We start from the raw sequence: 57,671 nt of genomic DNA on the forward strand, positions 1-57,671 counted from the left end.
CGCCCGGTTACATTTCGAACCCGGAAGCTAAGCCTTTCAGCGCCGATGGTACTGCAGGGGGGACCCTGTGGGAGAGTAGGACGCCGCCGAACAATCTTTCAGGACCCCTGGTCCCAGCGACATGCTGGGACCAGGGGTCCTTTTTGTTTTTTGCCGAAGCGCGCCGTAGTGAACGGTGCGTGAGAATGATGAGCAGTACCGAAGACAGGAGTCACGTCGATGTCCACCAACTCTCCCGACGACCGATCGGAGCGCCGGCCGCGCTGGCGCGATGGTGGTGAACGGCGCGACGGTGGCGGCTTCCGCCGCGATGACCGACGTGACGACCGCGGTGGGGACCGTCCGCGCGGCCCGCGTCGCGACGACCGTGGCGGGGAACGCGGCGGCGACCGTGGCGGTTTCCGTCGTGATGACCGCGGCGGTGCGGGCGGCGGTTTCCGCCGTGACGACCGTCCCCGCGGCCCGCGCCGTGACGACGACCGCGGCAACGACCGTGGCGGCTTCCGCCGCGATGACCGCAGTGGCCGTGACGACCGCGGTGGCTTCCGCCGTGACGACCGGCGTGACGACCGCCGGGACGGCGACCGTGGCGGCTTCCGGCGCGATGACCGTGGTGGCGAGCGCGGTGGGTTCCGTCGTGACGACCGCGGCGGTGACCGCGGTGGGTTCCGTCGTGACGACCGTCGTGACGGTGACCGGGGTGACTTCCGTCGCGACGACCGTCCCCGCGGTCCCCGTCGTGAGGACGACCGTGGCGGCTTCCGGCGTGATGACCGTCCGCGCGGCCCGCGTCGGGACGACGACCGCGGCAACGACCGTGGCGGCTTCCGCCGTGACGACCGTCGCGATGGTGACCGGGGTGACTTCCGTCGCGACGACCGTCCCCGCGGTCCCCGTCGGGACGACGACCGCGGTAACGACCGCGGTGGCTTCCGCCGTGATGACCGCGGTGGCGACCGTGGTGGATTCCGTCGCGATGACCGTGGCGGCGAGCGCCGTGACGACCGCGGTGGCGAGCGTCGCGACTTCCGCCGCGACGACCGGGGCGACTTCCGCCGTGATGACCGTCCCCGTGGCCCCCGCCGGGACGATGACCGCCGGGACTTCCGCCGGGACGACCGTCCGCGCGGGCCGCGTCGCGACGACGACCGCGGCAACGACCGCCGTGACGACCGGGGCGACTTCCGCCGGGACGACCGTCCCCGCGGTCCCCGTCGGGATGACGACCGCGGCAACGACCGCGGTGGCTTCCGCCGTGACGACCGGCGCGATGACCGCCGGGACGGTGACCGCGGCGGCTTCCGGCGCGATGACCGCGGTGGCGAGCGCCGTGACGACCGGGGTGGTCGTCGGCCGTACGGGCAGGGCGGCGGCCGGGGCCGGGACGACCGTGGTGGCTTCCGGCGTGACGACCGGGGCGGCGACCGCGGTGGGTTCCGGCGCGACGACCGCGGCGGCGACCGTCGGGACGACCGCCGGGACCGGGAGCCGATCAAGCGGCTGCCGATTCCGGACGACGTCACCGGTGACGAGATCGACAAGGATGTGCGGCAGGAGCTGCTGAGCCTGCCGAAGACGCTCGCCGAGGACGTCGCGCGGAACCTCGTGATGGTGGCGAAGCTGCTGGACGAGGACCCCGAGAAGGCGTACGGCTACTCGCGCGTTGCCCTGCGGCTCGCGTCCCGCGTCGCCGCCGTCCGCGAGGCCGCCGGCTTCGCCGCGTACGCGTTCGGCAAGTACAGCGAGGCGCTGGCGGAGTTCCGTGCCGCGCGTCGGATGACCGGCAGCGCTGAGCTGTGGCCGGTCATGGCCGACTGCGAGCGTGGCATCGGGCGTCCGGAGAAGGCGCTGGCCATGGCCGGCGAGCCCGAGGTGCAGCGGCTGGACAAGTCCGGGCAGGTCGAGATGCGGCTGGTCGCGGCGGGCGCCCGGCGCGACATGGGCCAGGCGGACGCCGCCGTCGTGACGCTGCAGAGCCCGGAGCTCGCGTCCCACGCGGTGCACCCGTGGACCGCGCGGCTGCGCTACGCGTACGCCGACGCGCTGCTGGCGGTCGGCCGCGAGGACGAGGCACGCGAGTGGTTCGCCAAGGCGCTGGAGGCCGACCAGGGCGGTACGACGGACGCCTCGGACCGGCTGGCCGAGCTGGACGGCGTCGAGTTCACGGACGCGCTGTCCGAGGACGACGACCAGGAGCCGGAGCAGGAGCCGGAGGAGCAGGAGCAGGACCGGGACGAAGCCCGCGCCGAGACCGTGGTCGAGGCCGAGGCCGAGGACACGGCTGACGACCAGGTCGAGGTCGAGGACGAGGCCAAGGTCGAGACCGACGCCGACGACCAGGCCGACGTCAACGACCAGGCCGCGGACGAGGATGCGGACGAGGACGACGCCGACGAGGCCGAGGCCAAGCCTGCCGCGCCCGTCGTGCCGACGTTCTCCGACGCGGGTGAGTCCGCCGGTGAGGCCGGCACGCCGGAGGCCGGTAAGTAAGGGCTGAAGCAGGCAAAGGAAGAGGGCGGGAACCCATCGGGTTCCCGCCCTCTTCGTGTTCCGTGCCGCCCGCCCCGGACCGTCGGGGCGGGCGGCAGGTTCGGCCGGACGCTGTCAGCGGGCGCCAGGCCTTACCGCGGTGTCACGCCACCGCGGTCGTCTCCGCGGCGTCGCCCGGGGCCGTGCCCGGGGCGAAGCCGGCGATCGGGTTCTTCAGGTTGCCGATGAGCTGGAGGGCGCCCGCCGGGTCCTGGAGGTTGACCATCTCCTTGTTGTTGCGCAGCTGGAGACGGTTGAGGCAGGAGAGCGCGAACTCCCCGGCGAACATGTCGTACTGCGCGAACTTGTCCGCGAGCTGGGGCGTCGCGGCCTGGTACTCGGTCACGCACTCGGCGACCGTGCGCCAGAAGGTGTCCTCGTCGAGGACGCCCTCGGTGACGAGGATGCCGTTGAGGAAGCGGAAGAAGCAGTCGAAGACGTCGGTGAAGATCGACAGCAGCTTCTTGTCCTCGGGCACCTCGGCGCGGATGCGCTCGACGGCCGGCGGGAGGACCGCGTCCGGGTCCATCACCGCGATCTCCTCGGCGATGTCCTTGTAGATCGCGCGCTGCACGACGCCGTTCTCGATGACCAGGATGACGTTCTCGCCGTGCGGCATGAACACCAGGTCGTAGGCGTAGAAGCTGTGCAGGAGGGGCGTGAAGTACGCGTTGAGGTACTTGCGCAGCCACTCGACGGCGCTCAGGCCGGACTCGCGGATCAGCGCGCCCACGAAGGAGGCGCCGTCGCGGTCGGTGTGCAGCAGCGAGGCCATGGTGGCGAGGCGCTGGCCGGGGGCCAGGGACGGCACCGGGCTCTCGCGCCACAGCGCGGCGAGCATCTTGCGGTACGGGGAGCCCTTGGTGGTGGCCTCCTCGTACTGGCGGTGGTGGTAGCCGATGGCGGCGCGCTCGCGGATGATCGTCAGGCCGGTGCCGCTGAGGACCGGGTCGCTCTCGATGAGGCCGGCCAGCCAGTCGTTGATGGCGGGCGTGGCCTCCATGTACGCGGCGGAGAGGCCGCGCATGAAGCCCATGTTGAGGACCGAGAGGGCCGTCTTGACGTAGTGCCGCTCGGGGTTGCTGTTGTTGAAGAAGGTCCGGATGGACTGCTGCGCGAGGTACTCGTCCTCGCCCTCGCCGAGGCACACCAGGCGCTGCTGGGCGACCTCGGCGGCGAAGGTGACGGCGAGCTTGTTCCACCACTGCCAGGGGTGGACGGGGAGCAGGTGGTACTCGGCGAGGTCCAGGCCCTGGGCCGACATGGTCTCCGCGAAGCGGGCCAGGGTCTTCTCGCCCAGCTCGGCGCGCATGAGGGAGTCGTAGTCCAGGCCGGCGCCGGAGGTGAAGGTGGCGCGGTCGCGGCGGGCGGCGAGCCAGAGGAGCCGGACGGGGGCCGCGGTCTCCGGGGCGTACGCGCGGTACTCGTGGATGCCGAAGCCGAGGCGGCCGTTGTTGGCCACGAAGCAGGGGTGGCCCTCGGTCATGCCGGTCTCGATGTCCTGGAAGCCGGACTTGGCGAGCTCGTCGGCGGGGACGTGTTCCTTGGTGAGCTTGTACGCGGTGCCGGCGAGGGTGGAGCTGATCTCCTCCAGGTAGACCGGGAGGATCTCGTCGCTGAGGCCGAGGGCGTCGCGCAGCTCGATGAAGAACTCGACGGCGTCGAGGGGCAGGTCGGTGTCCTCGCGGTGGCGGGTGATCGAGTCGGCGTCGATCTGCCAGTGGTCGAGGGAGAGGACCTGGGCGTCGAAGCGGTACTCCACGGTGCCGTCGTCGCTGCGGACGGAGTAGCGGCCGTCCAGCAGGGGGCGGGGGGTGAGCAGCCGTTCGTGGGTGAACTCCGCGAGGGCCTTGCGGATGAGGAGGCGGCCCGCCCGGTCCCACAGCTCAGGGGTGAGGTGGGAGACGGCGTCGCGGGGGTCGGTGGCGGCGTTCATCGGGTGGTCACTCCTATTGCCGCAAGGTACTGCTCGCGGGTGCAGGTGCTGAGGTAGGCGTCCTTCTCCGGCTTGGCGATCTTCCGGACGATCTCGAAGCCGACGGCTTCGTTGAGGGCGTGGACGGCCTTGTTGTGCACGTCGGGCTCGACGACGACGCGGGCGGTCGCCGGGTCGTCGAAGATCATGGCCATGACGGTGGTGATGACGGCTCGGGTGAAGCCGTGTACGGGGGTGTCGCTCGGCGCGGTCAGGAAGTGCATGCCGACGTCGCCGGCCTGCGGCTCGTAGAGGCCGACCAGCTCGACGTGGGCCGGGTTGTAGCGCTCCATGAGGAAGGCGGGGCGGCCGTTGTGCAGGCCGATGTACGCCTCGTGGTGCTCGTTCGCCGCGATGGACTTGTACTCCCGCTCCACGTCGGCGAGGGAGGCGTCCTGCATCATCCAGAAGGAGGCTTTGGGGTGGGTGACCCAGCCGTGCAGCAACTCCAGGTCCTGCGAGAGGTCGAGCGGGCGTACGGCGAAGTCGCCGAGCGCGGGGTCGGTACGGGTGAAGAGGGTGTCGGCGGTGGTGCCGCTGTTCGTGTTGCTCATCGGACGATGCCTTCCGGTGCTCCGAATTCCTGGAACGCGATGGTCTTCTCGACCGCGTAGGGCTGGCGGCCGAGCATCTCCGCAATGATGTACGCGTTGCGGTAGGGACCCATGCCCAGGTCGGGCGAGGTGATGCTGTGCGTGTGCACACCGGCGTTCTGCAGGAAGACGCCCTGTCCGCTGTGGTCGATGCTGTAGTTGCGGGCGACGTCGAAGCGGCCCTGACCGTCCAGGCGGATGCGGTCCTTGACCCCGGCCAGGAAGTCGGGGATGGCGTAGCGGTAGCCGGTGGCGAGGACCAGGCCCTGGGTCTCCAGGGAGAAGTCCTTCTCCTGCTCCTCGTGGCGCAGGCCGAGGGTGTAGGTGCCGGCGGCCTCGTCGTAGGAGGCGTCGTTCAGCGCGGTGTTGGTGAAGAGCCGGGTGGTGACCGGGCCCTTGAGGTTCTTCTGGTAGAGCAGGTCGAAGATCGCGTCGATCAGCTCCGCGTCGATGCCCTTGAAGAGGCCCTTCTGCTGCGACTCCAGGCGGTAGCGGGTGGCCTCGGGGAGCGAGTGGAAGTAGTCCACGTACTCGGGGGAGGTCATCTCCAGCGTGAGCTTGGTGTACTCCAGCGGGAAGAAGCGCGGGGAGCGGGTGACCCAGTTCAGCTTGTAGCCGTGGGCGTCGATCTCGGAGAGCAGGTCGTAGTAGATCTCCGCGGCGCTCTGGCCGCTGCCGACCAGGGTGATGGAGTCCTTGGCCTGGAGCGCTTCCTTGTTCTGCAGGTAGCGCGAGTTGTGGGTGAGGTCGCCGCCGAGGTCCTGGCAGGACTCGGGGAGGTACGGCGGGGTGCCGGTGCCCAGCACGAGGCGGCGGGCGCGGTCGGTGCGCTGCTCGCCGGTGATCACGTCGGTGCCGTGGACGAGGTAGACCTCGGCGTTCTCGTCGTACTCGACGGAGGTGACCGTGTAGTTGAAGCGGGCGCTGGTCAGCTTGGCGGCGGCCCAGCGGCAGTAGTCGTTGTACTCCTCGCGCAGCGGATAGAAGTTCTCGCGTATGTAGAAGGAGTACAGCCGGCCGGACTCCTTCAGGTAGTTCAGGAAGGAGAACTCGGAGGTGGGGTCGGCGAGGGTGACCAGGTCGGCCATGAACGGCGTCTGGAGGTGGGCGCCTTCGAGGAACATCCCCGAGTGCCACTCGAAGTCGGGCTTGGACTCCAGGAAGAGGCCGTTCAGTTCGGCGAGGGGCTCGGTCAGGCAGGCCAGACCGAGGTTGAAGGGCCCGAGACCGATGGCGATGAAGTCGTGTTCGGTCGGGGCGTGCGGGGCGTTGGAAGGCACGGGGGTCTCCGGTGGGGACGGTCAGTGAGCGCTGGTGAGTTCCGGCGTGGCCTCGCGGGCGAGGCGGGAGCCGGCGTGCTCGGCGATCAGATCGAGGACCGTGGCGATGTCGCCAAGGGTCGTCTCGGGGTTGAGCAGGGTGAACTTCAGGTAGTGGCGGCCGTCCACGACGGTGGAGGCGATGACCGCCTCACCGGAGGCGGCGAGGGCCTCGCGGGCGTAGAGGTTGACGCGGTCGGCGGTCTCGGGGTCGGTGGCGTCGCCCTCGGGGAGGTAGCGGAAGACCAGGGTGGACAGCTGCGGCCGGGTGACGACCTCGTAGCGGTCGTCGGTGTCGAGGAGCTTCCAGCCGTCGTCGGCGCGGTCGACGACGTCGTCGAAGAGCGCGCCGAGCTGGTCGGCGCCCATGATGCGGAGCGTCATCCAGAGCTTGAGCGCGTCGAAGCGGCGGGTGGTCTGGAGCGACTTGTCGACCTGGTTGGGGATGCGCTTCCGCGCCATCCGCTCCGGGTTGAGGTAGTCGGCGTGGTACGTGACGTGCCGCAGGGTGGCGCGGTCGCGGACGATGACGGCGCTGGAGCTGACCGGCTGGAAGAAGGACTTGTGGTAGTCCACGGTGACCGAGTCGGCGTTCTCGATGCCGTCGAGGTAGGAGCGGCGCTGGGATATCAGCAGTCCGCAGCCGTACGCGGCGTCGACGTGCATCCAGACACCCTCGCGGGCGCAGAGCGCGGCGACCTCGGGGAGCGGGTCGATGGAGCCGAAGTCCGTGGTGCCGGCGGTGGCGACGACGGCCATCGGGATGAGGCCCTCCTCGGCGCAGCGCGTCAGCTCCTTCTCCAGGGCGTCGGCACGCATCCGCTTGCCGTCGTCGACCGGGATCGCGATGACCGCCTCGGGGGTGAGGCCCAGGAGGGTGGCGGCCTTCTCGATGCTGAAGTGGCTGACCTCGGAGGTGAGGATACGCAGCCGGGTGCGGATCTCGGTGTCGTCCAGGTGCGGGTGCTGTTCGCGGGCGATGAGGCGGGCCTCGTCGCGGGCGAGCAGCATGGCCTGCAGGTTGGACTGGGTGCCGCCGCTGGTGAAGACGCCGTCGGCGCTGTCGCCGAAGCCGATGCGGCCCGCGGTCCATTCGATGAGGCGCTGCTCGATGAGGGTGCCGCCGGCGCTCTGGTCCCAGGTGTCCAGGGAGGAGTTGACGGCGGAGAGCACGGCCTCGCCGACCACGGCGGGGATGACCACCGGGCAGTTGAGGTGGGCGAGGTAGCGCGGGTGGTGGAAGTAGACGGCGTCGCGGAGGTAGATGTCCTCCAGCTCGTCCAGGGCCGCCGTCGCGTCGCCGAGCGGGCTCTCCAGGTCGATCCCCCGTACGGAGGGGCCGAGCCGGTCCGCGGTCATGCCGGTGAAGGGGCGGTCCGTGGCCGCGAGTTTGGCGGCCACGCGGTCGACTCCGTCCCGCACTGCGTCGCGGTAGTACTGAACCGTGGCGTCGTTGAGCAGGTGGTCCTTGGCCTCGGTGGGGACGGAGGCAAGGGCCTGCGACGGGTCCTCGGCGTGCTGCGCGAGGAAAGTCATGAACGTGTCCTCCCTGGTACGGGCGTCGCCCGCGCTGGACGGGTGGGGAAGCCCCCCGTCCCGTCGACTGGTGAGGTAAGCCTAACCTAACCGGAATGCGTCATGGTCAGGGGGTGCCTCAGGGAGGTGCGCGTGAGCTGTGGCGAGGTGGTCGGGAGGGGCGTCTCAGGCGTCGTCGTCGAGCGTGCGCAGCACGAGCCCGGTCGCCGGCTTCGGGCCGAACGAGGTCGACTTCCGCGGCATTGTCACGCCCTGCGCGGCCAGTTGACGGACCGTTTCCTCGTCCACGGCCCGCATCAGGACCGCCGTACCGCCGTGCTTGGCCGCCTGGCCGAGCGCCGCCTCGGTGTCGTGGATGTAGCGGATGCCGTCCGGGTGGTCCGGAATCCGCCACACCTCGTCCAGCAGAACGGAGTGCAGAACGGTGGCATCCAGCCGCCGCCACGCCTCCGGCCGGTCCTTGCGCACCGCGCGCTCCAGCAACTCCGGATCGGGCCGGTCCAACAGCCGGAAGGCGTCCGGGCCGGAGGCGAGCAGGAACGCGCTGCCTTCCGCTTCCGCCAGCGCCTCCAGCGCCTCCGGAAGCGCCCCGGGCACCTCGCGCACGCGGAACGATCCGTTCAGCTCCGCGACCGCCCGCTCCAGGGGCAGGTGCGGCAGCACCCGGTGAATCGCCCGTACCCGCAAGGGATAGCGGGCGGTGTCGACAAGCAGTACCAGGCCGCTGGACCACGGCGAGCCGGGTACGCTGCCGTGCTCCTCGGCGAGCCGCTGGTAGGTGGCCCAGCGGTGATGCCCGTCGGCGATCAGCGCCTGCCGGGCCGACAGGTCCGTGTGCACCGCCGCCAGCTCGGCCGGGTCGGTCACCGCCCACAGCCGGTGCGCGAAGCCGTCCTCGGTCGTGGTGGCCAGCAGCGGCGGCCGCTGCGTGGCACGCTCGATCACCGCGGTGGCACCGCTCGCGGTGCCCTCGCCGCGGTACGACAGCAAAAGCGGCTCGAAGTTTGCGGCCGCCGCACGCATCAGCGCGGCCCGGTCCTCGACGACCTCGGGGATCACGCCCTCGTGCGGCAGCACCGGGCCGTCCAGCGCCAGCGCCCCGATGATGCCCCGCTGCAGCACGTCCTCCTTGCGCTGCTCGTACACGTACAGCGCCGGCTCCGGGTCGGGCGTCAGGACCCCCTCCGCACGCCAGCGGGCGAGCGTGTCGGCGGCCTTGCGGTGCCGGGTCGCCGGGTCGATGGCGTGCGGCAGGATCAGCCGGACGATGTTGTACGGATCGGCGGTCTCCAGATGCCGGACCCCGTCGGGCCGGACCACCACGTCGTACGGGGGCGAGGTGACCGCGGTGAGACTGCTCACCCGGTGGGGTGCGTAGCGCAGTCCGCGAAAGGTGTGCAGGCTCAGGCCGTCGGTGCTGGTCATTGCCAAATGCTATGCCGGTCGGGGCGGTGCGGGATGATCGGGGGAGAAGCGCAATGCGGCGGGAAAATGTCTTTTGCGCGCGGTATGGATGGTGAAGGAGCTGGACGGCATGGACGAGCGGGTTCGCACCCGGCCCGAGGGCAGCGCACAGGCGCTGAGCGAGGCGTACGACACGGCGCTGCTGGACCTGGACGGCGTCGTGTACGCGGGCGGGTCGGCCATCCCGCACGCCGTGGAGTCGCTGACCACCGCGCGGGACGGCGGGATGCACCTGGCGTATGTGACCAACAACGCCGCGCGCACCCCCGACACGGTCGCGGCGCAGCTGTCCGGGTACGGCCTGCCGACCGGTGCCGGCGACGTCGTCACCTCTGCGCAGGCGGTGGCCCGGCTGATCGCCGGCCAGGTGCCCGCAGGCGCGAAGGTGCTCGCGATCGGCGGCGAGGGGCTGAAGGTCGCGCTGCGCGAACGGGGCCTGGAACCCGTGGAGTCGGCCGACGACGAGCCCGCCGCCGTGGTGCAGGGGTACGACCCGAAGCAGAACTGGGAGCAGCTGGCGGAGGCGGCGTACGCGGTCGGCCGCGGCGTGCCGTGGTTCGCGTCCAACACGGATCTGACGATCCCGAAGGAGCGCGGCATCGCCCCCGGCAACGGCGCGCTGGTGGAGGTCGTCCGGATCGCCACCGGCGGCACCCCGCAGGTCGCGGGCAAGCCGCAGCCCCCGATGCACCGCGAGACGGTGCTGCGCACGGGCGCGAAGCGGCCGCTGGTGGTCGGCGACCGGCTGGACACCGACATCGAGGGCGCGTTCAACGGCGAGGTGGACTCGCTGCTGGTGCTCACCGGCGTTACCACGGCCGCCGAGCTGCTCGCCGCGCCGCCGCAGCACCGTCCCACGTACGTGGACGCCGATCTGCGCGGCATCCTCGGGCCGCAGCCGGAGGTGACGCCGGTGGACGGCGGCTTCCGGTGCGGTGACCGGTTCGCCTCGGTGACCGAGGACGTTCTCGTACTCGATGGCGAAGGCTCCCCTCTGGACGGGCTGCGGGCGCTGTGCGCGGCCGCCTGGACGGCGGCCGGGGACGGCCGGTGCACCGCCGACGCCGGAAAGGCGCTGGCCCGCGCCGGCCTGTAGCGGACATGCGAAAAAGCCCGCCTGCCGGGAAGCAGGCGGGCTCTCGGCCGTCAGTCCTTCGCGGCGGCAGCGGCGGCGGCGTTGAACTCGGCGAGCAGCTGCTCCTCGCTGGCTCCGCGCCGCCAGTAACCGGTGAATTTCACGGCCCTGCGGTCAAAGCCGCGCTCCTTGACCAGGTGCCGGCGGAGCGCCTTGACCGTGCCGGACTCGCCCGCGATCCAGGCGTACGGCGTGCCCTCGGGCAGCTCTGCCTCGCGGATCGCGTCGACCAGGCGGTCCGTACGGTCGGTGGCGGAGTCCTCGCGCACCAGCCAGGTGATGTCGGCGTCGGCGAAGGAGGGCAGCTCCTGGCGGTCCGCCGCGTGCGCCACCTCGATCCAGACCTTGGCCTTGGTGCCAGGCGTCAGCCAGTCCAGGATGTTCGCGATGGCGGGCAGGGCCGTCTCGTCGCCGCTGAGCAGGATCCAGTCGGTGCCCTGCGGCGGGCGGAAGTCGACGCCGCCGTTGTCCTCGACCACCGGGCCCAGGACGCTGACCCGGTCGCCGGGACGGGCCGAAGCCGCCCACCGGCCGGCCGGCCCCGAGGTGCCCTCCTCCGCGCCGTGCAGCGCGAAGTCGACGTCCAGCTCCGGGTCGGGCAGCCGGCGCTGCGCCCGGATCGTGTACGTGCGCATGATGCTGCGCTCGGCCGGGTCCTGCACGCGCCAGGCGGCGTACCAGCCGTCGCCCTGGTCGTCGAAGACCGGGACGCTCTGGTGGGGCTGGGGGAAGAAGAGTTTCACCCGCTGGTCGCGGCCGCCGGTCAGCAGTTCCGTGAGGCGCGCGCCGCCGAAGGTGATCCGGACCATCGAGGGACCGAGCCGGCGGGTGCGCACGACAGTGAGGTCGAAGAAGCGGAACGGAGCGGTGGTGGGGGCGGCGGTCGTCGTCATGCGGGGGAAACCTCCTCTGGGTGGAGTGGCACGGGCCCGGCGGAGCGGCGCCGGGCCCGGTGCGTCAGTTGACCTTCTTGGCGTCCTCGACGGCCTTGGCGAGGCTCTCGACGAGCGGCGCCGCGCCCGCGTACGAGAAGCGGGGCTCGCTGGACCAGGGGGTGATCTGGTCCGCCTTGACGGCCGGCAGCTTCGCCCAGGCCGGCTTGGCGGCCAGGTCCTTGGGCTGGAGGGTGGCGGTGCGGTTGTCGAGCAGGAGCACGTCCGCCTTGTACTTGTCGGCGTTCTCCCAGCTCAGCGACTCGAAGTAGCCGCCCTTGTCGAGCTTGTCGGGCACGATCAGGTCCACGCCGAGGGACTTGAAGTACATGAGGTCGGCGTTGATGCCCGGGTTGGACGCGTAGAAGAGGTCGGGGCTGCCGGAGCAGGCCAGCACCTTGACCGGCTTGGACTTGGCGGCGGCGCGCAGCCGTGCCGAGGCCTTCTCGAAGCGGGTCTTGGCGTCGGTGACCTTCTTGGCCTTCAGGTCGGCGCCGAGGGACTCCGCCAGCTCGGCGTACCGCTCGATGATTTTGTCGAGCGGGGTGCGGGATGCGGTGATCGCGACGCTCTTGGCGAGCTTGAGGACCTTGTCCTTGCTCTCCTCCGGCACGAACCACAGGGCGCCCGGCTCGTACATGTTCGTCACGAGCAGGTCCGGGCCGAGCCCGGCGTACTTCTCGACGTTGAACTGGCCGTAGGCGTTGCCGATGATGGTGACCTTGGAGATGTCCAGGTCGCCGGCCTGCGGGTCGGCCTTGCCGTTCTTGAGCTTGGTCGGGCCGAACACGCCGACGATCTGGTCATCGATACCGAAATCGACCAGTGCCGCGGCGGTACCGGTGAAAGCGACGATGCGCTGTGGCACAGTCTTCAGCGAGACCTTCTTCTTCCGGTCGTCGGTGAAGCTCCAGGGCCCGCCCTCGCTTCCGCCACCGGCCGGTCCCGAGGCCTTCTCGTTGCCACACGCGGCGAGCAGCGCGCCGACGCCGACGGCCCCGCCGGCGGCCAGCAGGCCGCGTCGGGACAGGGAAGGTCTGGGGGTGTTGCTCATAGGGACGCACTTCTCTCTGGGGACGCCTGATGAGGGGGCAGCGAGGTTAGGCTAACCTAAACCGCGTGTTGGTCGACAGCCCCCCTGAAGCAACCGCCGCTCCCGTGGTGCCCCGACGACGGCAGGCCACCCGCTCCGCGGGACTCCTCGTCGCGCTCTGCGTCCTCGGAGCCATCGCCGTCCTCGGCATCGCCGTCGGGTCCAAACAGATACCCCTGGCCGATGTCTGGCACGGCATCACGCAGTATTCCGGCACCGACACCGACGTGATCATTCGCGACGTGCGGCTGCCGCGTACCGTCCTCGGGCTGCTCGCCGGCGCCGCGCTCGGCCTGGCCGGCGCGGTCATGCAGGCCCTCACCCGCAACCCGCTCGCCGACCCCGGCGTCCTCGGCATCAACGCCGGCGCCTCCGCCGCCGTCGTCACCGGCATCACCTTCTTCGGCGTCACCTCCCTCACGGCCTACGTGTGGTTCGCCTTCGCGGGCGCCGCCGTCGTCTCCGCCGCGGTCTACATCCTCGGCGGCACCCGCAGCGCCACGCCCGTACGGCTCGCGCTCGCCGGTACCGCGCTCACGGCCGTCCTCACCGGCTACCTCAACGCGGTCAACCTCATGAACACCGCGTCGCTGGACAAGATGCGCTTCTGGACGGTCGGTTCGCTGGCCGCCGCCACCATGCCCACCGTCGAGAAGATCGCCCCCTTCATCGCGGCCGGCATCGTGCTCGCCCTCCTCGTCGCCCGGCCGCTGAACGCCGTCGCGCTCGGCGACGACCAGGCACGCGCCCTCGGCGCCAAGCTCACCCGCACCCGGGTCGCCGCCATGGCCGCCGTGACCCTGCTGTGCGGCGCGGCCACCGCGGCCTGCGGGCCGATCGTCTACGTCGGCCTGATGGTCCCGCACGCCGTACGCGCCATCACCGGCCCCGACATGCGCTGGATCCTGCCGTACTCCGCGGTCCTCTCGCCGGTGCTGCTGCTCGGCGCCGACATCCTCGGCCGGATCGCGGCCCGCCCCGGCGAGATCCAGGTCGGCATCGTCACGGCCGTCATCGGCGGCCCGGTCTTCATCCATCTCGTACGGCGACGGAAGATGGCACAGCTGTGAGCACTCCCACCACCAAGACCTCCGCGCGCCCGGCCGTGAAGGCGCTGCGCACCGCCGGCGGGCTGTCGGTGCGGCTGCACCTCAGGGCGGTACTCACCGGCGTGCTGCTGCTCGCCGTGGCGCTCGCCGCCGGCGTGCTCCTCATCGGCACCGGCGACTTCCCGATGTCCTTCGGCGACGTCCTCACCACCCTCGGGGGCGGCGGCAACCCGGGGCAGGAACTGATCGTCAACGACCTGCGGCTGCCCAGGGTCCTGGTCGCGCTGCTGGTCGGCGCGAGCTTCGGACTCTCCGGCGCGGTCTTCCAGACCGTCACCCGCAACCCGCTCGGCAGCCCCGACGTGCTCGGCTTCGCGCAGGGCTCCTCCGTCGGCGCGCTGCTCGTCATCGTGTACGTCCAGGGCTCCACCGTCGCCATCGCGATGGGCGCGGTGGCCGGCGGTGTCGTCACCGGCGTCGCGATCTTCCTGCTCGCCTGGAAGCGCGGCGTGCACGGCTACCGCTTCGTCCTCGTCGGCATCGGCGCCGCCGCCATGCTCTACGCCATCGTCCTGTACCTGATGACCAAGGCGAACATCGTCGAGGCGACCCGCGCCACCACCTGGATGACCGGCTCCCTCAGCGGCCGCGACTGGGACCAGGTCTGGCCGCTGGCCGCGGTCTGCGTGATCCTGATCCCCGTGATCCTGCTCTGCGCCCGGCCGCTGGCCATGCTGGAGATGGGTGACGACTCGGCCGCCGCGCTCGGCGTCAGCACCGGCCGGATCCGCGTCCTCGCGCTGCTGGCCGCCGTTGTCCTGACCGCGTCCGCCACCGCCGCCGCCGGACCCATCGCCTTCGTCGCGCTCACCGCGCCCCAGCTCGCCCGCCGGCTCACCCGCACCACCGGCCCCAACCTGCTGCCCGCCGCGCTCATGGGCTCCCTGCTGCTGGTCCTCGCCGACCTCGCCTCGCAGCGGGTCTTCGGTGCCGACCAGGTCCCGGTCGGCGTCGTCACCGGCGTACTCGGCGGCGGCTACCTGCTGTGGCTGCTGGCCAACGAGCGCAAGGCGGGCCGGGTATGACCCGCCCGACCGCCACCACCCCGCATCCGACCGGCCGTACCACCCCCAGGAGAGCCGAAGTGAGCCGTCTCGCGGCGCAGAACGTCACCCTCGCCTACGACCAGCGGGTCATCGCCGAGAACCTCTCGGTCGACATCCCGGACAATTCCTTCACGGTCATCGTCGGCCCCAACGCCTGCGGCAAGTCCACCCTGCTGCGCGCGCTGTCCCGGATGCTCAAGCCGCAGGCCGGATCCGTCCTGCTGGACGGCTCGGCGATCTCCTCGCAGCCCGCCAAGAAGGTCGCCCGCACCCTCGGCCTGCTGCCGCAGTCCTCGACAGCCCCCGACGGCATCACCGTCGCCGACCTGGTCTCCCGCGGCCGCTACCCGCACCAGGGACTGCTGCGTCAGTGGTCCGAGGAGGACGAGCGGATCGTCCAGGAGTCCATGGACGCCACCGGCGTCGGCGAGCTGGGGGAGCGGTACGTCGACGAGCTCTCCGGCGGCCAGCGCCAGCGCGTCTGGATCGCCATGGCCCTCGCCCAGCAGACCCCGCTGCTGCTCCTGGACGAGCCCACCACCTACCTCGACATCCAGCACCAGATCGAGGTGCTGGACCTCTGCGCCCAGCTGCACGAGGAGCAGGGCCGCACGCTCGTCGCCGTACTGCACGACCTCAACCACGCGGCGCGCTACGCCAGCCACATCATCGCCATGCGCGACGGCGAGGTCGTCGCGGAGGGCGCACCGGCCGAGGTGGTCACCGCCGACCTGATCGAGCGGGTCTTCCGGCTCAAGTGCCAGATCATCGACGACCCGGAGACCGGCACCCCGCTGATCGTCCCGGCGGCGCGTACGCCCCGTAAGGCGGCCGTCCGCTGAGGCGGAGGCCCGCCGGTGCGCGCCCGGACCGCTAGAGCAGTGTCCGGAGGCGCAGCAGGTCGCGGACGCCGGCCTCCAGCTTCACCCGGCCGCTGCCCCAGGCCCGCGCGAAGTGCAGCTCGCCGTCGACCAGGGCGACCAGGTCGTCGCCGGTCATGGTGAGTCTGATCTGCGCCTTCTCCCGCGGTGGGCCCGGTACGGCGGTGACGTCCCGGAGGGTGCCGTCCGCGAGCCGGCCCACGAAGGTGACGTCGAGGTCGGTGATGCGGCAGCTCAGCGAGCGGTCCAGCGCGGCGGCATTGCGCACCGAGCCGTCCGCCGTCGTCGACATGTTGTGTGCCAGCCGGTCCAGGGCGGCGCGGCACTGTTCGAGGGAAGCCATCGACAGGGACGATACGCCGGTTCGGGCGGGCTCGTCCGCCGGTGGATGGCCGGTTCGCGGTAGCGTCGGGGGCATGCACGAGCCGACTTCCGGCGCCGACCGGCCGGAACCGCACCCCGAAGCCGCGCCGGTTCCCGACGGGCCGGATCCTGACGAGCCGGCCGGCCCAGGCCACTCCGCCGAGCGGGACCTCTCCGCCGGGCCAGACCTCTCCGCCGAGCCGGACCTCTCCGGTGAGTCCGGTCACGCCGACGAGCACGGCCACTCCGACGAGTACGACCACGCCGACGAGCCCGGCGCGGCCGGTCCGCCGCCGGAGGAGGCCGCGGGGCCGCAGCCGCTGGGTGTACCGGTCACCCCGACCAGGCACGACGAGGTGGACGACCGGCTGGCCCGGCTGGGAGACGTCGACCACCTCGCCGTCGGCGGCCACCTCCCGGTGTACGAGGATGTTCACCGGGGGCTCCGCGACACGCTGGCCTCCTTGGACCAGCAGCCGGGGCCCCGCCCCGCGGCACGGAACGACCTCAGGAGCTGAACCCCAGGTGGCAGGTGTGGCACGACGCCGACTCGACGCGGAGCTGGTGCGCCGCAAGATGGCCCGCTCCCGCGAGCACGCGAGCCAGCTGATCGCCGCGGGCCGGGTGACGGTCGGCGGGCAGCCGGCGAGCAAGGCCGCCACCCAGGTGGAGACCAGCGCTGCGCTCGTCGTCCGCGCGGACGAGAGCGACCCGGACTACGTCTCGCGCGGCGGCCACAAACTCGCCGGCGCGCTGGCCGCCTTCACGCCCCAGGGGCTGACGGTCGAGGGCCGCCGGGCACTGGACGCGGGCGCCTCCACCGGCGGCTTCACCGACGTCCTGCTGCGCGCGGGCGCGGGCCACGTCGTCGCCGTGGACGTCGGGTACGGGCAGCTCGCCTGGTCGCTGCAGAGCGACGAGCGGGTCACCGTCAAGGACCGCACCAACGTCCGTGAACTGACCCTGGAGCAGATCGACGACGTCCCCGCCGACATCGTCGTGGGCGACCTGTCCTTCATCCCGCTGGGCCTCGTCCTGCCGGCGCTCGTCCGCTGCTCCGCGCCGGACGCCGACCTCGTCCTGATGGTCAAGCCGCAGTTCGAGGTCGGCAAGGAGCGGCTGGGCAGCGGCGGTGTGGTGCGCAGCGCGGCGCTGCGGGCCGAGGCCGTACGCGCCGTGGGGGAGCGCGCGGCGGAGCTCGGACTCGGTGTGCTCGGCGTCACCGCGAGCCCCCTGCCTGGACCTTCCGGCAATGTCGAGTACTTTCTGTGGCTGCGCGCCGGTGCGCCTGCCCTGGACCCGGCGGATGTCGACCGTGCAGTGGCGGAGGGGCCGAGTTGACCACATCTGGAACATCCGAAGCACCGCAGGACCCGCGGACCGGAACGGTCTCCGTGCCCGCTCCCGTGCCGCTCGCCGGCGGGACCCGTACCGTCTTCCTGCTCGCCCACACCGGCCGGGCCGCGGCCGTACGCAGCGCCGAACTGGTCGTCCAGGGGCTGCTGCGCTGCGGCATCGGCGTACGGGTGCTGGCGGCCGAGGCCGCCGACCTGCCGCTGCCGGACTCCGTCGAGCAGGTGGCCACCGAACAGTGCGCGGCCGAGGGCTGCGAGCTGCTGGTGGTGCTGGGCGGGGACGGGACGCTGCTGCGCGGCGCCGACTTCGCCCGGACCTCCGGCGTCCCGATGCTCGGCGTCAACCTCGGCCGGGTCGGCTTCCTCGCCGAGGCCGAGCGGGACGACCTGGACAAGGTCGTGGACCGGGTGGTGACCCGCTCCTACGAGGTCGAGGAGCGGATGACCCTCGACGTGCTGGTCCGCAACAACGGCACCGTGGTGCACACCGACTGGGCGCTGAACGAGGCGTCGGTGGAGAAGGCCGCGCGGGAGCGGATGCTGGAGGTCGTCACGGAGGTCGACGGCCGCCCGGTGTCCCGCTTCGGCTGCGACGGTGTGGTCTGCGCGACACCGACCGGCTCGACCGCGTACGCGTTCTCGGCGGGCGGCCCGGTGGTCTGGCCCGAGGTCGAGGCCCTGCTGATGGTCCCGATCAGCGCGCACGCGCTCTTCGCCAAGCCGCTGGTCACCTCCCCGGAGTCGGTCCTCGCGGTGGAGGTCCAGCCCAAGACCCCGCACGGCGTCCTGTGGTGCGACGGCAGCCGCTCGGTCGAACTCCCCGCGGGCGCCCGCGTCGAGGTCCGGCGCGGCGCGGTCCCGGTCCGTCTGGCCCGTCTCCACCATGCCTCCTTCACCGACCGGCTGGTCGCCAAGTTCGCCCTTCCGGTGGCGGGCTGGCGCGGCGCGCCGCACTGACCACTTCCCGGCCGTTCCGCCCCTCCAGCCGTGCCGAGGCGGCGGAGCGGCCGGTTCCGGTGCCGGGTGCCGCTCTCCTCGGCCGCCCGCCGGTCCGCGGGCGACACGCCGTCCCGCCGTCGCCCTCCGAATCCCGCTCCGTACGGTCGCGGGCGCGTTCCCGTGCACCCGGTGCACGCCTACGGGGAAGCGGTCGTACTCATGTGCCCCGTATGCCTGCTCCCGTCAGCCCGGCGTTGCCGTCCGGCCCGGGCCACGGCGTGCGCACCCGTGTCCGGGGTGGGGTCTTCCCGACCGTTCTGCGCCGGTTCCGGCCCTGTGCGCAGCGATGACGCGGGGGAGGCCGTCGCGGGGCGGCCCCCGGACCTCGTATGGTCGTACCCGTGTTGGAGGAGATGCGGATCCGGTCCCTGGGCGTCATCGACGATGCCGTCATCGAGCTGTCCCCGGGCTTCACGGCGGTGACGGGCGAGACGGGCGCGGGCAAGACCATGGTCGTGACCAGTCTCGGCCTGCTGCTCGGCGGGCGCGCCGACCCCGCCCTGGTACGTGTCGGCGCCAAATCGGCCGTCGTGGAGGGCCGGATCACGGTCGCCCCGGACGCGCCGGCGGCGGTCCGTGCCGAGGAGGCCGGCGCGGAGCTGGACGACGGGGCGCTGCTCATCAGCCGTACCGTCTCCGCCGAGGGCCGATCACGGGCCCACGTCGGGGGGCGCTCCGTACCGGTCGGGCTGCTCGCCGAGCTGGCGGACGACCTCGTCGCCGTGCACGGCCAGACCGACCAGCAGGGCCTGCTGCGGCCGGCCCGGCAGCGCCAGGCGCTGGACCGTTACGCCGGGGACGCCGTCTCCGTCCCCCTGGAGAAGTACACCGCCGCCTACCGCAGGCTCCGCGACGTGGCCGCCGAGCTGGACGAGCTGACCACCCGGGCCCGCGAGCGCGCCCAGGAGGCGGACCTGCTCCGCTTCGGCCTGGAGGAGATCGCCGCCGTCGAGCCGCAGGCGGGCGAGGACACCGAACTGGCCGCCGAGGCCGAGCGGCTCGGCCACGCCGAGGCCCTGGCCGCCGCCGCGAGCGCGGCGCACGGGGCACTCGCGGGCGACCCGGCGGACCCCGAGGGCGTCGACGCCACCACCCTGGTCGCCGGGGCGCACCGCGCGCTGGAGGCGGTCCGCAGCCACGACCAGGCGCTGGCCGGGCTCACCGACCGGCTCGGCGAGATCGGCATCCTGCTCTCCGACGTGGCGGGCGAGCTGGCCAGTTACGCCGACGGGCTGGACGCCGACCCGCTGCGGCTGGCCGCCGTCGAGGAGCGCCGGGCCGCGCTGACCGGCCTCACCCGCAAGTACGGCGAGGACATCGCGGCCGTGCTCGCCTGGTCCGAGGAGAGCGCCGGGCGCCTCGCCGAGCTGGAGGGCGACGACGACCGGATCGGCGAGCTGACCGCCGAGCGCGACGCGCTCCGTGCCGAACTGGGCGAGCTGGCGCAGGCGCTGACCGACGCGCGCACCGCGTCGGCCGAGCGGTTCGCCGCGGCCGTCACCACCGAGCTGGCCGAGCTGGCCATGCCGCATGCCCGGGTGAGCGTGGAGATCCGGCAGACCGAGGTCGCCGAGGACGCGGACGGCGTGGCGGTCGGCGGGCGGAACGTCGCCTACGGGCCGGCCGGCGCCGACGAGGTGGAGCTGTTCCTCGCCCCGCACCCCGGCGCCCAGCCCCGCCCCATCGCCAAGGGCGCCTCCGGCGGTGAACTCTCCCGGGTGATGCTCGGCATCGAGGTGGTCTTCGCCGGCTCCGACCCCGTACCGACCTACCTCTTCGACGAGGTGGACGCGGGCGTCGGCGGCAAGGCGGCGGTCGAGGTCGGCCGCCGGCTGGCCAGGCTCGCCCGGTCCGCGCAGGTCGTGGTCGTCACCCACCTCCCGCAGGTCGCCGCGTTCGCCGACCGTCAGCTGCTGGTCGAGAAGACCAACGACGGCTCGGTCACCCGAAGCGGCGTCACCGTCCTGGAGGGCGAGGACCGCATCCGCGAACTCTCCCGCATGCTGGCCGGCCAGGAGGACTCCGAGACGGCCCGCGCACACGCCGAGGAACTGCTGGAGACGGCGAGGTCCGGCCGGTGAGCCGGGGCGGCGCGGTGGCCCGCGTCGCGGGACTGCTGGCGGCGGCCGGGACGGCCCGCGCCGCGTACGAAGGGCTGCGGCGACGGCCGCCGGGCGGCAGCACGCGGTGGCAGCGCAAGAACCACGCGGGCCGCACCGTCGACCTGTTCGGCGGGCCCGCCGCCGCCCTCGGCGCGGCGACCGCCTTCGCGACCGCACCGGGACTGCCCGGCCGGACCCGTACGGCGGGCACGCTGGCCGTCCTGGCGGCCGGCGGCTGCGGCGCGTACGACGACGTGGCCGGCGCGGGCGACCCCCGGCGCGGCTTCCGCGCGCACCTGTCCGCACTGCGGCAGGGCGAGGTCACCAGCGGCGCGGTCAAGCTGTTCGGCATCGGCGCCGCCGGCCTCGCGGCGGGCGCGCTCCTCAAGGACCGCCCGGGCGACGGGTTCCTGGCCGGCGTGGTGATCGCGGGCTCGGCCCACCTGGTGAACCTGGTGGACGTGCGCCCCGGCCGGGCCGCCGGCGCGGTCCTCGCGCTCGGCGCCCCCGGACTGCTGCGCCAGGGGACCGGCGGCGTGCTCGCCACCGCCCCCGTGGGCGCGGCGGCGGCGCTGCTCTCCGCCGATCTCGGGGAGCGCACCATGCTCGGCGACACCGGGGCGCACGCTTTGGGCGCCGCGCTCGGTCTCGCCATCGTGGCGACCAACGGCCGGACGGGCCTGCTCGTCCACGCCGCCGCGCTGACCGCCGCCGCGGCCTCGGGCGACGCCGTCAGCCGCGCCGCAGCGGCGGGCGTCCTCGTCGGATAGCCGGGGCGGCCTCGCCGGCCCGGCCACCGCACCACCCCGTCCGGAACGACCGTACGCAGTGGGGTTTGTCCCCCATGTGGGTGGTCCCGGCGGACCGCGTACGCGCCGTCGCACCACAACGGCTTGTCATCAGTGCCGCACGGACGGCACGGACTGGCATTCTGGGCGCGGCGCTCCCGCCCGCCCCACCACCGCACGCCGACCCAGGAGCCCCCGCACCCGTGAGCAGCACATCCGCCCCGCCGCCCGCGCCCTCCCTGCGCACCGTCCAGGTGCTGGGCCGCGGCAGCGCCGGCAGCGCCGCCCATGTGCACGCGCTGTCGGCGGGGCTCGTCGCGCGCGGGGTGCGGGTGACGGTCTGCGCCGCGCCCGACGCCGAGGACACGTACGACTTCTCCGGCGTGGGCGCCCGCTTCGAACGGATCCCGCCACGCACGGACCCCGGGAGCATCGCCGCGCTCCGTGCCGCCTGCGCGGACGCCGACGTGGTGCACGCGCACGGCCTGCACGCCGGGCTGCGGGCCTCCCTCGCGCTGCGCGGCCGGCGCGTCCCCCTCGTGGTCACCTGGCACACCAAGGTGCACAGCGAGGGCGCCAGGGCCCGGGTGACGCGCCTGCTGGAACGCCGGGTGGCGCGGGCCTCGGCGGTGGTGCTGGGGTCCTGCGCCGAACTGGTCGGCCGGGCCCGCGAGCGGGGCGCCCGGGACGCGCGGCTGGCACCGCCGGCCGGCCCCCGCCCGCGCACCGACGAGGAGTACGCGCGGGAGCTGGCACGGCGCGAGAAGCGGCGCGCGGAACTGGGCGCGCTGGGGCGGCCGCTGCTGGTCACCGTGGGTCGGCTGGACGCGCACCAGGGCCACGAGATGCTGCTGGACGCCGCGCACGGCTGGTGCGGGCCGGACCCGCAGCCGCTGGTCGTCGTCGCGGGCGAGGGGCCGCTCCGGCCCGCGCTCCAGCAGCGGATCGACGCGGAGGGGCTGCCGGTACTGCTGCTCGGGCGCCGCGAGGACGTGCCGGGGCTGCTGGCCGCCGCCGACCTGGTGCTGGCACCGGCGCGCTGGGAGGCCCGCTCGGTACTGGCCCAGGAGGCGCTGCGCGCCGGCGTCCCGCTGGTCGCCACGGACGCCGGCGGCACCCGCGAACTGGTCGGCCGGGCCGCCGAACTGGTCCCGTACGGCGACGCCCCGGCGCTCTCCCGCACGGTCGTGGAACTGCTCGACGACCCGGCCCGGCGAGCGGCCCTCGCCGCCGCCGGCCGCTCCCAGGCCGCCGGGTGGCCGACCGAGGACGACACGGTCGCACAGGTTCTGAGCGTCTACGACGAACTGCAGCAGGCCAGGGACTGAGGGACCGGGGACCGGCCGTGGGTCAGCCCTCCGACGACCGGCCCCCGGTCAGCCGCCCATGTCGCGGCATTCCTCGTTGCCGTCGCCGCTGCGGCAGCCGACGGGGCCTCGGTACTCGGACGTGGGAACCGTTTCCCGGTGTGTGTCGCGGTACTCCAGTGCGGCGCCGGCCAGTGCGCCGAGCGTGAGGAGGGCGGCCGCCAGGGCCTGGGCGACCGCGGCGATCGGTGCCCGGGTGCGGAAGAGGCCGTAGGAGGCGAGGGCCGTGAGCGCCGCGAGGACGATGACGGCGATCAGGCCGCCCGCCGTGGCCTGCGCCGTGGCCTCCGCGGCGGCGGCGAAGTCGTCCTCCGTGCCGCCGTGGCCCCAGGCGTACATCCCCGCCGCGAACCAGATGGCAAGCACGAGCCCCGCGTCCACCGCGAGCAGGAGCAGCGCGAGGAGGGCGTCGGCGAGCGGGTGGAGGCGCCGGGGGCGGGGCGCTGCGGGGGCGGAGGCGGCGGCCATGGCCGCAGTGTCGCGCGAGGGGGCCGTGCCCGCCTGAGTACGGATACTCAAGCCCGCACGCGCCTCCCCGGTCCCGTCCGGCGCCCGCGTACCGCTAGCCGCGTTCCGTGTGGCGCCGTGCGTGCAGCGCCAGCCGCAGCCCGAGCACCGTCTGCGGGTCGTCCAGGTCGGTGCCGAGCAGCTGGGAGATCCGGGCGAGCCGGTCGTACAGGGTTTGCCGGTTGACGTTCAGGTCGCGGGAGGTCTCGGCCTTGCGGCCCGCGCTGGCGAGGTACGCCTCCAGCGTGGGCAGCAGCGGCTGGCGCGCGGTGCGGTCGTGGGCCAGCAGCGGGCCGATCGCCCGCTCCACGAAGTCGGTGAGCATGCCCTCCTCGCCGTGCTCGCGCATTCGCCACAGCAGGAGTTCGATGTCCAGGCGGCGGGCGTCGTACCAGGCCCGCGGCGGCAGCCCCTGGGCCGCGGCGGCTGCCTCGGCGGCGTGCCGCAGACCGGGCCCGGTCGCGGCCCAGTCGCCGGGTACGCCGACCACGACGACGGGGCGCTGTGCCGCGGGCCGGTCCAGGCCGGCCCGTACGACGCCGGCCCGCAGGGCGTCCGCGATCCGGTCGGCCACGCCGTCCCGGTCCTGCCCCTCGCGCACCCCGGCCACCAGCGGCACCCGCCCTTCCACGGGCCGCACGCCGAGCAGGACGGGCGCGCCGAGCGCGGCCAGCTCCTCGCGCAGCGCCTGGGCGAGCAGCGCCCAGCCGGCCGCCGTGGGCAGCCCGGACGGCAGCCGCATCACCACCGGCAGCAGCGCCGCCTCACCGGGCCGGAAGCCCAGCAGCCGGGCCTGGCCGGGCGCTTCGGCGGCGGAGATCCGGCCCTCGGCGAGGTCGGCGAGGAAGTCGCCGCGGCCCCGCGCCGCCAGCCCCTCCTCCTGGCGGGACTGGAGCATGACGACGGCGAGCAGGTCGGCGGCGCGTTCGGCGGCGATGCGGTGGACGGGCGCGAGGGCCGCGTTGACGGGGAGCAGGACGAGCCGGGCCCGTACGGCGTCGGGGCCGTGACCGCCGCCGGGCACGTCCACCCGAAGGCCCTTCTCGCGCAGCCCCTCCCACGCCTGGAGCGGGTCGGCGTCGGCGGCGGCGCCGTCGTCGGGGCCCGCGGCGTACAGCGGGCTGCCGTCCGGGGCCTCCAGGCAGAGCGGGTTGCCGGTGAAGGCGGCCAGCAGACGCAGCACCTCGGAGGCGCCGCCGCCGCGCAGCAGGACGTCCGTACAGCGGCGCAGCACCTCGTCGGCGCGGCGCATCAGCGTGTAGTGGCTGTTGACGATCTCGGTGTGGATCTCCTCGGTGACCGAGACGTACGGCACCTCGCGGTGCAGCTGGATCAGCGGCAGGCCGCAGGCGCGGGCGCTCTCGACCAGCGCGGTGGGCAGCGACTCGAAACGGGCGCCCAGCTCCACCACGAGCGCGGCGATCCCGCGGTCGGCGAGCTTGCGGACGAAGGCCCGCTGCTCGGAGGGGCGGGCGCCCAGGCCGAGGCCGGTGGTCAGCAGCAGCTCGCCGCCCTTGAGCAGCGAGGCGATGTTGGGGACCTCGCCGGCGTGCACCCAGCGGACCGCGCGGTCCAGCCCGTCCTCACCCGTGATCACCTCGGGCAGCCCGCGCCGCAGCGTGGGCAGCTCCAGTGCCCTGCGTACCGTGATCTCGGCTTCGCTCATCACTTCCGACCCCATGGCGTCGAACGCTACCCGGAGCGGCGGGCGCCCGCCGCCACGGGAGCCCTGGTCGGAGCGGTGCGGCCGGGCCGGTCAGCCCGATTCGCGGACCACCAGCTCGGCCGGGGTGACGACGGGGGAGAGGTCCTCGCCGCCGGAGGCCAGCCGGCGCAGCAGGAGGCGGGCCATCAGGCGGCCCATCTCCTGGACGTCCTGGCGGACCGTGGTCAGCGGTGGGTCCGCCCAGGCCGCCGGGGCGAGGTCGTCGTAGCCGACCACCGCGACGTCCTCCGGAACCCGCCGGCCGCGGGCGCGGAGGGTGCGCAGGGCGCCGGTGGCCATCAGGTCCGAGCAGGCGAAGACGGCGTCGAGGTCCGGCTCGGCGTCCAGCAGCGCGGCCATGGCCCGCTCGCCGCCCTCCGCGGTGAAGCCGCCGTCGGCGATCAGCCGCTCGTCCACGGCCGGCGCGCCCGGCCCGCCGAGCGCCTCGCGGTAGCCGTCCAGTCGGTCCTGGGCCGAGGTCTGGTCCAGCGGGCCGGTGATGACGGCGATACGGCGCCGGCCCCGGGAGAGGAGGTGCCGCACGGCCTGCCGCCCGCCGTCGCGGTTGTCGGTGTCGACGTACAGCGGCCGGGCACCGGCGGGGCCGTCGTCCGTCCAGTCCGGACGGCCGCCGAAGACCGTGGGCAGCCCCGAGGCGTCGGCCATCGCGGGCAGCGGGTCGGCGCTGTGCAGCGAGAACATCAGCGCGCCGTCGACGTGCCCGCCCGACAGATAGCGGCCGATGCGTTCGTGGTCCCGGTCGCTCTCCACCATCAGCAGCAGCAACTGGGTGTCGGCGGCGGCCAGTTCACGGCCGATGCCGCGCAACTGCTGGGCGAAGAACGGGTCGGAGAAGACCCGGGTCTCGGGCTCGGCGATGACCACGGCGACGGCTCCGGTGCGCCGGGTGACGAGCGAGCGCGCCGCGCTGTTGGGGACGTACCCCAGCTCGGCGACGGCCCGCCGGACCTTCTCGCGGATCTCGGTGCGGACGCCGGGGCCGCCGTTGACGACGCGGGAGACGGTGGCGCGGGAGACGCCGGCCAGCGCGGCCACCGCCTCCAGGGTCGGTCGCGGGCCGCCGGACACGGACATCTCGAACTCCTCTCGTCTCGCGGTGGGTTGACGGTACCGCCAGAAGTGGGCAGGGTGACCCTACTTCATGTGAGAGCGCTCTCACCCCTCCCCCCCGCAAGGAGCCGTCTCATGATTTCTCGTCGTGCCCTGCTCGGCGGTCTGGCCGCGAGCGCAGCCGCCGGCACCGGTCTCACCCTGGCCGGCCGGGCCATCGGAGCGCCCGCGCCGGTCCGCTCCCGGGCCGCCGGCCTCCCCCTGGAGATCGTCAACAACTCCGGTGAGTTCGGCAATTCATCGGTGTACGTCTACATCGTCGGCAACGACGGCACCCAGCAGGTCCGCGTCACGCCCGAGGGCGAACTGAAGCCGGTCGCGGTCTCCGACAACGGCTCGGACGGGTTCACCGACTACGCGATACCGCTCGCCGGGAGCGGCACCACCGCCCTCACGCTGCCGAAGATGTCCGGCCGGATCTACACCTCGCTGGGCGGCAAGCTGAAGTTCAAGGCCGTCGAGGACGGCAACGGCAAGGCCGCGCTCGCCTATCCGGCGGGCTGGGTGGACTCCGACCCCAACTTCGGGGTGCTGCACGACTGCGCGGAGTTCACCTACAACGACGGCGGAATGTACTGCAACACCACGATGGTGGACATGTTCAGCGTGCCGCTGGCGATCAAGCTGACCGGCGCCAAGGACCAGACGGCGGGGCTGCTGAAGGACGGCGCCCGGGACAAGATCTTCTCCGACCTGGCGGGCGTCGAGGGCTTCGGCAAGCTCGTGATCGACGACAAGCGGGTCATCGCGCCCGGACACGGCCTGGGCTCCGGGAGGTTCGACGAGAACTACCTGGCCGCCGCCATCGACGAGGCATGGGCCGCCTACGAGTCCAAGGACCTGAAGGTCACCACCAACGCCGGGACGTTCACCGGCCGCACCTCCGGCGGGAAGCTCTCCTTCACCGGCCCGGCGTCCGTCTCCTTCGACAAGCCGAGCACCAAGGACGTGCTGTTCTGCGACGGCAAGCTCGCCGCGCCCAACGACGGTACGACGGGCCCGGTCGCCGCGATCCTCGGCGCCGCGCTCAACCGGGCCACCCTCACCTCGCACGCCGAGCAGCCCACCACCGACCCCGCCGCCTTCTACCAGCAGAAGCTCGCCAACCACTACGCACGGGTGATGCACGACGCCACGCAGGACGGCAAGGCGTACGGCTTCGCCTTCGACGACGTCGCCGGCTTCGCCTCGTACATCGAGGACGGCGCGCCCAGCAAGTTCACCCTGACGCTGACGCCGTTCTGACCGGCGCGGCCCCATGAGCCAGGGCTCCGGCCGTGCCGCAGCGGCACACGGCCGGAGCCCTGTTCGTCGTGCGCGGGCCGCTGTAGGTTCCCGTGAGCCATGTCGTTCTGAAGCGCCTTGAAGTGCGGTTTCGGCGTCTGATCCCGGGACTGTGTCATCGGAGCAATTCCGTTGTCGTGTCATTTTCCTCTGGACGGGTTCTTGTTCGGTCACAGGAGTAAGCAAACTGAGGTAGATCGGCTATGACGGAGATCCTTCCAAGGCCTCCACACCCTTCCGACCTGTACCGCCGCTGCCTCGCCACGCTTCGTCGAAGGCGCCCGCTCGGACCCCGACCACACGGCCGACCTGCCCGTGGCACGCCCCGGCGTCGACCAGACTCTGCCGTCATGACCTCGACCGACGCCCCCAGCGAGAAGCGTCCCGCAGCTCTGATCAATAGGCGTCCCTGAGCAGTCATCGCAGTCACGACGAACCGCCTCGGCGAAGGGCGTACTGATCCGGCCCGGCCAGGACGCGTCGCCGTGAACGTCCCCGTCCTGGGGTCCATAGGAACCGGTGGCCCTTATTCGGAGGCTTGCGGTGACGCAGTGGCGGACTGTGTATCGCATACGGAGGTGAAATCGAGTCGACTTCACCCTGGGAGACGATCCGCCTCATGGACCGAGTAGTCGCTTCAATGTTCGGTAAGGCCATGCGGAAGTGACTCAGTGAGGCCAAAGCGGCTGTCTGGGAAACCTCGAATGCAATTATGCGCCGCCACGTCATGACGTTGGCATGTGACTGAATCGCATCGCGGACTCCGGTGCCGCATTGCCCGTCCCTCGTGCCTCATGGATCCTGAAAGGCTTTTTCGGTCAACCTTGAACTTGGGGGCGGGATGTCAAGCGCAGCAGTGGTCCGTAGCGATGATCCGAAGGCGGTGCGCCAGACCCGCGCCTTGATCGACTGCATGCGAGAGTTCGTGCGCGGTTCCTACACCGCTGTCCGAGACTGCGCCAAGTACCCGGACACGCTCTGGCTGGAGGATGTCCCCGAAGGCGTGCTGCGCAGCCCCTCGGCAGCTGGCACGGTGCTGTTCACCGCCAAGCACCACCCCGCCCGCCAAGCGCCGGCCCTACCGGCGGAGCTGGAGGGCTGGGTCTCGGTGGCCGAAGCCACCGCGCCCGGCGAGCAGGACCCGGCCCTGGCCGCACGCGGTCCGGGCCACGCCTGGGTGGAGGACGAGCACGGCGATCTCACCGAGGTTCACGAAATCCCGCAAGAAGATGCCGCCGAGGTGACCCGGGCCTATCGACGGTGGCTGCCCCTGTGGCGGCGCTGGGCCAGCGCCGAACGGGCCGCGCAGCCGCACCGCGCTCTGTACCAGCGTCTCTACCGCATGGCCAAGAAGATCCAGCAGGACGGCGAAATACTCGAGGCGGTGCTGGCAGTCGGACTGCTGACGATCGGCACGGACCGCCCCACCGGCCGGGTGCACCGGCACCTGCTGACCGCGCCCGTCACGCTGAGGATTGCGCCGGACACCGTGGATGTCACGGTCTCGCTCGCGCCTGAGAACGTCCCACGGCTTGAGGACGGTGACTTCCTCAGCGAGAGCGACGGCTACAGCTCCGAGCTTTTGGCAGGGGTGCGCTCGCAGGCCGAAGACACCCTGGTCCATCCGCTGGCCCCCGATGCCCAGGAGCTGCTGCGCACCTGGTCCCAGCGTGCCTTCGGAGCCGACCGGGCCGTACCCTTCGACACCAGCCTGCACCGCCCGGCCGGCACGCCGGCCTCCGCCCCGCAGCTGCACTGGGCGCCCGCCCTCCTCCTGCGCGAGCGCGGCCAGAGCGCCGTGATCAATTTTTATGACGGGATCGCCCGCCACCTTGCCCAGCCCGGCGCCCGCAGCCCGCTGGGCCTGGCACAGATCCTCTACAAGCTCGAACCCGCACAACGCACCGGCTGGGGGAGCGGCGGCCAGCACGCCGTGCCGCCCGCGCTCGGACCTGACCCTCTCTATCCCCTGCCCACCAACGAGGCACAGCGCGATGTCCTCGAACGCCTGCAGCACGACACCGGCGTCGTGGTCCAAGGCCCTCCGGGCACCGGCAAGACCCACACCATCGCCAACCTCATTATCGCGCTCCTCGCCGATGGCAAACGCGTGTTGGTCACCAGCGAAAAGGGCCAGGCCCTGCGTGTGCTCAGAGACGAGCTGCCACCCGCACTGCGCGACTTGTGCGTGCTGCAAGGCGACCGCAGGGACGGTGATCACGAACAGCTGCAGCAGTCCATCCGCGCCCTGTCACAGCTCAGCGCCACCACTTCTCCGCAGCGCCTGGCCGAGCGGACCACCGCCAACGACGCCCTGCGCGCCGAGCTGAAAGCCGAGCGGGCACGGCTGAGGGACCAGCTCAGAGCCCTGCGGGAGACAGAGTGGTACGAACACAGCGAGATAGCCCCCGGCTATCAGGGCCGACTCGCGCAGATCGTTCATGCCATCCAGGCGGTTGCACCGCAGTACGACTGGCTTCCTGCCGTGGAAGACCAGGACGACACCGCTCCGCTGGCGAACGACGAAGCACAGCGGCTGTTGAGCCTCATCGCCCGCCACGGCCCGGACATCCTCAACGAACAAGATCTAACCTGCCCCGACCCGGCCGCCCTGCCTGCACCGGAAACGGTGGAGGAGCACATCCACACCCTGGACCAGGCAGTGCACGCCTGCAGCAAGAGCTCCTCAGCCCCCCTCGTGCAGCAGCTGGCCGGCCATGGCGAAGAGCTCCTCCGCAAGCTGGAACAGTCTCTGGACCAGGGCGCGCGGGCCCTCCTGCACGAAGGCCTGCCGCCGGACCCCACCGCCTGGAGCGAAGGCGACTGGACGTACCGGGCCCTGGCCGATGCCCTGGGCCGCCGCAGCCCCCAGCTCTGGGCCAGCATCCGCACGGTCTCGGATCGGGCACAGCACATCCAAGACGCCCTCGTACAGGCATCCTTTCCCGACGTCGACCTGCCGCAGGATCTGACGCCGGCGGAGGAAGCCCAGCTCGTAGCAGCCGGACGCGACTTGCAGCAGTTCCTCCGCGAGGGCCGCCGGCTGCGCAAATGGCTGCCCAAGACAGCGGTGCAGAAGGAAGCCCGCCCGCTTCTCCACCGATGCCGCGTGGACGGACGCGCCCCCACCAGCCACGCTCAGGTCGCCGCCGTAGTGCTACACCTGGAGATGCGCCGCTGCGCCCGCCAACTCAACGAGCGCTGGACCGGCGTGGCGGCCCCTGCCACGCAGCACGGGGCAGAGGGCATCCTGGCCGAACTCCTGGACCGCCGCCCCCGCCTGCAGGCCATCGACGACTGCGCCGCCGCCGTCCACCAGGTCCACGACCTGCTCACGCAGGCCGGCATCCCCGCCAGCACACGCACATTCCAGCAATGGCAAACAGTCCGCACCGCAACAGCCGACGCACGCCTGCTGCGGGAAGCCTGGACCGCCGAACAGAATCTCGCCGACCTCCTTGCCCAGGTGCCACCTGCTGCCACCCACTCGGCGCCGCAGCTCACCGCACTCCACCGCGCGGCCACCACACGCGACCCGCAGGCATATGCCCAGGCCATGGACGAGCTCAGCGCCGCCTACCACCGGCAGGCCGACCGCCGTGAGACCCGCAAGCTCATGGACCGCCTCACCCAGGCTCACCCCCTCCTCGCCCGCCACCTGATTCGTACTCCCACCGACCCGGCCTGGGAGACGCGGCTGAGCAAGCTCAGCCAGGCATGGGCCTGGCGCCGCGCCCACTCCTTCGTGGACCTGCACCTTGCCCCCGGCCGGGAAGACCAGCTGGAGGGCCAACTAGCGCAGGTCGAAGCACATCTGCGGACCACCGAAGAGCAACTGGCCGCCGACCGCGCCCTGACCCACTGCCTGCAGCGGATGACCACAGCGCAGAAACAGGCACTGGCTGCCTACGCCACTGCGATCTCCCACGCCGGCAAAGGCACCAGCGCCTCGAGCAAACGCCACCGTCGGCAGGCCCGCTCCGCGATGCACGAGGCCCGCGGCGCCGTCCCCGCCTGGGTCATGCCCATCCGCCAGGTCACCGAGATGATCGCCCCCGAGCCCGACGCCTTCGACGTCGTCATCGTCGACGAGGCCAGCCAGGTCGGACTCGACGGACTGCTACTGCTCTGGCTCGCCCCGCGCATCATCGTCGTCGGCGACGACAAGCAGTGCAGCCCCCTGTACATGAACAGCCGGCACGACCGCATGCAGCGGATCTTCGACGAACGCCTCACCGACCTAGCCCCTTGGCAGCGCACCGCCCTGGACCCCAAGTCCAGCCTCTATGACCTGCTCTCGCAGCGCTTCACCGAAGTCATCCGGCTGACCGAACACTTCCGCTGCATGCCCGAAATCATCCAGTGGTCCTCCTCCCAGTTCTACTCCGGCAACGAACTGGTGCTCCTGCGGCAGCACGGCGTCGACCGCCTCCCCCCGCTCAAGGTCGTCCACGTGCCCGAAGGCCACTGCGAAGGCCGCCTCGAGAACCTGACCAACCGCCCCGAAGCCGACCGCCTCATCGCCCAGCTCCGACAGCTGACCGAAGACCCCGCCTACGCTGACCGAAGCATCGGCGTGATCGTGCTCCGCTCCGGAGCCCAGGTCAGGCTTCTGCAAAACCTCCTCGACATCCATATTGACGCACCCGCCCGCGAACGCCACCGGATCCGGGTCGGCACGGCGGAGAGCTTCCAAGGTGCCCAACGCGATGTCGTCCTGCTCTCCATGGCGATCGACGGCAAGCACACCCGGGCCATGACCTCCAAGGGAGACAGACAACGCTTCAACGTCGCAGCCAGCCGCGCCCGGGACCAGATGTGGCTGTTTACCTCTGTCACCGCCGACCAGCTCAGCAGCAAGGATCTCCGGCGCTCCCTCCTCGCCTACATGCAGTCACCGCCCGCCCAGCACGACACTCACCCCCGACTGGCCAACGTCACTCCCGACCAGCAGTGCGCGCCCTTCCAGTCACTGTTCGAACAGCGCGTCTTCCTGCGTATCCGCGACCGCGGATACCACGTAGTGCCCCAGTGGAAGGTCAGCAGCAAGTACATCGACCTCGTCGTCATCGGCAAACACACCCGCCTCGCGGTCGAGTGCGACGGCAGCCCCTACCACTCCACCGTGCAGCAGATCCACGACGACTACGAGCGCGAGCGGGAGCTGCGACGTGCCGGCTGGGACTTCTGGCGGGTACGCAGCAGCCAGTTCGAACTGGACCCTGACGCCGCCATGTCCACCCTCTGGTCCCGACTCCGAACGCTCGACATCCACCCCCTCGACGCCGCTCAGGACGAGTCCGGCACCCCCCATGCGCCCACCTGGACGCCGATCGCACTACCCGACGACGAAGCCGACGAACAAGGTCTCGAACCCCTCGACACTGATGAAGCACCAGGCGATGCGGAGACACTGAAATGAACCACTTCTTCGACGACAGCACCCTCATCGAGATCGCCCACCTCATCTGCGGCGACGAACCACCTCTGCGCTATCGCAGAGGGTTCGAACTCAGTGGTTTCTTCCGCCGCGCCCACTGGGACGACGTGCCTGACCACGATGAATCCCCCCGCCACCAGTGGACCGTGCAGCTCCTTCGCGAACGACAGCAGCACAACCCCGAGGACATCACTCGCGCCGTTCTCCGCCTGGCGAATCGCCTGGAATACCACGGCCTGCCACGAGAATACGAAGCCACTCTCCAGCAGCTCAACGAAGTCCTCGCCCTGGAGGGCTTGCAAGCACAACAGCAACAGGGCAGGCCCGTTCTTGTCCCCTACGACGAAACCGACGGGCCCCGCCTGCGCCGTGTAGAGCTCAAGGTGTCCATCATCGATGTCATTGCCGAGCCTGAACTCGCCAAGGCCATCCAGAACCGTCTCGACGAAGCGCACATCTGCCACGAACACGGCGCCTACACCGCCGCGATCATCATGCTCGGCAGCCTCCTCGAAGGAGTCCTGGTCCACGCAGCACAGGCTCGTCCCCGCACCGTGCGCATGCCCAAACCCCTCGGGCAGATGGGTCTCCAAGCTTTGGTGGAACTCGCACATTCCCAAGGCTGGATTGAATACGACGCGAAGCTCGTCTCCAACCTGGTCCGCCACTACCGCAACCTCGTCCACCCTCTACAGGAGACCAAAACCAAGCACAGCCCCGACGAAGACACCGTGGACGCGTGTTGGAACGTCGTCAACATGACCTTGAATGACCTCGCTGCTACCGCCGCTTTATAAAGGCATCCAGTACACCGTTCACCAGATCACACCACTCCGGAACTGTTCCCACTCTCGGCAACGCGGTCAGTCAGTCGTGGGCATCGAAGGCTGCGCATTCAAGCGACTGCAGCGGCCGTACATCCCCGGCAAGCGCGCGGGCGGTTGGCGGAAGTACCGAGTACAGCAGTTCTCCGAGGCCATCGTTGGCGCCGCCACCGGCACCCTGCGCTGGCCCGGGGTGTTGCTGCCATTCTCGCCCGCGACGTCGCCGCTCAGCTCACGCCCGCCGAGGCCGGACACCCCTGGACCGGCCGGACGTTTAGCGCGGGCTGGGAACGAACGTCACCCTCGTCACCTCCGAGCTGGTTGCCGAGATCAGCGCCGACGTCGCGCTGGACGGGACCGGCCGTTGGCGGCACCGCTCCCGATTCTCCGCCTGGCACTGTCTCACGGCTGCGAGGCGCTCACCGTGCACGGTCGCACCGTCAGGAGCGGGGCTTGGCTCACCGAGGCCCCGCCTAAGACGTCGGCTAGGTGCGCCGGGTGGCGCCCCGGGGCGATGGAAGCTGGAACGAGAGCAGCGCCGCCCATGATTGGGCCTGACCGGTACACGTAGAGTTATCCGATGAAGCGAAGCCTGTTCGACCTCGCCCGGAAACTGAAGCCGGAGAACGTGAGTCGCGAATTCCGCGACTTCCGTGAAGGTCACGTCTACACCGCCGCGCGCCGCCTGATGGACGAGACATGGTCCGACTTCGCGGACGTCGACCACAGCTTCGTCCGTGAATTCCAGACGGCAGGCTTCTCCGCCCGAGTCCTGGAACTGGCTCTGTTCGCCGCTCTGCAGGAACAGGGCAAGGAACTGGACCGGACCAGTGCTGCTCCGGACTTCGTCGTGCGCGGTGCCACGCCCGTGGCCATTGAGGCGACCACCACGAACCCGCCCCAAGGCCAGGAAGCCGACGACGCTGAGAGCACCGCGGCGGTACGTCGTCTCATACCCGACGACCTCGAAGCCGAGGAAACGGAGTTCGTCTTCCAGGCCGGCAAGGCGCTACGGCGCAAGCTCACCCACCGTGACGCCCAAGGACTCGCCTATTGGGAAAAGCCTCACGTCGACGCAGTGCCCTTCGTGCTGGCCCTGCAGTCCTTCCACAGCCCCCGTGCCCTGTCCCACCCCGTCGGCCCTTTGGCGACCTATCTGTACGGGCTCCGCGACATCGCCACCCGCGACGGTGACGGCTCCCTCGTTTTGAACTCCCAAGTGGTCACGGAACACCGCCGTAGGTACAAGGCGACCCCTCTGCGCAGCGCCCTGTTTGCCCAGCCTGAAGCCGAGCACTTGGCCGCGGTCATTTTCACCAACAGTGCCACTGTCTCGAAGTTCGCCCGTATGGGTACCGAACGTGGATACGGACCGGACGATGTGGCTATGGCCCGCTGCGGCATCATGTATGACCCGGATCCAAACGCGGCTGTGCCCGTGCCGTTTGCCTACGTTGTGGGCGACTACGGGCCGGAGGAGCACGAGACCTTCAGCGAGGGCTTTCACGTGCTGCACAATCCGTGGGCTCGCAACCCTGTAGCCGACGGCGCCCTGGACGGCTTCACTGAGCACCGTCTCCAGCCGGATGGCCGGCTCCTCACCACATATCGCCGGCCCGATTACTTCTTTTCCAAAACCCTGATGTCTCAAGGTGACAACGCCCTGCAGTGGGTTCACTACAAAGCTCAGCAGTACCTGATGGGCATGGCAGGGCACTCGTAGGACCTTGATCGTGTCGTCGCGAAGGCCCGGGAAGTCTTCTGCACTGTGATGTGCACAACGCGATGCCAGTGGGCGCTCGTACGCTGCATGCATGGCTCGTTCCTGGACGCGACTGCATGAGTACCTCGGTGCCCCGCCCGGCCCGCTCAACTTCGACATGATCGCTAGGGCCGCCGCCGACCGGCTGGCCGAATTCGATGACCTGGACTGGAAGGAGCAACTGCCCCAGCCGCCGAGGGATGGCCGCTGGAACGAACTGGCCAAGGACGTCGCAGCGATGGCCAATACCCGCGGCGGTCTGATCATCTACGGAGTACGCGACAAGACCTGCGACCTGGTCGGTATCGACCCCGATGAGGCGAACCCCGACCAGTACGCCCAGTGGGTCCGCAACCACGTCCACCCCTACCTGGCCGACCTCACCTTCACCACTTTCGACTCCCCAGACGGAGCCACCAGCGTCCTTGTGGCCGACGTCCCGGCCAGCCCCATGGCACCTCACCTTGTCTACGGCACCGCTGCCAAGGACAAAGACCAACAGGCCGCTGTCGCCCCCTACCGCGACCGCGATCACACTGCCTGGATGGCCGAACACCAGCTGGAACGCGCCTACCGCGACCGCTTCACCCGCGCCCAGCACGCCGAAGACGAAGCCCAGCGCCTCCTCAAACACGCCCAAGAGACCGCCTTCGTCCACGAGCGAAAGCCTTCGGCCTGGTTTTTCGCCGTAGCCCGCCCCGAGCGCCCGCTGCCGCGTACCGCGCCTCGCCCCGCATCCGATGACGCCTTCGCAGCGGTCAGAACTGCCCAAACTCGCTCCCAGCAGCTAACGGGTAACCCCACAGTCACCGGGGTTCTGTCCGGACTGCTGAGCACCCCACGCCCCGGGCTGCGCTGCTGGGTGATGCAGACCCTCACTCTGGGAGTCGGCCGACAGCTCTACGCCGAGCTGCATCACGACGGCAGCATGGTGCTGGCCGCAGACCTTTCCGGGAAGCTTGCAGACGACGGTTTCCTGCAACCTCCGGAGAACAGCCTCCTGGTCGACCAGGACTACACCGCGGGATGCTGCTGCGACGCCGTCACCATCACCCAGGAACTGGCCCGCTGTCTTGGCGTCGACAGCGCCCTACGCCTCACCGCATCGGTAGCCGCTGCCACGCCCACTGCTCTCGTTCCTGTGACCACTTTCAGCGGCTTCAAGGAAATCCCCGACCGTGCCCGTTACCCGCACCGCGTCCAAACGGTATCGGCACTCCTGAGGCCCATTGACACCGAGGACGTCCTGCGCAGTACCGCGCAGGAGGTCTTCACGGACCTGATGAACCAATTTGGTCTTGACCCACAGCTGTAGCAGCGCTCGTGAGGATCACCGTGTCGTGGGCTCAGTCCCATTTGCTGCCGTCTTCCTTTGCTGGGCAGCGTGAGCAAGCTGGTGGAAGGAGAGCTGCCGGGCTGCGGGTGTCAGGGAGTAGTAAGTGCGTCGACGGCCGCAGTTGTTCTCACCCGCGATACGTCTGAGCCGGTCTTCGGGAGCTTCGAGTTGGCTGTTCAGCCAGCCGTTTTCCTTAAGGCGCTTGAGCTGCTTGAAGACGGTGGTGAACGGTATGCCAGTACCTGCATGGATTTGGGCAGCGTAGGTCCGCTGATTCCGGTTTGCGAAAAGGTGTTGCAGCATCGGGAGCAGTGGCGAGGGGATAGAAAGGTGGTCTGGAACCGGGGTCTGCGAGGACAGCAGGGTCAGCGCACTCCGTTCACCGTCGGCGGCCTTCACTGAGGCGTTGAGTTGTTCCTGGTTTGGCATGGTTTCCATGCGGGCGCCGAGTGCCTTTCGCATGAGCTCTTGCACCTGGTCGCTGTTGAGGTCCTGCAGAAGGGCAATTCCGCGGTGGGTGGGACGCTGAGGCGAGTGGCGGACGGATCGCTCGAACAGGTCGGCGCCGATGGCCTGCTCCAACTGGCCTAACTGCATTGCCAGGGCCCCGGGCGTGAGGTCGCAGTAGTCAGCTGCCGCGGACAGCGTGGGAAACGCCATGTGGACCTGGAAGCGGCGCAGTCGAAGCCATCCGTGCAGGGTTCCTTCGACTGCTGCTCGAATGTCACGAGGCACGGATTCGTCGAGCTTTGCGTGCATGGCGGGCCGACTGTAAACACCGGACGGACGGCGGGGAACACCGAGCTCTTCGAGTCTGTGAAGGACCACGGTGCCGCAGACTCCGGATTCCTCGCCGATATCCTCGGCAGAGCGCGTTCGGTCCAGGTATTGCTCGCGCAGCCAGTCGTCATCGAATTGATGAGGACGCTGTCCGCGTCGAATCGTGATGCCCAGGTCTTTGACGTGCTGCAGCACGCGTTTCAGCACAAGGTTGTGGCTCTTGGCGATGTCGGAGAGGGAAGTGTCGCCTTCCGTGTACTCGCGGTGCAGGTATTCCGGCGTCAGCACCCGTCGCTCCCGCTCACGCAGCCGCCATCTGCCGAGTCCTGAGGTGGTGCAGGTCGCGTTCTGATAGGCCCTTTCCCACACGCTTCGAGCGAGGGGCTCCATGTTTTGCAGGTCGTGAAGCGTCAGTGACTGTAGGAACGAGGAGAGACATTGGTCCAGTTGTTGGTAGACGGTGTCGGTGGCCGCCTGCGCGGCTGTCGGTAGTGCATCGATGTGCTGCTGGGCTTGAAGGATTGGGTGGCGGGTGCCGAGCCGTAAGGGAGAGACGCCGCTCAGATCGGTTCCGCAGACGCTCCGGCGGCCGGTTGCACGCAGGCAGTGCCCTGGCGGATGGCGGTGCACTGACCTGGGCAGGAAGTTGCGGGGTTCGGCCTGACACCCCGGGCAGAGCTGCTGCAGGAGCGCTCGGTGCCTGATGCAGGCGAAGGACCAGGGCAGCCACCAGCGTGTTGGCCAGCGGCCCTGGCTTTCGTGCAGGCACTCGGGACAGAACCGCCAATGGGGTGCGTGAAGACCGAAAAAATTGGTCGGGAGGGCGGCTGCCTCCAGACCGCCCCGGGGCATTTCCAGTTGTTTTTCCAGACGGCTGAGCACCTGTGGCGCCAGCCCGGCGACAAGGTAGTGGGTGCGCGGTGCCCTTGGCAGGTCGAGGGCGTCCACCAGGGAAGACAGTGATGTCCAGCAGCGACGGGCGAGGGCCTCAAGCCAGCTGTCCATGCTCTCGCCGGGCAGGGGGAGCACCCGGATCGGCAGGGTGCGAAGGTCCTTCATGCTGCCCTCTTCTTCGGCCGGCTGGTCAGGCGGCCGGATGCGAGTGCCTGCTGAAGCTCGGTCCGGCCTTGCTCGGCTGCGGCATCGTTCTTCACCTTGTCCAGCAGCCGGGCGTCCAGGCGTTCGGCGCCGGTGCGGACGGCTCGCTGACAACCGCGGTTGATCAATGTCATGAGCGAGCCGATGTGCCCGGTGCTGCGGGCAAACAGGTAGTCGGACAGCTCATCCGCGATCATCCCGGGGTACTTCTCCGCCAGGACGACGCGCTTTTCGACGGCCAGGAGAGTGTTGCGCCAGTCCAGGCGGCCCTCTTCGCCGGAGATGGTGAAGGGAGCCATGTCCAAGCGCGTGGTGCGGCGGCCGGTCTGAGCGAGAACGGAGTCCTCGTAACTGTTGCCCTCGCTGAACAGTCCCTGCTTTTCCAGGCCGACGCCGATCATCAGCAAGGTGACAGGGAACTCGTTGGCGATGTATTTGAAGTGGTTGCTGACCTCGACGCCGTTCTTGTTCCTCCATTTCAAGAAGTGCAGGTCATCGACGATCAGGATTTTGGTCTCGGCGGACAGCACCGAGTCCAGGGCGCGGTAGCCGAACTCCGCTGCGGTGCCGCGGAACCGTCCCGGGTGTCCGTAGTACTCGAGGATGGCACGGTTGAAGTCACGCATTCCGGTGTTGCTGGTCAACCCGACACGGCAGACGGGCCAGCGCTCGTGCCCTTCTTCGGTGTACTTTCCCTCTTCTTGCAGGATGCGGCGGTGCAGTTTCCTCGCGAAGGCGAGCACGGCCGTGGTCTTGCCCAGGCCGGGAAAGGCATCGAGAGCGATGCCGCCCTTTACCTTGTCGCCGTCCTGGTCGTTGCTGTCGAAGATGTCCCAGAGGTCTTCATGGAGCGTTTCCATCTGGGGTGTCTGCAGCGGGCCGAGGTTGGCGTGCCACTTTCGGCGGGTGCGGTTGTATTCGGCAAGAGCTGCTTCGCTGAGGTTTTTCAGTCGGCGACGGGAGAGCTGTTCGGGCTGTTTCCTTGGCGGGGTGGTGGTGAGGCGCTGGAAACCTTCCTTGCGAGAGAGTGTGAGGTGATCCAGCTTGGCGCGGAGGTCGGCTCCCTCGGCGGGCGCTTTGGTCCGGTTACTCGTCATCGACGTCCTTCAAGGCCGAGGCATAGAAGCGGAGTTCCTCATCCAGCTCTTCCAGGCTGTCCGCGTCGTCGTCGCCCATCTCCTGCTCAACTGCGGATTCCAGGGCCGGCGGCGTGGGCTGTTCGGGAAGGGACAGCACGCGGGCGACCGAGGGCAGGGAGTCAACCGGGGCGGTTTCCGGGGCGGGCAGTTCCAGTGCGGTTTGTTCGCGGGAGAGTCGCAGGGCCATGCGCCTCTCGGCCATGGAGTTGCCCAGTCCCAGGTTCCAGCGCTCCAGTAGCAGCGAGACGGCGAGCCGGTCGTCGGGATAGGTGTACTTCTCGGCCGCCAGGCGTCGGGCGAACTGCAGCGCCTCCTCGCTCAGCGGCATCTCCCGGCTCGGGGCGTGCTCCCAGTCCAGGGTGTGCCAGATGCGCTTGTCATCGCGGAAGTAGATGCGGCAGATGTCATCAGGGTCGACGCAGAACGGCAGGCGCCGCTTGGCCAGCTCCGTATGCGAGCCTGCCATGTCCCGAAGGCCGTTCAGGCCCCCACCGTTGTAGCGGCGTCTGTCGATCTCCACGCCGTAGTGCTGCACCGTCCGTAGCTTGACCTCCAAGAACTCAAAGGCCAGGTTCGGGTCCCGCGGCACCTCGATGTAGCCGGCCCGGGCGAGCCCGTGCTCGAACATCCTCGCCGGCGACAGTTGCAGCCTCGGCAGATGCGGGTCGACCAGCCCCTCGTGCGGCCTGCGGTGATAGGTCACCGCGACCCACTCGCGGATGAAGGCCTCCAACTCGTGCAGGAAGAAGAAGGCATCCTTCTCCGGATTCAGTCCGCGCGAGTGGATGTCGGGGCCCTTGTAGCCGGGCAGCAGCTGCAGCGCATCCTCGCGCAGGGTCCGGAAGAACCTCTCGATCGGGCCCTTGTCCCGGCCCGTCCGTAGACGGGCCGGCTGGATGGAGATGCCCTGCCGCTGGCAGACGCTGGTCAGATGCTCCGAGAGGTAGATCTTGCCGTGGTCGACCACGAGCGTCTCCGGCGCCAGCGCCGGGCCGACCGCCCCGGTGATCGGCCCGTGGGCCGCCTCGAGATCGACCACCACCCCTCGAGGAATGCCGTGATCAGGCCAGGCCGCCTCCTGCGGCCATGGTGCCGGGACGGGCCGCGGTCGGTAGGTCTGGAACAGCACCGCCGCCGCATCCACGGCCTTGGTCGAGACCGGGGTGACCCGGATGCCGGTGATGCAGCGGGTGTACCAGTCCATCGCGACGGTCAGCTCCGCCTGCACCCATTTCAGGGTGACCGGGTCCAGCGCGAAGACGTCCAGCCGCGTGGTGTCCATCAGCACGTACTCGCCCGGCCGGGTGGGCCGCAGCTTCCCGTAGGCCTCGTCAGGGCGGTCAGCGATGTCCCGGTTGCGCTTGGCGCTGAGCCGGAACGTCGGCTGCCGACGTTCGAGCTCCTGCATCCACCGGTAACCCGCCGTCCGCTTGGGCAACGGCACCTCATCGGGCCCGAACTCCCGCTCCAGACGGGCCGCGATTCGTTCCAGTACTAGCTTGATCGAAGGGCGGGATTCCTCCTGATATTCGCCGAGCACCTCCTTGGCCATGTCCACCCAGCGCGGATCGGCGTTGGCCAGGCCCCCCTCGCTCTGGGTTGACTTCGGCGCCAGGCCGGCCTCTCCGTTCTCCTGATAAGCCTGAGCCCAGCGCTCCATCGTCCGCGGGGTTACTCCCAATTCGCTGGCCTTGGCTGCATAGCGCTTCTTCAGCGGCTGGTCGGGGGCGTAGGGGGCGCGGGGCTCCTTCGGCCCAGCCAGTTCCTCGGCCCCGGACCGGTAACCCGTAAGCATCTCCCGGACGTGCCCGGCCCGCTCCAGGACTTCCCTTCTCTGTGCCTGGGTCAGCCGGGCCAGCACCACAGCGGCCAATTCGCTGTCGTCGGCGGCCGGCCCCTTGTCCCTGGGAATGACCTGAGCGCGTTCGGAGGTCAGCAGTTCACGCACGCCCATGCGCATCAACCGGCCGCGGGCGTCCTTGAGAATGACCTCCATGCCGGTGGCCAGGCTCGCGAAGTCCACGACCTCCACTGTCTCGCCGTCGAGCCGGAAATGCGTCCCGACGCCCAGCCGCGTCCCGGCCCCGCTCACGCGCCCCTCCTCAACACGTGCTTCATGCTGAGCGGGCGCCTAAGATCCGTCCGCACGTGCCCGGTCCACAACAGGTGCAGCACCACCGGTTTCATCCGCCGCGGATCCTCCGGCAGCAGCCGGACCGCCTCTCCCACCGACCTTCCGTCCAGTTCCTGGCCCCGCAGCCCCTCCAGCAGCGAGGTGTTGATCAGCCAGTCGCGGCGATAGCCGGCGAGGAAGCGGACGTTCTCCAGCTCGTGCGGCGGCGGTTCGCTCCAGACCTCATAGCGCCAGCCCCGCGATCTCACCGCCTCCTCCGTCCACGCGAACGTGAACGCGACCTCAGGCCGCTCCAGCCGGTGTCGGGGTTTGACGTCCACTACCACTGGGCCGTCATCGGTCAGCAGCAAGTAGTCCGGGATGTGCCGCCGCAGCTTGCCCTGCACCTCGGCCTTGAGCAGAAACGGCTGAGCGATGATCTGCCGCACCTCCGGGGCGAAATCCGCGAACAGCAATCGCCCCAGCTCCAGCCGCGACTCATAGATCACATGGTCGCCTACCGTCGCTGACCAGTACGTGCCCGAGTAGTGCCTCTGTCCCTTGTACCAGCGGAACGTGCGCCACGGCCGGGCGCTCCGCAGGAGAGCGAGCGGCGCGGTTGCCCACTCCCGCTCCTCTATCAGACCCTCGTTGGACTTCCGGACGCTCACGTGCACCGACCTGGCCAGATCGGCTGTGCTCATTGGTCCCCCAACAGCGCGTTGACAGGCACGACTTGATCGCCGCCGAACGCTGCTGGCATGCCCCGGCCATCCTCATCCATGACGGCCGGAGCAGCCCCGTACACAAAGGGGGGAACTATCGGAGCAGGAGGCGCGAATCCCGCTAGCATGTCGTATGCGACATCGGGACGACACGGCCGCGCGGAATGCGACACGCGCCGCGGGATCCTACAGCCGCTCAGCCCCCGTACGCCCCGCTGGCCGTCAGGCGCAGGGCCGTGTCGATCAGCGGGACGTGGCTGAACGCCTGCGGGAAGTTGCCCACCTGGCGGCCGGACTCGGAGTCCCACTCCTCGGCCAGCAGCCCCAGGTCGTTGCGGAGCGAGAGCAGCTTCTCGAAGAGCTTGCGGGCCTCCTCGACCCGGCCGATCATCGCCAGGTCGTCGGCGAGCCAGAACGAGCAGGCCAGGAACGCGCCCTCGTCGCCCTCCAGGCCGTCCACGTTCTCCTCGCCGGCGTCGGCGGAGGTGGGGTAGCGCATGATGAAGCCGTCGGGCGTGGCCAGCTCCCGCTGGATCGCCTCGATCGTGCCGATGACGCGCTTGTCGTCCGGCGGCAGGAAGCCCATCTGCGGGATGAGCAGCAGCGAGGCGTCCAGCTCCTTGGAGCCGTAGGACTGGGTGAAGGTGTTGCGCTCCGGGTCGTAGCCCTTCTCGCACACGTCCCGGTGGATCGTGTCGCGCAGCTCCTTCCAGCGCTCCAGCGGGCCCTCGACGTCCCCGGACTCCATCAGCTTGATGGTGCGGTCCACCGCGACCCAGGTCATGACCTTGGAGTGCACGAAGTGCCGGCGCGGCCCGCGGACCTCCCAGATGCCCTCGTCCGGCTCGTCCCAGTGCTGCTCCACCCAGCGGATCAGCTTCAGCTGGAGCAGTGAGGCGTAGTCGTTGCGGGCCAGGCCCGTCATGTGGGCGAGGTGCAGCGCCTCGATGACCTCGCCGTACACGTCCAGCTGGAGCTGGCCGGCGGCGCCGTTGCCGACCCGGACCGGCTGCGAGTTCTCGTACCCCGGCAGCCAGGTCAGCTCGTTCTCACCCAGCTCCCGCTCGCCGGCGATGCCGTACATGATCTGCAGGTTCTCCGGGTCGCCCGCCACCGCGCGGAGCAGCCACTCGCGCCAGGCGCGTGCCTCGTCGCGGTAGCCGGTGCGCAGCAGCGAGGAGAGCGTGATCGCGGCGTCCCGGAGCCAGGTGAAGCGGTAGTCCCAGTTGCGGGAGCCGCCGATGTCCTCGGGGAGGGAGGTGGTGGGGGCCGCGACGATGCCGCCGGTCGGCGCGTACGTCAGCGCCTTCAGCGTGATCAGCGAGCGGATCACCGCGTCCCGGTAGGGGCCGTGGTACGTGCACTGCGCGACCCACTCGCGCCAGAAGTCCTCGGTGGCGGCGAGCGCGTTCTCCGGCTCGGGCAGCGGCGGCTGCTCGTGGTGCGAGGGCTGCCAGCTCATGGTGAACGTGATCCGCTGCCCGGCCTCGACCGCGAAGTCGGAGTATGTCGTCAGGTCCTCGCCGTGGGTCTCGGCCGTGGTGTCGAACCACACCGAGTCCGGGCCCGCGACCGCGGCCGTGCGGCCGTCGACCTGGTGCACCCACGGCACCACCCAGCCGTAGGAGAAACGCATCCGCAGCGAGGAGCGCATCGGCACCCGGCCGCTGACGCCTTCCACGATGCGGATCAGCTGCGGGGCGCCCTCGCGCGGCGGCATGAAGTCGATCACGCGCACCGTGCCGTCGGGGGTTTCCCACTCCGACTCCAGGATCAGCGAGTCGCCGCGGTACCGGCGGCGGTCGGAGGGTGCCGGATCGCCTTCCGCTTCCGCGGCCGGACCCAGCCGCCAGAAGCCGTGCTCCTCGGTGCCGAGGAGGCCCGCGAAGACCGCGGGCGAGTCGAACCGGGGGAGGCACAGCCAGTCGACCGTGCCGTCCCGGCAGACGAGTGCGGCGGTCTGCATGTCGCCGATGAGTGCGTAGTCCTCGATGCGCCCGGCCACGTACAACTCCCGTTCGAACTGGGGTGACGCCCCCCGTGGGACGTGTCGGTCTTCCGTCCTGCTCCGTTGAAAACCCCGCCGAGCTGCTGGTCCGGTGTGCGGGTCGGGACGGTGCCGTGCCGGACGGCTCTGCGCGAGTGCCCGAGCAGGATACGACGCGTACGGAAGATCCGCGCGGCCCTCCGCTTTCCGGGGCTGGGCCGAACGGGTGGCCTCCGTCACGTCGGGCCCCGGATACGGGGAGCGATGCATTCCGCCCCGCGCGGGCGGGAGCGACCACGCTCCGTCGCTGATAGCCTGGTACCCCGTGGACCGGTGGGCCGGAAGAAAGACCCGGAACCCCCCGACCGCAGCGACGGCACCCCGTGGAATCCGGGATCGCGCCGCTCCGCTTTTCACCTCGCGACCCACGGGAGCTTCCTCTTGGCCATGCCGCCCAAATCCTCGACGACCAAGCACATCTTCGTCACCGGGGGCGTTGCGTCCTCGCTCGGCAAGGGGCTCACCGCCTCCAGCCTGGGTGCGCTCCTCAAGGCGCGGGGCCTGCGGGTCACGATGCAGAAGCTGGACCCGTACCTCAACGTCGACCCCGGCACGATGAACCCCTTCCAGCACGGCGAGGTGTTCGTCACCAACGACGGCGCCGAGACCGACCTGGACATCGGCCACTACGAGCGCTTCCTGGACGTCGACCTCGACGGCTCCGCGAACGTCACCACCGGCCAGGTCTACTCCACCGTGATCGCCAAGGAGCGGCGCGGCGAGTACCTGGGCGACACCGTGCAGGTCATCCCGCACATCACCAACGAGATCAAGCACCGCATCCGGCGGATGGCGACCGAGGACGTCGACGTCGTCATCACCGAGGTCGGCGGCACGGTCGGCGACATCGAGTCGCTGCCGTTCCTGGAGACCGTGCGTCAGGTCCGCCACGAGGTCGGCCGGGACAACGTCTTCGTCGTGCACATCTCGCTGCTCCCGTACATCGGTCCCTCCGGCGAGCTGAAGACCAAGCCGACCCAGCACTCCGTCGCCGCGCTGCGCAACATCGGCATCCAGCCCGACGCGATCGTGCTGCGCGCCGACCGCGAGGTCCCCGTCTCCATCAAGCGCAAGATCTCGCTGATGTGCGACGTGGACGAGGCCGCCGTGGTGGCCTGCAAGGACGCGCCGTCGATCTACGACATCCCCAAGGTGCTGCACACCGAGGGCCTGGACGCCTACGTCGTCCGCAAGCTGGACCTGCCGTTCCGTGACGTGGCCTGGGCCCAGTGGGAGGACCTGCTGGACCGCGTCCACAACCCGGACCACGAGGTCAAGGTCGCGCTGGTCGGCAAGTACATCGACCTGCCCGACGCCTACCTCTCGGTCTCCGAGGCGATGCGGGCCGGCGGCTTCGCCAACCGCGCCCGCGTGAAGATCAAGTGGGTCACCTCGGACGACTGCCGCACCCCGGCCGGCGCCCAGGCGCAGCTCGGCGACTGCGACGCCATTCTGATCCCCGGCGGCTTCGGCGAGCGCGGCGTGGAGGGCAAGCTGGAGGCCATCACCTACGCCCGCGAGAACAAGGTCCCGCTGCTGGGCATCTGCCTGGGCCTGCAGTGCGTCGTCATCGAGGCGGCGCGCAGCCTGGCGGGCGTCAAGGGCGCGAACTCCACCGAGTTCGACCCGGCGGCGGCCGACCCGGTCATCTCGACCATGGCCGAGCAGCTGGACATCGTCGCCGGCGAGGGCGACATGGGCGGCACGATGCGGCTCGGCATGTACCCGGCCAAGCTCGCCGAGGGCTCCATCGTCCGCGAGGTCTACGGTGACGAGCAGTACGTCGAGGAGCGCCACCGCCACCGCTACGAGGTCAACAACTCCTACCGCGGTGAGCTGGAGAAGAAGGCGGGCCTGCTGTTCTCCGGCGTCTCCCCGGACAACAAGCTGGTGGAGTACGTCGAGTACCCGCGCGAGGTGCACCCCTACCTGGTCGCCACGCAGGCGCACCCGGAGCTGCGCTCCCGCCCGACCCGCCCGCACCCGCTCTTCGCGGGCCTGGTGAAGGCGGCCGTCGAGCGGAAGACCGGCAAGGCCGCCGGTAAGTAGGGAACCGGCCGACCGATACGGTTACCGGGGTGCGGGCTTTGCGGCCCGTACCCCGGTTTCTGCTTGTTTGGGAGGATGCGCATGGCCATCAAGGACACCCCGGAGGAGTGGCGGATCACCGCGACGGCGACCCCGTTCACCGGCAACAAGACCAGCGTCCGCACGGACGAGGTCGTCATGCCGGACGGGTCCACCGTGAAGCGGGACTACCAGGTCCACCCCGGCTCGGTGGCCGTTCTGGCCCTGGACGGCGAGGGCAGGGCCCTGGTGCTGCGCCAGTACCGGCACCCGGTACGGCACAAGCTCTGGGAGATCCCGGCCGGCCTGCTGGACATCCCGGGCGAGAACCCGCTGCACGCCGCCCAGCGCGAGCTGTACGAGGAGGCGCACGTCAAGGCCGAGGACTGGCGGGTGCTGACCGACGTCTACACCACGCCCGGCGGCTGCGACGAGGCCGTGCGGATCTTCCTGGCCCGCGGCCTGTCCGAGGCGGAGGGCGAGCGCTTCGAGGTCGAGGAGGAAGAGGCCGACATGGAGCTGGCGCGGGTGCCGGTCGCCGACCTCGCGCGCGGCGTGCTGGCGGGCGAGCTGCACAACAACTGCCTGGTCGTCGGCGTGCTGTCGCTGCTGGCCGCGCAGTCGGGTGACGGCCTGGACGCGCTGCGCCCGGCCGAGGCGCCCTGGCCGGCCCGCCCGTTCCGGGCGTGACGCCGGGCCCGTTCCCGGCTCCGTTCCCGGAGTGACGGAAGGTCCCGGGGAGCACCGCGGGACCTTACCGGAATCTTGTCTCCCATTTTTGTCAGATTTACGCGGTATGTCCGCCGTGATCCACGCCTCCCGTGAACTACGCTCGACAAATCCCGGCCGTACAGGCGGCCGGCTCGTACGCGCGCAAGTGAACGGGAGCGTGGCCCGTGGCGGAGCAGGCGGTGGACACCGGACGGTCGGTGACGGCGTCGGGGGCCGGACGAAGAGGAGCGGGCCGGACCGGCGCCCCGGCGGCCGCCCCGCCGGCACCCTTCTTCGCCGGCCGCAGCCGCGAACTGGCCGCCCTGCGCAGCGACATCGAACGCGCCGGACTGGACACCCTCTCCGGCCGCAAGGGCGCCCGCAGCCGGGTGCTGCTGATCGCCGGCCGGCCCGGATCGGGCCGCAGCGCCCTGGCCGCCGAACTCGCCCGGCAGCTGGCCGGCGACTACCCGGACGGCGTGCTGCGCTGCCGGCTGAGCACCATCGACAACCGGCCCGTGCCCACCGCATCCGTCGCCCGTGACCTGCTCACCCAGCTCGGCGAGCGGGTGCCGGCCGGCGCGGAGGAGGACGAGCTGACCGAGGCGCTGCGCGGCGCGCTGGCCGACCGCCGCGCCCTGCTCCTGCTGGACGACGCGGCCGGCGCCGAGCAGGTCGACCCGCTGCTGCCGGACGCCCCGGGCTGCCTGGTCCTCGGCGTCTCCGAGGGACCGCTGACCGGCATCACCGACGTACGGCCCTGCACCCTCGGCGGCCTGGACACCGCGGCCGGGGTGGAGATCCTCACCCGGTACGCGGGCAGCGTCCGGATCACCGTCGACCCGCGCACCGCCGAGCAGGTCGTCCAGGACTGCGGCGGCCAGCCCGCCGCCCTGGTACTGGCCGGCGGCTGGCTCGCGACCCACCCCAAGTCCTCCCTCTCCGACCTGCGGCGGACGCTGTTCCTGCTGCCGCCCGGCGAGGAGGACGCGGTACCGGTGCCCCGCTCGCTGTCCCGCGCCTTCCGGATGGCGTACGAAGGGCTGCCGGCGCCCGCCGCCCGCATACTGCGGCTGCTCTCGCTCGCCCCGGCCGGCCTCGTCGACGCGCACACGGCGTCCGCGCTGGCCGGCTGCTCGGTGGAGGCCGCCGAATCCACCCTGCGGGACTTCGCGGCCATGGGAGCGCTCCGACCAGTGGTGCCGGAGGGCGCCGCCGGGGGCGGGGACACCTCGGCCGACGGGCCCGACCCGATGGCGGCGCTCCCGCCGCAGTACCGGGTGCCCGGCTGCCTCGCGCCGCTGCTGCGCGCCCGCCTCCAGGCCCACGAGCGCCCCGCCGAGATCCAGCTCTCCCGCGCCCGGATGCTGGAGCGGACCGTACGGCAGCTGATCTCCTGCCGGGCGATGGGGGAGCCCGCCGGGTCCCCGGCCCGCGAGCGGACCTCGGGGCTGCCGCGGTCGCTGCGCTTCGGGTCCGTCCCCGAGGCCGCGGCCTGGCTGCGCACCCGCCGCCCGGCCCTGCTGGACTCGGCCCGGATCGCCGTCGCGGACGGTGAGCTGGACACGCTGGACCGGCGGCTGATGGCCGCGCTGGTACGGGCGCTGCTCGCCCACGAGAGCGCCGAGTCGGCGGCCCCCGACCTGTACGGGCTGCACCTCCTGGTCCTGGAGGTCGCCGAGCGGCGCTCCCTGGCCCGGGAGAAGGCCGCGGCGCTGCTGAACCTCGGCGACCTGGACGCCCAGTCCGGCCGGTCGGAGAAGGCGCTGATCCGGTACCGGGGCGCGCTGGAGTCGGCCCGTGCGGTGAAGGACGCGGTGGCGACCGGCCGCGCGCTGGAGTCGCTGGGCGCCACGTACGCCGAGCTGGCGGACTGGCAGCGGGCCGCCGACTGGTACGGGCGGGCGCTGGAGCTGCGGCTCTCCCGCGGCCACACGGCCGAGGCGGCCCGGCTGCACGGCCGGCTGGGCTCGGTGCACACGCAGGCGGGCCGCTGGGCCGAGGCGCTCCGCGAGTGGCGGGCCGCACACGGGGCGTACCGCAGGGCCGGTGACGCCGTGGGGCTGGCGCGCGCGATGGGGGAGACGGCGCGGGTGCAGGAGTACGCCGGGCGGCCCGAGCAGGCGCTGCGGACCTGCTTCGAGGCGCTGGAGCTGGCCAGGAAGGCGGCGGACGGGCGGCTGGAGGCGGCGCTCCAGCTGCGGATTGCGGACACCTTCGAACGGCTCGGCGATCCTGCGGCGGCAAGGCTGCACAGGGGCCTGGGGGAGGGTCTCCTCGCCGATCACCCGGCCTGACCTACGAAATCGGTGGCGGTTCACGAAAAACTAATTGCTTTGCAAGGCTAGACAACAAGAGCTCCTTCAATAGACTGGCAGAGCCGCGGCTCTCGCGGTCACATCCGTCATGCGTCTGTATGAGCGGATATTTCTCTGCAAGCTCTCATTCAAGGACCGTGATCGACGTGAAGGTCGGCATCCCCCGCGAGGTCAAGAACAACGAGTTCCGGGTGGCTATCACGCCTGCCGGTGTCCACGAGCTCGTCCGCAACGGCCACCAGGTCTTCGTCGAGAAGGACGCCGGGCTCGGCTCCTCCATCACCAACGAGGAGTACGTCGGCGCCGGCGCGAACATCCTCGGCACCGCCGACGAGGTGTGGGCCACCGCCGACCTGCTGCTGAAGGTCAAGGAGCCCATCGCCGAGGAGTACCACCGGCTCCGCAAGGACCAGACGCTCTTCACCTACCTGCACCTGGCGGCCTCCCGCGAGTGCACGGACGCCCTGCTGGAGTCCGGCACCACCGCGATCGCCTACGAGACCGTCGAGACCGCCAACCGCGCGCTGCCGCTGCTGGCCCCGATGTCCGAGGTCGCGGGCCGCATCGCCCCGCAGGTCGGCGCGTACCACCTGATGCGCCAGGCCGGCGGCCGCGGCGTGCTGCCCGGCGGCGTCCCCGGCGTCCACGCGGGCAAGGCCGTCGTCATCGGCGGTGGCGTCTCCGGCTGGAACGCCGTGCAGATCGCCGTGGGCCTCGGCTTCCACGTCACGCTGCTCGACAAGGACATCAACAAGCTCCGCGAGGCGGACAAGATCTTCGGCACCAAGGTGCAGACGATCGTCTCCAACGCCTTCGAGCTGGAGAAGGCCGTCGTCGAGGCCGACCTCGTCGTCGGTGCCGTCCTCATCCCGGGCGCCAAGGCCCCGAAGCTGGTCACCAACGAGCTCGTCGCCAAGATGAAGCCCGGAAGTGTCCTTGTCGACATCGCGATCGACCAGGGCGGCTGCTTCGAGGACTCGCGTCCGACCACGCACGCCGAGCCGACCTTCCAGGTCCACAACTCGGTCTTCTACTGCGTCGCCAACATGCCGGGCGCGGTGCCGAACACCTCCACCCACGCGCTCACCAACGCGACGCTGCCCTACATCGTCGAGCTGGCCAACCGCGGCTGGGTCGAGGCGCTCCGCCGGGACGCCGCGCTGGCCAAGGGCCTCAACACCCACGACGGCAAGGTCGTCTACGCCGAGGTCGCCGAGGCGCACGGCCTGGAGTCCGTCGAGCTGAGCACGCTGCTCGGCTGATTCGTCAACACGGCGCGTCAACACCACGCGCACGGCCGGGCCTTGAGACTTTCGGGCCCGGCCGGTCGCGTTTGCGACAGATTTCCGAACCCGTCCGTGACGGGCCTCCGCCGAGCCCTCCGCAACTCGTAACGAACGTCTCTCTTCGACCCTTTCGCACACCCCCGAAACCTCACGGATGTGTGCCGCGCGCCCTTGACATCGGGGTGTTCCATTGCCGACACATCGTGCCGGGTCCGGTGGATTGTGTTGCTGCGGACGCCCGACACGCCATAGAGTCGCCAACCGTCGGCATGGTGTCACGCTGACCTATCGATAAGTTTCCTGGTCACATCCAAGGAGGTAAGACGACTTGTGAATGAGTCGACATTTACTCCCGGAGGTGGTCGACCAGGAGCGGTTGCACGGGGCCAGGGTCCCTCGGGGCACGAGGCTGTCGGCTCCGTCGCTGTCCACACCTTCGCAGCCCAGAAGAGCATGACGACGACAGCCCACCAGAGCATGGACGGCCATCAAGTGAACGCCATGGCCGGCGACCAGGGCGGCACAGACCCGGCCCGCTTCGCCGACTACGACGACCTGCCCGAGGGGCACTTCTACGATCCGGACGCGGAGTACGAGCCGGACCCCGAGTACGCGGCGACGCTCGCGCCGGACGCCGCGCGCCAGCGCCGCGAGCGCATCGGCCCGACCGGCCGGCCCCTTCCCTACTTCCCGATCCCCGGGCCGCTTTCCGAGCACGGCCCGGCGAAGATCATCGCGATGTGCAACCAGAAGGGCGGGGTCGGCAAGACGACCTCGACCATCAACCTGGGTGCCGCGCTCGCCGAGTACGGCCGCCGGGTGCTGCTGGTCGACTTCGACCCGCAGGGCGCCCTCTCGGTCGGCCTCGGTGTCAACCCCATGGAGCTGGACCTGACGGTCTACAACCTGCTCATGGAGCGGGGCATGTCGGCCGACGAGGTACTGCTGAAGACCGCGGTCCCCAACATGGACCTGCTCCCCAGCAATATCGATTTGTCAGCCGCTGAGGTGCAGCTCGTCAGCGAGGTGGCCCGTGAGTCGACCCTCCAGCGCGCCCTGAAGCCGCTGCTGGCCGACTACGACTACATCGTCATCGACTGCCAGCCCTCGCTCGGTCTGCTGACCGTCAACGCGCTGACGGCGGCTCACAAGGTCATCGTCCCGCTGGAGTGCGAGTTCTTCGCGCTGCGCGGTGTCGCGCTGCTGACCGAGACGATCGAGAAGGTCCAGGAGCGGCTCAACCCCGACCTGGAGCTGGACGGCATCCTCGCCACGATGTACGACTCGCGCACCGTGCACAGCCGCGAGGTCCTGGCGCGCGTGGTGGAGGCCTTCGACGATCACGTGTACCACACCGTGATCGGCCGGACGGTCCGCTTCCCCGAGACCACGGTCGCGGGCGAGCCGATCACCACGTACGCCTCCAACTCCGTGGGTGCCGCCGCCTACCGTCAGCTCGCCAGGGAGGTGCTCGCCCGGTGTCACGCCGAGTGAGTCTGCCCGGCGCCGATGAGCTGTTCCGCACCACCGGGGGGACGGCGCTGCAGTCCTCCTCGCCCCGCCGGCCGGCGAACGGCACCCCCGCGAACGGCGAGGTGCCCCGGGTGCCCGCGCCGGGCGGCGAGGCCGACCCGGCCGCGCCGCAGCAGGGCAGCGCCGCGCAGCGCCGTCCGGAGGGCGAACCCGCTGCCGCGGCTTCCGGGGCCGCGGCGCCCGCGGAGCAGCACAGCGGTCGCGACACGGCCGACGAGGCCGCCAAGGAGCGCCGCCGGCAGGAGGCCGCTGCCGCGGGGGCGCAGGCCTCGGGAAGCCCTGCCCGGCGACGCGGCAGGGGCGCGAACCGCCGTCCCAGCGGCCGGGAACGGCACGACGAGAAGATCACCGTCTACGTCTCCGCCGAGGAGCTGATGGACCTGGAGCACGCGCGCCTGGTCCTGCGCGGCGAACACGGGCTCGCGGTGGACCGCGGCCGGATCGTCCGGGAGGCCGTCGCGGTCGTCCTGGCGGACCTGGAGTCCCGTGGGGACGCCAGCATCCTCGTGCGGCGTCTGAGGGGCCGCTGAGCGGCTCCTGAGGGCCATGCTGCGGAACTCCGGCCGCCCGGGCGGCCGGGTCCGCGCCCGCCGGGCCCCGGCGGGTTAGCCTTCCGGCACCGGCGGGTGCCGCCCGCCGGTGACCAGCCCGGCGCCGTGCGCGGCACGGGACCGCAGCGTATGGACCACGATGCCGACGAGCCACGACGACCCCTCAGCGCCCGCCCCGCGCACCCCGCGCCGCTCCCTGGGCCACGGCCCGGGCACGGCCCCGATCCCGGAGCCGTCCCCGCCCGAGCCTCCGGAACCCGAGCCCGAGTCGGAGCCGGAGCCGGAGCCGGAGCCGGTCACGGCCGAGGCCCCTGAGGCCGAGCCCGAGGACGAGCCCGGAACGGACGGTCCCGCAGCGCCCGAGGAGGGCCGGTCCGCCGCCTCCGAGGGGGATGAGCCCGCAGCGCCCGAGGGGGATGAGCCCACCGCCTCCGAAGGGGACGGCCCCGCCGCGCCCTCGGATGCCACCGTGGCCGGGGACGGGAAGTTCACTCTTCACCTGGAGAACTTCGAGGGGCCGTTCGACCTCCTGCTGCAGCTGATCTCCAAGCACAAGCTGGACGTCACCGAGATCGCCCTCTCGCAGGTCACCGACGAGTTCATGGCACACATCCGGGCCATGGGGCCGGACTGGGACCTGGACCAGACGACGGAGTTCCTGGTCGTCGCGGCCACCCTGCTGGACCTGAAGGCCGCCCGGCTGCTGCCCGCCGCCGAGGTCGAGGACGAGGCGGACCTCGCCCTCCTGGAGGCGCGCGACCTGCTCTTCGCCCGGCTGCTCCAGTACCGCGCGTACAAGGAGGTCGCCGACGTCTTCAGCCGCCGCCTGGCGGACGAGGCGCGCCGCTACCCCCGTACCGTCGGTCTCGAACCGCACCACGCCGAGCTGCTGCCCGAGGTCGTCATCAGCATCGGGGCCGAGGGGTTCGCCAAGCTGGCCGTGAAGGCGATGCAGCCCAAGGCCAAGCCGCAGGTGTACGTCGATCACATCCACGCCCCGCTGGTCAGCGTGCGCGAGCAGGCCGAGGTGGTGGTGGCGCGGCTGCGCGCGGCCGGCGAGGCGTCCTTCCAGGAGCTGACCGAGGACGCGCCGGACACCCTCACCGTGGTCGCCCGCTTCCTGGCGCTGCTGGAGTTGTACCGGGAGCGCGCGGTGGTCCTGGACCAGCCCGAGGCGCTGGGCGAGCTGATGGTCCGCTGGGCCGGTACGGAGGACGGCGCCGAGCCCGTCGTCACGGACGAGTTCGACCGTCCGGCGGAGCAGCCGGCCGACGAGAAGAGCCAGAAGGAGACGGAGACGGCATGAGCGGCCCCGGTACCACCGAAGAGACGTACGCCCTCCCCGAGGCACAGGCCCCCGAGGCCCCCGAAGAGACGTACGACCTCCCCGAGGGGCAGGCCCCCGGGACCCCCGAAGCGCCGCCCGGCGCTCTCGGGGTCGCGGCGCTCGACCTGAAGCCCGCGCTGGAGGCCGTCCTGATGGTCGTCGACGAGCCCGCCACGGAGGAGCACCTCGCCAAGGTGCTGCAGCGCCGCCGCCGGGACGTGACGATCGCGCTGCGCGAGCTGTCGGACGACTACGCCCGGCAGGGCCGCGGTTTCGACCTGCGGCTGGTCGCGGGCGGCTGGCGGTTCTACACCCGTCCGGAGTACGCCGACGCCGTGGAGGCCTTCGTCCTGGACGGCCAGCAGGCCCGGCTGACGCAGGCCGCATTGGAGACTCTGGCCGTGGTCGCGTACCGTCAACCGGTCAGCCGGTCCCGGGTCTCGGCCGTGCGTGGTGTCAACTGCGACGGCGTGATGCGCACCCTTCTCCAGCGCGGTCTGGTCGAGGAGGCGGGCACGGAAGGCGAAACAGGTGCGATCCTGTACAGGACGACGAACTACTTTCTGGAGCGGATGGGCCTGCGGGGCCTGGACGAGCTCCCCGAGCTCGCCCCGTTCCTCCCCGAGGCGGACGCGGTCGAGGGCGACTCCCGGGAAGGTGTGCCGTCGTTCGACGTAGACGACAGCGGCGACTCTCAGACGGATCATTGATGCGAAGCAGCGGCAGGAACAGCAGCGGTAGGGGCAACTACCGGGGCGCGGGCAACAAGCGCGACGACAAGCAGCAGCGCGCGGGCCGCCCCCGTCCCGAGGAGCGCCGCTACGACGTCGGCGGATCCGGCTCGGACGGCCCCGGCGACGGGCCCCGCAAGGGGCGCGGCGCGGCGGCCCGCGGTGGCGCCAAGGGCGGTCCGAAGACCGGCGCGAAGAACAGCCCCCGCAGCCAGGAGGGCAAGGGCGCCAAGGGCTCCCGCGGCCGCGGTTCCGGGCCGGCCCGCCCCCGCGAGTACGACGCGAAGATCGAGGAGCGCAACCGCGCCCGGTACGACAAGCCGGAGATCAAGACCCCCAAGACCTTCGGTGACCAGGAGGGCGAGCGGCTCCAGAAGGTGCTGGCCCGCGCGGGCATGGGCTCGCGGCGCGCCTGCGAGGAGCTGATCGACGAGGCCCGGGTCGAGGTGAACGGGCAGATCGTCATGGAGCAGGGCGTCCGTGTCGACCCGCAGAAGGACGAGATCAAGGTGGACGGCCTGACCGTCGCCACCCAGTCCTACCTCTTCTTCGCGCTGAACAAGCCGGCCGGCGTCGTCTCCACCATGGAGGACCCCGACGGCCGCCAGTGCCTGGGCGACTACGTCACCAACCGGGAGACCCGGCTCTTCCACGTGGGCCGGCTGGACACCGAGACCGAGGGCATCATCCTGCTCACCAACCACGGTGAGCTGGCGCACCGCCTGACCCACCCGCGGTACGGCGTGCAGAAGACCTACCTCGCCGCCATCCAGGGCCCGCTGCCGCGTGAGATCGGCAAGATGCTCAAGGACGGCATCCTGCTGGAGGACGGGTACGCCCGTGCCGACCACTTCCGGGTCGTGCAGCAGACCGGCAAGAACTACCTCGTCGAGGTGACGCTGCACGAGGGCCGCAAGCACATCGTGCGCCGGATGCTCTCCGAGGCCGGCTTCCCGGTGGACAAGCTCGTACGGACCTCCTTCGGCCCGATCGCGCTGGGCGACCAGAAGTCCGGCTGGCTGCGCCGCCTGACCAACACCGAGGTCGGCATGCTCATGCGCGAGGTCGACCTGTAGGCCCTCGGCCTTTACGGCCGCCGCCGGCAGTTGCGGCAGCCACTGACCACCCCTTATCGTCACCATGACGACTAAGGGGTGGTTTTTTCATGTCCGCGAAGGATCCCGCGACCGGTTCGATGCTCGGGCTCGCCCTCGGCGACGCGCTCGGATACCCGACCGAGTTCAAGAGCGTCCGCTCGATCGAGGCCGCGTACGGGCCCTGGCGGCAGCTGGAACTGCCCCGGCCGGCCCTCGTCACCGACGACACCCAGATGACGCTCGCCCTCGGGCGCGGCCTGCGTACGGCCATGGAGCGCGGCCCGCTGACCGCGGCCACGCTGGAGCCCCCGGTCCGCCAGGAGTACATCGACTGGTGGCGCTCCCCGGACAACAACCGCGCCCCCGGCAACACCTGCCTCACCGCCTGCCGGGCGCTCAGCGAGCCCGGCCGCCCCTGGGCCGAGGCCAGCCAGACCGGCTCCAAGGGCTGCGGCGCCAACATGCGCGTCACCCCCATCGGCCTGGCCCCCGGCCTGACCGACCAGCAGCGGGCCGGCGCCGCCCAGCTCCAGTCGGCCCTCACCCATGGCCACCCCACCGCCCTGGCGGCCAGCGACCTCACGACGCGGGCGGTGCGCCTCCTCGCCACGGGCGCGGACCCCGCCGAGCTGCCCCGGCTGCTCCGGACGTACGTGCACGCCGAACGCACCACCTACCACGGCGACTGGCTCGGCGATCTGTGGCAGCAGGCCGGTGCCGCGTCGCCGGAGGCGTTCATGGCGCACGGCTGGGACGAGTGCCGCGGCGTCCTGGACCGGCTGGACGCCGCCCTGCGCGCCCCCGACCCGGAGACCGACCCCTGCCTCCTCGTCGGCGAGGGCTGGATCGCGGAGGAGGCCCTGGCCGCCGGACTGCTCTGCTTCCTGCTCCTCCCCGAGGACCCGGTGGCGGCGCTGCGCCGCGGCGCCTGCTCCGCCGGCGACTCCGACTCCCTCGCCTGCCTGGCGGGCGCCTTCGCCGGTGCCCACCTCGGCGCGGACGCCTGGCCGGCGGCCTGGACCGAGCGCATCGAGTACCGCGAGGAGCTGCTGGCACTCGGCGCGCTCTGGGACGGGCGGGGCTGACCGCCGTCCGGCCGCCGGGACGCCCGTCTCGCAGGACGGGCGCGCTCGGCGGCCGGGCCCGGGGGTCGATACGCTGATCAGGCAGGCAGATACGTACGCCCGGAAGCGGCGCGTACGCGAGGACACGAGGAGCAGGACGTGGCGGTACGTGCGGTCCGAGGGGCCGTCCAGCTGGAGCGGGACGAAGCGGAGCACATGCATGAGCAGGTCGCCGAGCTGCTGACCGCCATCCTGGAGCGGAACAGCCTCGTGCCGGACGACCTGATCAGCGTCTGGTTCACGGCCACGCCCGACCTGCACAGCGACTTCCCCGCCGTCGCCGCGCGCAAGCTCGGCATCACCGACGTGCCGCTGATCTGCGCGCAGGAGCTGGACATCGCCGGGGCCATGCCGCGCGTGGTGCGCATCCTGGCGCACGTCGAGAGCCATCTGGCCAAGACGGAGATGGCGCACGTCTACCTCGGCGCGGCGGGCGCGCTGCGGAAGGA

The 57,671-nt window shown here is 71.0% G+C and carries 44 protein-coding genes and 1 rRNA gene (1 of these 45 running past the window's edge); 29 read left to right on the plus strand and 16 right to left on the minus strand.

Annotated elements, in window-relative coordinates; translation table 11 throughout:
- From rrf to ABZ840_RS27255, 3 genes are all read left to right on the plus strand, one after another.
- Positions 1–92 (plus strand): 5S ribosomal RNA (rrf, locus tag ABZ840_RS27245); the annotation flags it as partial.
- Positions 93–271: 179 nt separating this feature from the next.
- Positions 272–1,564 (plus strand): hypothetical protein, encoded by a 1,293-nt coding sequence (locus tag ABZ840_RS27250; protein WP_361563161.1) that lies wholly within the window; start codon positions 272–274, stop codon positions 1,562–1,564.
- A complete protein-coding gene (locus ABZ840_RS27255) occupies positions 1,546–2,490 on the plus strand; it encodes a tetratricopeptide repeat protein (RefSeq protein ID WP_361563162.1) in 945 nt (314 codons plus the stop codon). The genes ABZ840_RS27250 and ABZ840_RS27255 overlap by 19 nt, the downstream gene beginning before the upstream one ends.
- Before the next feature lie 142 nt (positions 2,491–2,632).
- Here ABZ840_RS27255 and ABZ840_RS27260 read toward each other — a convergent pair whose 3' ends face one another.
- The 5 genes from ABZ840_RS27260 to ABZ840_RS27280 form a co-directional block, all read right to left on the minus strand.
- Positions 2,633–4,465: an IucA/IucC family siderophore biosynthesis protein gene (locus tag ABZ840_RS27260; protein ID WP_361563163.1), complete on the minus strand. Its 1,833-nt coding sequence runs from the start codon at positions 4,463–4,465 to the stop codon at positions 2,633–2,635.
- Entirely contained in the window at positions 4,462–5,058 is a 597-nt protein-coding gene (locus ABZ840_RS27265; RefSeq protein WP_361563165.1) for a GNAT family N-acetyltransferase, read from the minus strand. The genes ABZ840_RS27260 and ABZ840_RS27265 overlap by 4 nt, the downstream gene beginning before the upstream one ends.
- Positions 5,055–6,377, minus strand: a complete 1,323-nt coding sequence (locus ABZ840_RS27270) for a SidA/IucD/PvdA family monooxygenase (protein ID WP_361563167.1) — start codon at positions 6,375–6,377, stop codon at positions 5,055–5,057. The genes ABZ840_RS27265 and ABZ840_RS27270 overlap by 4 nt, the downstream gene beginning before the upstream one ends.
- 21 nt (positions 6,378–6,398) lie before the next feature.
- Positions 6,399–7,952, minus strand: a complete 1,554-nt coding sequence (locus ABZ840_RS27275) for an aspartate aminotransferase family protein (RefSeq protein WP_361563169.1) — start codon at positions 7,950–7,952, stop codon at positions 6,399–6,401.
- A 165-nt stretch (positions 7,953–8,117) separates the two neighbouring features.
- Complete coding sequence (locus tag ABZ840_RS27280) at positions 8,118–9,377, minus strand: DUF1015 domain-containing protein (protein WP_361563171.1); 1,260 nt, start codon at positions 9,375–9,377, stop codon at positions 8,118–8,120.
- Between the two features lie 109 nt (positions 9,378–9,486).
- On the opposite strand from ABZ840_RS27280, the gene ABZ840_RS27285 reads away from it, so the two are divergent.
- Positions 9,487–10,512 carry an HAD-IIA family hydrolase gene (locus ABZ840_RS27285; protein ID WP_361563173.1) on the plus strand — a complete coding sequence of 342 codons (1,026 nt, stop codon included), beginning with the start codon at positions 9,487–9,489 and terminating at the stop codon, positions 10,510–10,512.
- A gap of 50 nt (positions 10,513–10,562) precedes the next feature.
- Here ABZ840_RS27285 and ABZ840_RS27290 read toward each other — a convergent pair whose 3' ends face one another.
- Both ABZ840_RS27290 and ABZ840_RS27295 read right to left on the minus strand, forming a co-directional pair.
- The gene (locus ABZ840_RS27290; protein WP_361563175.1) at positions 10,563–11,444 is read right to left on the minus strand and encodes a siderophore-interacting protein; all 882 of its coding nucleotides are present in this window, start codon (positions 11,442–11,444) and stop codon (positions 10,563–10,565) included.
- A gap of 64 nt (positions 11,445–11,508) precedes the next feature.
- Positions 11,509–12,537 carry an ABC transporter substrate-binding protein gene (locus tag ABZ840_RS27295; RefSeq protein ID WP_361563177.1) on the minus strand — a complete coding sequence of 343 codons (1,029 nt, stop codon included), beginning with the start codon at positions 12,535–12,537 and terminating at the stop codon, positions 11,509–11,511.
- Positions 12,538–12,602: 65 nt separating this feature from the next.
- Here ABZ840_RS27295 and ABZ840_RS27300 point away from each other — a divergent pair, with 65 nt between their 5' ends.
- The 3 genes from ABZ840_RS27300 to ABZ840_RS27310 are packed head-to-tail and all read left to right on the plus strand — an operon-like array spanning position 12,603 to position 15,573.
- Positions 12,603–13,646, plus strand: a complete 1,044-nt coding sequence (locus ABZ840_RS27300; RefSeq protein WP_361563179.1) for an iron chelate uptake ABC transporter family permease subunit — start codon at positions 12,603–12,605, stop codon at positions 13,644–13,646.
- A 35-nt stretch (positions 13,647–13,681) separates the two neighbouring features.
- Positions 13,682–14,710 (plus strand): iron chelate uptake ABC transporter family permease subunit, encoded by a 1,029-nt coding sequence (locus ABZ840_RS27305; RefSeq protein WP_361563595.1) that lies wholly within the window; start codon positions 13,682–13,684, stop codon positions 14,708–14,710.
- Positions 14,707–15,573 carry an ABC transporter ATP-binding protein gene (locus ABZ840_RS27310; RefSeq protein ID WP_361563181.1) on the plus strand — a complete coding sequence of 289 codons (867 nt, stop codon included), beginning with the start codon at positions 14,707–14,709 and terminating at the stop codon, positions 15,571–15,573. The genes ABZ840_RS27305 and ABZ840_RS27310 overlap by 4 nt, the downstream gene beginning before the upstream one ends.
- A gap of 31 nt (positions 15,574–15,604) precedes the next feature.
- Here ABZ840_RS27310 and ABZ840_RS27315 read toward each other — a convergent pair whose 3' ends face one another.
- Positions 15,605–15,955, minus strand: a complete 351-nt coding sequence (locus tag ABZ840_RS27315; RefSeq protein ID WP_361563183.1) for a sterol-binding protein — start codon at positions 15,953–15,955, stop codon at positions 15,605–15,607.
- Positions 15,956–16,028: 73 nt separating this feature from the next.
- On the opposite strand from ABZ840_RS27315, the gene ABZ840_RS27320 reads away from it, so the two are divergent.
- The 6 genes from ABZ840_RS27320 (at position 16,029) to ABZ840_RS27345 (ending at position 22,547) form a co-directional block, all read left to right on the plus strand.
- Entirely contained in the window at positions 16,029–16,493 is a 465-nt protein-coding gene (locus tag ABZ840_RS27320; protein ID WP_361563185.1) for a hypothetical protein, read from the plus strand.
- Positions 16,494–16,500: 7 nt separating this feature from the next.
- Positions 16,501–17,316: a TlyA family RNA methyltransferase gene (locus tag ABZ840_RS27325; protein ID WP_361563188.1), complete on the plus strand. Its 816-nt coding sequence runs from the start codon at positions 16,501–16,503 to the stop codon at positions 17,314–17,316.
- 53 nt (positions 17,317–17,369) lie between these two features.
- Positions 17,370–18,287: an NAD kinase gene (locus tag ABZ840_RS27330; RefSeq protein WP_361563191.1), complete on the plus strand. Its 918-nt coding sequence runs from the start codon at positions 17,370–17,372 to the stop codon at positions 18,285–18,287.
- A 371-nt stretch (positions 18,288–18,658) separates the two neighbouring features.
- Positions 18,659–20,410, plus strand: coding sequence for a DNA repair protein RecN (recN, locus tag ABZ840_RS27335; protein ID WP_361563194.1), 1,752 nt, complete (start codon positions 18,659–18,661; stop codon positions 20,408–20,410).
- Positions 20,407–21,201 (plus strand): hypothetical protein, encoded by a 795-nt coding sequence (locus ABZ840_RS27340; RefSeq protein WP_361563197.1) that lies wholly within the window; start codon positions 20,407–20,409, stop codon positions 21,199–21,201. The genes recN and ABZ840_RS27340 overlap by 4 nt, the downstream gene beginning before the upstream one ends.
- Before the next feature lie 221 nt (positions 21,202–21,422).
- Positions 21,423–22,547 carry a glycosyltransferase family 4 protein gene (locus tag ABZ840_RS27345; RefSeq protein WP_361563200.1) on the plus strand — a complete coding sequence of 375 codons (1,125 nt, stop codon included), beginning with the start codon at positions 21,423–21,425 and terminating at the stop codon, positions 22,545–22,547.
- A 48-nt stretch (positions 22,548–22,595) separates the two neighbouring features.
- On the opposite strand, the gene ABZ840_RS27350 is transcribed toward ABZ840_RS27345, so the two are convergent.
- The 3 genes from ABZ840_RS27350 to ABZ840_RS27360 form a co-directional block, all read right to left on the minus strand.
- The gene (locus ABZ840_RS27350) at positions 22,596–23,054 is read right to left on the minus strand and encodes a DUF6234 family protein (protein ID WP_361563203.1); all 459 of its coding nucleotides are present in this window, start codon (positions 23,052–23,054) and stop codon (positions 22,596–22,598) included.
- A 94-nt stretch (positions 23,055–23,148) separates the two neighbouring features.
- A complete protein-coding gene (locus ABZ840_RS27355; RefSeq protein ID WP_361563206.1) occupies positions 23,149–24,774 on the minus strand; it encodes a PucR family transcriptional regulator in 1,626 nt (541 codons plus the stop codon).
- Between the two features lie 75 nt (positions 24,775–24,849).
- Complete coding sequence (locus tag ABZ840_RS27360) at positions 24,850–25,893, minus strand: LacI family DNA-binding transcriptional regulator (protein ID WP_361563208.1); 1,044 nt, start codon at positions 25,891–25,893, stop codon at positions 24,850–24,852.
- 111 nt (positions 25,894–26,004) lie between these two features.
- Between ABZ840_RS27360 and ABZ840_RS27365 the strand changes: the two genes are divergently transcribed.
- From ABZ840_RS27365 to ABZ840_RS27385, 5 genes are all read left to right on the plus strand, one after another.
- Entirely contained in the window at positions 26,005–27,174 is a 1,170-nt protein-coding gene (locus tag ABZ840_RS27365) for a beta-1,3-glucanase family protein (RefSeq protein WP_361563211.1), read from the plus strand.
- 880 nt (positions 27,175–28,054) lie between these two features.
- Positions 28,055–32,635 carry an AAA domain-containing protein gene (locus tag ABZ840_RS27370; protein ID WP_361563214.1) on the plus strand — a complete coding sequence of 1,527 codons (4,581 nt, stop codon included), beginning with the start codon at positions 28,055–28,057 and terminating at the stop codon, positions 32,633–32,635.
- On the plus strand, positions 32,632–33,450 hold the full coding sequence (locus tag ABZ840_RS27375) for a hypothetical protein (protein WP_361563217.1): 819 nt from the start codon (positions 32,632–32,634) through the stop codon (positions 33,448–33,450). Before ABZ840_RS27370 ends, ABZ840_RS27375 begins: the two co-directional genes overlap by 4 nt.
- Positions 33,451–34,057: 607 nt before the next feature.
- Positions 34,058–35,200 (plus strand): hypothetical protein, encoded by a 1,143-nt coding sequence (locus ABZ840_RS27380; RefSeq protein ID WP_361563219.1) that lies wholly within the window; start codon positions 34,058–34,060, stop codon positions 35,198–35,200.
- Between the two features lie 91 nt (positions 35,201–35,291).
- The gene (locus tag ABZ840_RS27385; protein ID WP_361563222.1) at positions 35,292–36,554 is read left to right on the plus strand and encodes an ATP-binding protein; all 1,263 of its coding nucleotides are present in this window, start codon (positions 35,292–35,294) and stop codon (positions 36,552–36,554) included.
- Positions 36,555–36,569: 15 nt separating this feature from the next.
- On the opposite strand, the gene ABZ840_RS27390 is transcribed toward ABZ840_RS27385, so the two are convergent.
- From ABZ840_RS27390 to ABZ840_RS27410, 5 genes are all read right to left on the minus strand, one after another.
- The gene (locus ABZ840_RS27390) at positions 36,570–38,414 is read right to left on the minus strand and encodes a TniQ family protein (protein WP_361563225.1); all 1,845 of its coding nucleotides are present in this window, start codon (positions 38,412–38,414) and stop codon (positions 36,570–36,572) included.
- Entirely contained in the window at positions 38,411–39,550 is a 1,140-nt protein-coding gene (locus ABZ840_RS27395) for an AAA family ATPase (protein WP_361563228.1), read from the minus strand. Before ABZ840_RS27395 ends, ABZ840_RS27390 begins: the two co-directional genes overlap by 4 nt.
- Positions 39,540–41,684 carry a transposase gene (locus ABZ840_RS27400; RefSeq protein ID WP_361563231.1) on the minus strand — a complete coding sequence of 715 codons (2,145 nt, stop codon included), beginning with the start codon at positions 41,682–41,684 and terminating at the stop codon, positions 39,540–39,542. Before ABZ840_RS27400 ends, ABZ840_RS27395 begins: the two co-directional genes overlap by 11 nt.
- A complete protein-coding gene (locus ABZ840_RS27405) occupies positions 41,681–42,409 on the minus strand; it encodes a TnsA-like heteromeric transposase endonuclease subunit (protein ID WP_361563234.1) in 729 nt (242 codons plus the stop codon). Before ABZ840_RS27405 ends, ABZ840_RS27400 begins: the two co-directional genes overlap by 4 nt.
- A 217-nt stretch (positions 42,410–42,626) precedes the next feature.
- Entirely contained in the window at positions 42,627–44,435 is a 1,809-nt protein-coding gene (locus tag ABZ840_RS27410; protein WP_361563237.1) for a glycoside hydrolase family 15 protein, read from the minus strand.
- A gap of 429 nt (positions 44,436–44,864) precedes the next feature.
- Here ABZ840_RS27410 and ABZ840_RS27415 point away from each other — a divergent pair, with 429 nt between their 5' ends.
- From ABZ840_RS27415 to aroH, 11 genes are all read left to right on the plus strand, one after another.
- Entirely contained in the window at positions 44,865–46,526 is a 1,662-nt protein-coding gene (locus ABZ840_RS27415) for a CTP synthase (RefSeq protein ID WP_361563240.1), read from the plus strand.
- Between the two features lie 81 nt (positions 46,527–46,607).
- Positions 46,608–47,234: an NUDIX hydrolase gene (locus tag ABZ840_RS27420; protein ID WP_361563243.1), complete on the plus strand. Its 627-nt coding sequence runs from the start codon at positions 46,608–46,610 to the stop codon at positions 47,232–47,234.
- Between the two features lie 206 nt (positions 47,235–47,440).
- On the plus strand, positions 47,441–49,552 hold the full coding sequence (locus tag ABZ840_RS27425; protein WP_361563246.1) for a tetratricopeptide repeat protein: 2,112 nt from the start codon (positions 47,441–47,443) through the stop codon (positions 49,550–49,552).
- A gap of 167 nt (positions 49,553–49,719) precedes the next feature.
- Positions 49,720–50,835, plus strand: a complete 1,116-nt coding sequence (gene ald, locus ABZ840_RS27430; RefSeq protein WP_361563597.1) for an alanine dehydrogenase — start codon at positions 49,720–49,722, stop codon at positions 50,833–50,835.
- A gap of 354 nt (positions 50,836–51,189) precedes the next feature.
- Complete coding sequence (locus ABZ840_RS27435; protein WP_361563249.1) at positions 51,190–52,353, plus strand: ParA family protein; 1,164 nt, start codon at positions 51,190–51,192, stop codon at positions 52,351–52,353.
- Positions 52,350–52,922: a hypothetical protein gene (locus ABZ840_RS27440; RefSeq protein ID WP_361563600.1), complete on the plus strand. Its 573-nt coding sequence runs from the start codon at positions 52,350–52,352 to the stop codon at positions 52,920–52,922. Before ABZ840_RS27435 ends, ABZ840_RS27440 begins: the two co-directional genes overlap by 4 nt.
- Positions 52,923–53,082: 160 nt before the next feature.
- Entirely contained in the window at positions 53,083–54,249 is a 1,167-nt protein-coding gene (locus ABZ840_RS27445; protein WP_361563252.1) for a segregation/condensation protein A, read from the plus strand.
- Entirely contained in the window at positions 54,246–54,980 is a 735-nt protein-coding gene (gene scpB / locus ABZ840_RS27450) for an SMC-Scp complex subunit ScpB (protein WP_361563255.1), read from the plus strand. Before ABZ840_RS27445 ends, scpB begins: the two co-directional genes overlap by 4 nt.
- On the plus strand, positions 54,980–56,077 hold the full coding sequence (locus ABZ840_RS27455) for a pseudouridine synthase (RefSeq protein WP_361563258.1): 1,098 nt from the start codon (positions 54,980–54,982) through the stop codon (positions 56,075–56,077). Before scpB ends, ABZ840_RS27455 begins: the two co-directional genes overlap by 1 nt.
- An 89-nt stretch (positions 56,078–56,166) precedes the next feature.
- Positions 56,167–57,183, plus strand: a complete 1,017-nt coding sequence (locus ABZ840_RS27460; protein ID WP_361563261.1) for an ADP-ribosylglycohydrolase family protein — start codon at positions 56,167–56,169, stop codon at positions 57,181–57,183.
- Between the two features lie 138 nt (positions 57,184–57,321).
- Positions 57,322–57,671, plus strand: partial view of a chorismate mutase gene (gene aroH, locus ABZ840_RS27465; RefSeq protein ID WP_361563263.1) — the 5' portion only. Its footprint extends 13 nt past the window's final position; 350 of the gene's 363 nt are visible here — the first part of the coding sequence; it begins with the start codon at positions 57,322–57,324; its stop codon lies off the right edge, out of view.

It is taken from the genome of Streptomyces sp. NPDC047117, assembly GCF_040643545.1.
GTDB lineage: Bacteria > Actinomycetota > Actinomycetes > Streptomycetales > Streptomycetaceae > Streptomyces.

Coding starts and splice junctions, on each gene's coding strand:
- ABZ840_RS27250 (WP_361563161.1), top strand. CDS start 272: ATGGTGGTGAACGGCGCGACGGTGGCGGCTTCCGCCGCGATGACCGAC.
- ABZ840_RS27260 (WP_361563163.1), bottom strand. CDS start 4,465: ATGAACGCCGCCACCGACCCCCGCGACGCCGTCTCCCACCTCACCCCT.
- ABZ840_RS27265 (WP_361563165.1), bottom strand. CDS start 5,058: ATGAGCAACACGAACAGCGGCACCACCGCCGACACCCTCTTCACCCGT.
- ABZ840_RS27275 (WP_361563169.1), bottom strand. CDS start 7,952: ATGACTTTCCTCGCGCAGCACGCCGAGGACCCGTCGCAGGCCCTTGCC.
- ABZ840_RS27280 (WP_361563171.1), bottom strand. CDS start 9,377: ATGACCAGCACCGACGGCCTGAGCCTGCACACCTTTCGCGGACTGCGC.
- ABZ840_RS27285 (WP_361563173.1), top strand. CDS start 9,487: ATGGACGAGCGGGTTCGCACCCGGCCCGAGGGCAGCGCACAGGCGCTG.
- ABZ840_RS27290 (WP_361563175.1), bottom strand. CDS start 11,444: ATGACGACGACCGCCGCCCCCACCACCGCTCCGTTCCGCTTCTTCGAC.
- ABZ840_RS27295 (WP_361563177.1), bottom strand. CDS start 12,537: ATGAGCAACACCCCCAGACCTTCCCTGTCCCGACGCGGCCTGCTGGCC.
- ABZ840_RS27310 (WP_361563181.1), top strand. CDS start 14,707: ATGACCCGCCCGACCGCCACCACCCCGCATCCGACCGGCCGTACCACC.
- ABZ840_RS27315 (WP_361563183.1), bottom strand. CDS start 15,955: ATGGCTTCCCTCGAACAGTGCCGCGCCGCCCTGGACCGGCTGGCACAC.
- ABZ840_RS27320 (WP_361563185.1), top strand. CDS start 16,029: ATGCACGAGCCGACTTCCGGCGCCGACCGGCCGGAACCGCACCCCGAA.
- recN (WP_361563194.1), top strand. CDS start 18,659: ATGGTCGTACCCGTGTTGGAGGAGATGCGGATCCGGTCCCTGGGCGTC.
- ABZ840_RS27350 (WP_361563203.1), bottom strand. CDS start 23,054: ATGGCCGCCGCCTCCGCCCCCGCAGCGCCCCGCCCCCGGCGCCTCCAC.
- ABZ840_RS27355 (WP_361563206.1), bottom strand. CDS start 24,774: ATGGGGTCGGAAGTGATGAGCGAAGCCGAGATCACGGTACGCAGGGCA.
- ABZ840_RS27360 (WP_361563208.1), bottom strand. CDS start 25,893: ATGTCCGTGTCCGGCGGCCCGCGACCGACCCTGGAGGCGGTGGCCGCG.
- ABZ840_RS27365 (WP_361563211.1), top strand. CDS start 26,005: ATGATTTCTCGTCGTGCCCTGCTCGGCGGTCTGGCCGCGAGCGCAGCC.
- ABZ840_RS27370 (WP_361563214.1), top strand. CDS start 28,055: ATGTCAAGCGCAGCAGTGGTCCGTAGCGATGATCCGAAGGCGGTGCGC.
- ABZ840_RS27375 (WP_361563217.1), top strand. CDS start 32,632: ATGAACCACTTCTTCGACGACAGCACCCTCATCGAGATCGCCCACCTC.
- ABZ840_RS27380 (WP_361563219.1), top strand. CDS start 34,058: ATGAAGCGAAGCCTGTTCGACCTCGCCCGGAAACTGAAGCCGGAGAAC.
- ABZ840_RS27385 (WP_361563222.1), top strand. CDS start 35,292: ATGGCTCGTTCCTGGACGCGACTGCATGAGTACCTCGGTGCCCCGCCC.
- ABZ840_RS27390 (WP_361563225.1), bottom strand. CDS start 38,414: ATGAAGGACCTTCGCACCCTGCCGATCCGGGTGCTCCCCCTGCCCGGC.
- ABZ840_RS27395 (WP_361563228.1), bottom strand. CDS start 39,550: ATGACGAGTAACCGGACCAAAGCGCCCGCCGAGGGAGCCGACCTCCGC.
- ABZ840_RS27405 (WP_361563234.1), bottom strand. CDS start 42,409: ATGAGCACAGCCGATCTGGCCAGGTCGGTGCACGTGAGCGTCCGGAAG.
- ABZ840_RS27415 (WP_361563240.1), top strand. CDS start 44,865: ATGCCGCCCAAATCCTCGACGACCAAGCACATCTTCGTCACCGGGGGC.
- ABZ840_RS27420 (WP_361563243.1), top strand. CDS start 46,608: ATGGCCATCAAGGACACCCCGGAGGAGTGGCGGATCACCGCGACGGCG.
- ABZ840_RS27445 (WP_361563252.1), top strand. CDS start 53,083: ATGCCGACGAGCCACGACGACCCCTCAGCGCCCGCCCCGCGCACCCCG.
- scpB (WP_361563255.1), top strand. CDS start 54,246: ATGAGCGGCCCCGGTACCACCGAAGAGACGTACGCCCTCCCCGAGGCA.
- ABZ840_RS27455 (WP_361563258.1), top strand. CDS start 54,980: ATGCGAAGCAGCGGCAGGAACAGCAGCGGTAGGGGCAACTACCGGGGC.
- ABZ840_RS27460 (WP_361563261.1), top strand. CDS start 56,167: ATGTCCGCGAAGGATCCCGCGACCGGTTCGATGCTCGGGCTCGCCCTC.